Here is a 57,671-nt window from a genome sequence, read left to right as displayed (position 1 = left end):
CGGCCTCGCTCCTCGGCTTCCAGGGTCTCATGCTTCATCCGCAGCGCTTCCAGGTAGCCCTGAATGGACGCCAGCGGTGTTCGAAGATCGTGAGACACCTGAGCAACCAGCTGTCGACGCTGGGCGTCTTTGTGCTTCAGGAGATCCAGCTGCGCCACAATGCGGCGCGCCATGAGATCAAACCGAGAGGCCAGGTAATCAATGTCGTCGCCCTTCTCGACCAGTGGAGGACTCTGCTCAGAGGACAATTCCCTTTCAAACGACTCCACCCGTTCAGTCAGCCGGGACAGCCGCCGCGTTAACATTCGGAAGAATACCAACCCGGCCAGGAGCCCCACGAGCAGGCTCACCGCCAGGGCGCCTGCGCCCATCTGCAACAACCGGTTGCTGTGAACCATGCTCTCCGCGAGGTCGAATTCTTCGCCCCTCAGAACCACATAAAGGTAGCCGGCAGGGTCGATTGCCGAGGGAACAGGGGTTACAGAGAACACTTTTTGCCGATCGTGACTACGAGGGTCGTCCCCCGGCAGAGGATAGGCGTCCGGGTTTTCGAGCAGTGTCTGGATTGGTCCGAGGGATACCCGATTGCGCTTGATTCGGTCCGGATCGGCGGAATAGGCAAGAATGGCCCCATCGGTATCCAACAGGTAAATCTCAAGGCTGGGATTGATCGTCATATACAGCTCGAACAGCTGCTTCAGGGCATCCCGATTCAACTGGCCATCGGTGACCAGGTTTCGGTCAGAAACCAGATTCTGCGCCAGATTCCGGTTCAGTTGCTGGTTAACGGCAGCCGAATACTCCCTGACCGAGGCCAGACTCAGCAAAGTAAATAGCCCGCCCACCACCAACAGCAGCAGGAACAGACCAATGGCCAGCCTCGCATACAGGGTTCGAAGCACGGAAAGGCCCATGGTTAATCCATAAACCGATAGCCCACCCCCCAGACCGTCTGAACGTAACGCGGTTGGGCCGGATCGGGCTCAATCTTGTTACGCAGGCGGTTGATATGGGTGTTTACGGTGTGCTCGTAGCCGTCGTGATTGTACCCCCAGACGGCATCCAGCAATTGGGCCCGGCTGAAAACCCGGCCACGATGGGAAGCAAAGTGCCACAGAAGATCGAACTCACGGGCGGTCAGATCGAGCTCGCGGCACTCCAGGAAGACCCGGCGTCGAACCGGATCAATCCGCAGCCCGTCCGCCTCGATCTCCGCCACGTCGTCTTCGGGTGAGTTCTTCCGGGAGAGCGCGTCCACCCGCCGGAACAGAGCTTTGATGCGAGCGGACAGTTCCGCCACGCTGAAAGGCTTGGTGAGGTAGTCATCCGCCCCCATTTCCAGCCCCAGCACCCTGTCCAGCTCGGTGCTCTTGGCGGTCAGCATGAGCACCGGCACATAACCCGCACTGGAGCGTATTTCCCGGCACACCGCCAGGCCATCCAGGCCCGGAAGCATGAGGTCCAGAATCACCAGGTCAATACCACCGTCCCGGAAACGCGCCAGGCCGCTGTCGCCCCGGTCCCGAAGAACCGCTGTCATGCCCAGGTCGGATACCTGCATGCGGACCAGTTCGCCGATACCGGGATTGTCTTCGATTATCAATACCGTGCGCGGCATGCAGCTGAGGGCTCCTTTCGGTCAACACTGGCTGTCAATCCAGTATTATCGTCAGTCCTCTGAGTCTATCGTGGAAAGTTCACAAAACCATAAACTTCTTCATAAACTCCGGACACAGACAATATCGAACCTCAAGCAAGCGATCACCCAATCACCACACCCCCGTAGGCACAACGTCAGTGACATAGTCTCTGAACCGGCGCGCAGGCCGCCCCAGCACTTCTTCAACCGTTTGAGTGGTGCTTTCATTGCGGCCATCAAGAATGTTCACAAACAGTTCGTTGATCAGCCACGCCATGTCGTCTGCCATACCCAGCGCCCTGGCGCCATCCAGATAGGCCTCCACCGGTAACGGCGTAAACCGGATCTCACGGCCAGTGGCCGCAGCAATCGCATGCACACACTCCTCGAACGAGAGCAGCTCCGGACCGGTAACTTCCAATACCTGGTTTTTCAATGCGGGATTGGTCAGCGACGCTACCGCCACACTGGCCAGGTCATCCACATCGATGAATGGTTCTCTGGCGTTGGGCCTGGGGAGCACCAGCTCACCCGCCTGCAGGCCCTGCAGCATAAAGCTTTCACTGAAGTTCTGCATAAACCAGCTGGCGCGAACCACGTTCCAGTCCAACCCGCTGCTTTCCAGTACCTGTTCTGCCCGCCGTGCGCCGGCCTCTCCACGCCCCGACATCAACACCAGGTGCGCCACACCCTGCTGTTTAGCTTCCGCCACAAAGGCACGCACATCCGTTTCCGCCGCCGGCACCGCGAGATCCGGGAAATACGTAACGTAGGCAGCACGCACTCCCTGAAGTGCCGCGGCCCAGGTACTGCGGTCTGCCCAATCGAAGGGGATAGGGGAAGAGCGTGACAGGCCGCGCGCCTCCAGCCCCATCTCACCCAGTTTTGCCAATACCCTGGAACCGGACTTACCGGTGGCGCCAACAACAGCGACGACTTCTGATGTCATGGTTTGGTCCTCGTTAAACGATCACTGAAGGTTCCAGTTTACGAGGACAAAAACTGATGCTTAATGCTTTTCTATCTACTATACTTTGCAGATCGTCCAAAACCCGTGAGAAACAATGATCCCTGAACTTGAGCGGCGCATGCCGACAACCTCCGATCCACTCGGCGAGACGCTGTGTTCACTTCGTATGGACGGTACCGTCTACGCGACTGCCGAACTGATTAGCCCGTGGGGCATGGAGATGCCGCCGCTCGGGGGCAAAATGATGTTTCACATCGTCACCCAGGGAAGCTGCTGGTTGCGTTTCAAAGACCAGGATAGCCTGCTCCTTAAAACGGGCGACCTGGCGCTGGTACCCAAAGGGGAAGGCCACTGTATCTCCCATAGTAACAATCAGCCGTGCGAGCCCTTTTTTGATATTCCCGTCACCCGGCTGACAGACCGCTTTGAGTTCATGCGCTATGGCGGGGCCGGCACGGAAGAACAGCGCACGGGCGAAGAAGAAACCCGACTGACCTGCGGCGTGCTTGGCTTCGACCAGATTGCGGCTCAGAAGCTCATTCGTGAATTGCCACAGTGCATTCACATCAAAGGCGACGATGGCGCCCTGCCCGCCGAGCTTACAACGCTGATACAACTGATGGAGCAGGAAGCCCGCGCACTATCACCCGGCGGAGTCACAGTGATGGCCCACCTGGCAGATATCATCGTGATTCAGGCCATACGACACTGGATCAACTCAAGCGCGGAAGCCAGCAAAGGCTGGCTGGGCGCGCTGAAAGATCCGAAACTGGGCAAGGCTCTGGCGGCCATACACGCACACCCTGAGGCTGACTGGACAGTCAGCCGGCTGGCCAGGCACGCGGGCATGTCCCGCTCCGGGTTTTCCGCCCGGTTTACCGAGGTGATAGGCACTTCAGTAAAACAGTACCTGACCGAATGGAGGATGAACCTGGCGCGTCTCAGAATTGGTCAATCACCCGTGACATTGACTGAGCTGGCTGAAGAGCTGGGGTACCAATCCGAAGCGGCGTTTTCGAGGGCTTACAAGCGGGTTTTCGGGGTGCCACCACTGCGGCGGAAAGGCTGCGAAAGGTAATCACATAATGAGCCCGACTTTCCCGCCCACGGCTCTATGGTTCAGACTTGAGTACCTCAGACCGATCCCTCTCGTACTCTTCGTATGACTTACTGGAACGTTGGATGCACTCATCATACTGAGGGGGTGGCACACTGACACATTCCTGTCGGTTGTTTCGCTGCACATTGTCATACACGGCTTTGCTGCTACAGCCAGCAACCAAGACACACACCAGCAGTAAATACAGAGTTTTAGTCACGTTCTTCATCCAGTTAGTGCGTAGAGTTTGTGGCATAGGAACCAAAGGGGCGCATTCCAGATCAACGTGATGCCGGCATCGTAGCCATCAACCTGGTTACATGCACAAGTCTCGCAAGCTCTTGAAGACCCGAACCTCAGTTCCCCGAGGTGCATTTTCCTGGGTCAACCAGATAGCCTTAAGACCTAACCACATTGCGGGCTTAATATCTTTAACGAAGCTATCGCCCACCACTGCCGTTCGAGTGACGCGGCTTTTTAATAATTGACCCAACTCCGAGGGTAACGCAAACGCCAGATTACCGACATCACATCAGCAAACCTCAAGCGACCAAGTAACACCAGAGCCAAAAAGACTCCCTGGACGCAAATGATCATTGCCACGACCAATAGCAAAACCATTGTGACCGCAAAGAATGCGGTCGGATCGCCGGGTTGTGCTGCTTCAGCGACATCAATCTCAAACGAGGTCGCCAAGAGCGGAACCAAAGTGAAGTACCATAGGCCAATACCGATCACTATTCCCGAACCCGAAGCTACATTTGAACAGAATCGATAGTAGGGCTTTAGCCTTCCAGCGTCATGAAGAAACTTCCGTATGCGACCCATATTCAGCTGATATTTAACGCCTTGGTTCAGTGGCGACTACGGAGCGCAGTGTATCCGGTGCAGGGCCGCCAGGCTTGAAACGAACTACGACAACTTGTTATGCAATGCCCAGTCGTCGCACGTCATTCGATATACCCGCACAGCTCGGGCATGGAATTCTCGAATCGTATAATCTCTGAACCCAACCTTCTCCGTCACCCTAACAGAGGCTGTGTGCTCCGGCTCGATAATAACAATTACCGACTCGCGGTGTGTTTGATCGAAAGCATACTGGAGAACACCTTTTACAGCTTCTGTGGCATACCCCTGGTGCCAGAACCTGCGCGCCAGCCGATAACCTAGATTGAATTCTTCGACATCGCCAACCAACTCAGGCCCAATGCCACAGAAGCCGATAAAATGCCCAGACTCCTTCTCACAAAATGCCCATGGCCCTATTCCCTGAGAGGCGTAACACTCAAGGCACCAATCAACGAACTTTCGAGTAGCTTCCTCGTCGCAAACTCCGCGAACGGAGAATTTCATGACTTCCGGATCACTGAGCATTGCGGTGAGCACCGGGACATCCTGATGGGATAGCTTCCTTGCAACCAACCTCTCTGTTTCAAACAATGACACCGCTCTCTCCCTGTGCTTCACGCCAGCAATAAAAGGCGCCCTGAAAAGGGCCTCCGGTGGGGGGCCTTTGGGCCGGAACGAATTTGATTGCCTTGTTACACATTGACTGAATACTTGAGGTCACACGCCTCATCTCCAGTCATGCCACGAAAGCCCCAACAGTGTGGCGGTTGCTCCTTGATCGTGACTTCAACATCTACGGGTGATATGCCAACCACGGACTCAATCTTCTTGAAGAGTTCCTTGATCAGGGCCTTTTGGGTCTCGGGATTTCGACCCTGCATCATATTGATCTCGATGGCCGTGTAAGCGGGTGTCCTGCCACCAGGATAATAAAAATCCTCGGTTTCCATAGGGATAAAACGATGAACCCGTTTGTCTTCCGGCATCCCAAGTACGGATTGCATACATCCGTGAATGACCTCAGAGAGCTGAGCCTTGATCGGGTTAAGGTGTTCTTTGATTCCATAGATGACTATCACGATGCCTCCTGCAATGTGTAACACCTGGGCTCAGTGGTCGATTTGGAGGCGCACCGCGCCGGAAAACCGGTTCGCTGGAGCCCCTGGTTATACATTGTTCCGATTCGGGATTAGTGCTAGCAAATCCGTTACCCCAACGTCTTCGCCAGATTGCGAAAGTAGCGTAGTTACCTGCCCTCGGTGATGAGTTTGATGGTTGAAGAAATGATAGATCAAGGAGGAAAATCGTTTGGTGGCGGGCACACCCTTGGTATTTTGATAGCTGAGAATAAAATCCAAATTACTATCAGTAAGCCCTGAAATCCATTTGATGATTTTCTCATCTAGCCACTTTCGGTGGCTATACAACTCATCAAGATCTTCGAAAATTATTTGGTTGAGGTTTTTGGGAGCCGCTAGCTCAGTGATTCCACGTAGCGCTTCAGCGCTTGCTGGATGCGCAGCAAACCTCTTGAGCCAAATCGTATCCCCAACAACGATATGATTTAGCGTACCCAATATTGACCCAAAGAAGGCGCTTCGATCTTCCAAAAGAGCCGCTTTGCTCAGGTTGCCTGCGGCTCCATATACCTTCCCATTCATCCACCGATTGTATTCGGCCATCAGTTCAAAATGTTGTTTCAAGCTCATCTGACTCAGATCCTTCTACTGTATGACGCTTACAGCATGCGCAGCCATGGAACGGAGCCGAAGGCGCAATGCAATGAGCGTCGCCGTGCCTGCATTGATTATGCGTCTTTCACATTTCCCCGAGGATCAACGACGAAATCTACTTTGTCACGCTTCAGTTGGCCGCTATTGGTTGGGGCTTCAAGCAACTGCCAACTTTCGTCTTTTTGGTAATCTTTACTTTCAGGTGTTTCGGCTAAAAATGCATGCTGCGCCTCTCGCAAACTCATGCCATTTGCACCGCCCACGTAGTCTGGATCTGAGCTCTGAACACCATCATCTTCCCATCCGCATAACTCACAAATTTCGTAAGTGCCGCCAGACGGCTCGTCCAGAGTTTTGTAACCACAGCATCTGCACGTGTATCTCAATTAAGCATCCATAGCGCGAAGCTTTGCGGAGTCCTTGTAAGGGAGGCAAAGCCGCAATGAAAAGGGCATTTGGCGGCCGTAGACCGCGAACTAGAGCGATTTGTTATCTAAGTTTTCCATTGAAGCTCGGTGAATGGCATCAATGTGGACCAAAGCACTGTCAACGTATTTGAACCCGCATTCATACCCATTGAAGGCCACGAAAAGATCTGTGCCAGCAAGAACAACAGCTTGAGCACCTTGCTCGTCACACATCTTCTTGCCAGCCTGAAATATGGTCTCTCTTTGGTCTTCGTTTGCAGCACCAGAAACAGCAATGCTCATGTAGGCTTCATGGACTTTGTTTAGGCTATCGCCAGGCGGGACAATGATTTCGGTCTCTCGAAAGCTATCGAACAGCCGTGTCTCCATGACCACCTTGTTGCCCAATACGCCCACCCTTGTGTAGCCGTTTTGAATTAATGCGCTTTCGAGTCCAGACAACGCATTGATAATGGGAATGGGTGATACTTTTTCCAGTTTGGAAATGCAAAAATGTCCAGCTATTGACGTCACCGCCAATGCTTCGGCACCAGCCGCGCTCAAACGATTAGCCAATACTTCAAAAATCCTGACCTGCGCATCGACATCGCCAGCCTGAATGTTGCGTATCAAATCGCTCGCTTGGGCATGGCAAATGGTCAGCTCCATACGGCTATCACCATCTGATGCCTGATCGGCTTTCACCAAGTTACGATAATAGAACTCTGTTGCGGCTGGTCCGATACCACCGATTAGTCCAATGTGCATAGATACCTCCATGTGGTGAGTTCTTCTTAAAGATAACGCTGAAATAAACGGCGGCTCGACAGGGGCGTCCGGTGGAGACCGAAGGCCGGAACCAACTTAATTAACTTGTTACAGGGCATCGGTCAGTTCCTGAATTTGACGCCTACGCAGGGCTTCATAGTCTCGGAAAACCTGATGAAAACGATCCTTTCTTACGAAGGGAAACTGGAGATGGTAGTGACGGCTAAAGCCCTGAACGTGACGAGTTTCTTTGCCGTAGATCGGGTTTTCGTCACACCACTCATTGTTAACGCCACGCACAGTAGCTCTGTAAACGCTAATGGTTTGATCTTTGATATCCACGATGTAGGTGGCAAACGCACCTTTGATCAAGAGATAACCTTTGCATGACGACTGCTCAACAAACTTCGAGTAATCGGTTTGTCCAATCATGACCGGGACATCCCTAAACGTCTCAATTTCACCAAAATTCGTTTTGATCGTCATGCCGTAGGCATCACACCCCATCAGGAATTCTCCGAGAGGGTTGAGTTCAATATGCTCGACTAACGCTTCCCTTCTCATGATCTGCTTTGTGATTCCCTGTAACGCTGAACGACGCGGGGCGTCCTAGGCGTCCGTCTTCCATGACTTGTTTTACGTTCCATTTTTCCACTTCCCTATCAACCCGTATCCAGCAAGCAAAACACCCAAAACCAAAATAGTCCCTACAAAAGCAAAGAATCGATCATCGCCATTAGCTTGGCTTACTATTGGGTCGCCTCCGCGAATCGAAAGCTCCCCTGACAGCAGAGCAAATCCGGCTATGAAGATAAGTACCGCTCCTCCAGAGAGGCTCTTGCTGTATTCGCCAAGGCGTTTGTCTTTTCGCTGTGCTTCTATGAACTCGTCTCTCTCCTTTCCCTCATAGTTTTGGGCTTCAGTAAGTACCTCTTCATGCTCGGCTTTCGTAACCCGAGAGATCCAAAAGGGAGCCGCAAGGAAAACTCCAATAAATCCAAGTGGGATGAGCAGTATTAACAGAAATTCCACGAAAACTTCCTTGTGACGTTTAACGCTCGCATTTGCGGCTAGTTTGGAGCACAGCGGAAAACCAGTCCGACAACATGCTCTTGTTAAGAGGTAGTGGCACGCTCCGCCTCATCAAGTTTCTTTAATGCGAACTCACCCCTTTCAGATACGGGCCGAGATTTATCCGAGATAAAACGCTCAGTAAACGTCCTGGCAACAGAACCTAAACTGTCTAGCTCTCGTATCAGAATCTCAGCTGAAACTCGCCTTACGATAGATGATCGATCTTCAGATGATTTTTTCAATAGTTCGAGCATTGGAGCTTTAACATTCAGCTTGCGCTCAGCAACGACAGGCTTTAGCCGGCCTTCACAATAACGTATATCGGTCCACTCCCATTTCCGGCCTTCCATCCATACAATCCGCCCTTCAAATAGGCTGCGGTATGCTTTAGCTCGAACCGACGGCTGAATCGCAAAACTAGCTATTTCTTCCATTTTTTCGTCAAGAATCGGTGTCCGGCCAAGTTGAGAAAAGAGCGATGGCATAGGCCCAGAAGCCGATGAAATCAACTTAGAACGAAGAGACTTTGCAATTTTCTCTTCACAGATAATTTGAAGAAGAACTTCTTTATCTCCTTCTTCGATCCTGCCCCAAGAGTTCCAATTGGAAAGCGCAATGCTTAGCGCCTCAACGACATAATCAGGATCTGTAGATCCTGCTATCTCTGGTAGTTTTTCTCTTGCAGCCTTGCGAACTTGAGGCACCCAATCATTAAGCCTGCGAACTGCTAGAGAAAAAAAGAATGCATTCGGCGCGGCCCCTGACAGGGCTCGTAGAGCTTTTTCTCGCCTGTAACCATCCCAGCTAATCAGGGCAAGCCAGGTTATAAATTCCTTGGGCTTTGACCAAACCTTCCATTTCGGAGTGCTGGACTCTCTTAACGCCGAAGAAAACTCAGAGCGAATCAAACGCTCCCAGTAGTCAAAGCTGGAAAGAGGCAAATTATCGGTTACATCAATCAGTGCAGACATATCAGCCACGACTTTGCTTCCTGAACGAATTGAGTTTGCAAAGTCTTGTACTGCCGAAATAACCTGGTCTTCGATTGTCTGCAATTGTTGCATTTACTGCTCGCCTCTTAACGCCTTGGGTAAGCTGACAGGACAGAGCGTAGCGGAGTACCGGTCGGCCTCACCTACTGGTATAAATTGCAGCCAAGCTTGAGACCATGCTTTTGATCGATTCGATCTCAGCGTCACGGTCGACTGCCTGGCAGTTGTATGTGATGAACAGAGCCGTTGGCCCACTGGCCACATACCATAGCTGCCAAAATTCATTGTCCGAACCAAATGCTAAAGTGAACCCTTTGAAGTCGCCAGCGGAGGTTTCCGTCAGTTTGGCACCGGCCTCTATGTGCTCTTGCGCCAGCCCTCTTAAGTCTTCTTCCGTGACCATTCCTTCTTTGGAATAGCTACTGATCTCGAGTGCTCCGACGCCTTCCGGATGAAAAACGATTGAGCAACCTTCTTCATGCTCTCCTAGCCACCCGGGCAGCAAATTGATTCGCCAGTTTGGTCCATCGAACTGATTCATAATTATTGCAACTTAACGAGGCTGTAGAAAAACCCGATTCCGAGTCATTCCAAAGGCCTGGTTCCTGTAATTTTTATCGCGGCCATCAACTGGCCGATTCCCGTGATTTCGATGTTCGGCCATCCGCTTCGGCCTTTTGGGGCTCCTGGATCCGGTATTGCTGGTGTCCAGCAGATGCTCGTCCGGGACTTCCACTCTCGGCATTACGCCACCATCCGCCCGTAATTCGCCAGCTTCTCAATATTGTGCACCAGGCAGTATAGCTGCCACTGGCCCTGCACCTTCTTTTTGCCCCGCAAACTGAAGCGATTCAGGCCCTTGTTCGTGCCGATGTTGCCGAACACTGGTTCCACCACCGACATCCGGTGACTGTAGATCTCTTTGCCTTGCGGACTGTCTACCCGGTGCTTCATCCAGTCGGTGTAGTTGGGCAGGCGCTTGTTCTCTATGGTGAACGAGACCTGCCTTCCTGAACCTTTGCGATGATTGGCGGACGCCGGATTCTGCATGCACTGGCGCTTCTTCGTGCAGTGCCGGCATTGCAGCAAACGACCTTCGAAATGCACCCGGATTTTGCCATTCTCGGCTTTGCGTTTGCCTTGGTAGCTAATGGCATTGCCTGCCGGGCAGATGCACGTCAGATTCACCGGATCGAACTGGAATTCACGGGCTGGGATGATGTCTTTCCGGCCCGTGGTTGGCTGGTTCTGATGGCGTTTGCCGTATTTGTCTTTCTGGTTCTGGAACTTCGGGTCGCGACTGCGGAATTTGTTATCGGGCACGTAGCCGTTGATCTGCCGTTCGTGCAGGTACTTCATGTTGGCTTCATTGGCGAAGCCGGTGTCGGCCGTAACGACGGTGCCTTGCTGGTAAATGTTGTCGGCGATACCCAGCTTCCTGAACCGAGCTTCGACACTCTCCAGCACCGGTTGCAGGGTGTGGTGTTCCTGGCCTTCGCCAAAGGCCTGGGCGTCGATGATGACCTGGTGTTTCTTGTCCACCGTGGCCACGCCGTTATAGCCCTGGATCGTGCCCTTGCTGGTGGTCATTTTGGCGCTTTCGTTATCGGTGAGGTTGCTCTTCACTTCCTTGTTCCGTTTCCCCCGGCCCATCCTTGGGCGGTTCGTCTTTAGGAAGCGGTCGACTTTCTTCGCGGCCTCATCCAGGGACAGGATGGTTTTCGCTCGTCGGATATCCCGGTCCAGTTCAGCTTCAGTCTCTGCCTCATCCCGCTCGTAATGGGCCTTGAGGTGATGGCGAACCAGGCGTCGCAGCTTGGTGCGTTTCTCTTCCAGCTCTTCGAAGGTGCCAGACCATTCCTTGGCCGCGTTCGACGGCATCTTGCAGCCGTCGATGGCGAAGAGTTCGTTACCCAGCAGGCCCTGGTCGTGGCACACCAGCAGCACCTGCTCGAACAGCTCTTCGATTTCATCCGAGTGACTGCTGACGAACTTGGCCAGGGTGGTGAAATGTGGAACCGTATCGCAGGACAGGGCCTTGAAGATGATGTTGGTCTCGCAGCACCACTGCATCTCGCGGCTGGAGGTGATGCCCTTGGAATAAGCGAACAGGATGATCTTCAGGAGAATGGCCGGATCGTAGGCCAGCCGACCGGTGTCTTCATTGCGGTACTTGGGATGAAACACCGACAGGTCCAGCTTGTGCTCGATCAGGTAGTGCACCGCGTGTTCAAAGGTGCCGGGTTGGAGCTGTTCCTGGTAATTGATGACGACCATGGCATCCTGGTCGTAGTTGTAATGCTTGAAGCGGGGCATCTGACCACTCCTTGTCCGTTTGCCTGATGCTACCAAAACCGAGGGGGATTTCGGGGTTTTTCTACAGCCTCAACGCTGATGGTAACCGGCGCCGGAGCGCCAGCGTAGGGAACCAAAAGCGGCACGCTTTTGGCGTCCGGTTGACTGCCTTGTTAAGTGTTTACCGCAGAAATTGCGGGATTCTTGACCTAAAAATATCAACCAACTCTGGGGCCATGTACTCATAATTATCTGGGATGCCCAAACAGATCAATTTTTGATTTTTTAGATGTTCTCTGAATCTCGTTCGCAATTTACGTTTATGGGCGTTTTCCATAACGAAAATAACCTCAGCCCATTCTATGTCTTCAGCTCCTAGAGGCACCTCTGCATCATTATTCAAGCCTGCTGACCTGACTTCGACATTTGGTTCTTCGCTGAAAACAGCCTCAGCTGTCGGGGAGCGAAGCTTGTTCTGACTGCAAACAAAAAGGATTCTAGTCATTGTTCCTGATGACACTTAACGAATGATATGGACTCCCCCTGCTCCCTCGGCATCGATGTGCCACATTGAAGGTGTCGAAGTCTTCAAGCGAAAGCAGGAGGAGTCATCATGAATGTTACAACCATCGGCATCGATCTGGCGAAAACTGTGTTCAGTATTCATGGCACCGATCAACACGGCAAGGTCGTGGTTCGCAAACGGCTGAATCGCCCCAAATTGTTGGCATTCTTTGCCCAACTGCCACCTTGTCTGATTGGCATGGAAGCTTGCTCCGGCGCGCACTACTGGGCGCGTGAAATGACCAAGCTCGGCCACGATGCCCGAATCATCGCTCCCCGGTTCGTGGCACCTTATCGCAAGAGCAGCAAGAACGACGACAACGATGCCGAAGCTATCTGTGAAGCGGTCAGCCGACCCAATATGCGCTTCGTTCCAATTAAGACCGAGGATCAGCAAGCGACACTCAGCCTGCATCGGATTCGTCGAGGGCTCACCAAAGAGCGCACCGCCCAAATCAATCAGATTCGAGGCTTGCTGGCCGAGTTCGGATTGATCATTCCCCAGGGACGTTACGCCGCACGCCGCCGGGTTCCGGAGATCCTTGAGGACGCCGAAAACGGCCTGCCCATGCTGGCCCGTCGCCTACTCAACAACATTAACCAGCGCATCCTTCAGCTGGATGAGGAAATCCTCGCTTATGATCGGGAAATCGAAGCCATGGCACGGCGTGACGAACAGGCAAAGCGTCTGATGGCCATACCCGGCATTGGGCCTCAAACTGCCACCGCCTTGTTAGCCAGTGCACCTGATCCCAGGCAATTCAAAAGCGGTCGGCACTTTGCTGCCTGGCTCGGATTGGTGCCCAGACAATACTCGACCGGAGGGAAGCCCCGACTGGGCAGAATCACCAAGCATGGCGACAAATACCTGCGAACGTTGTTAATCCACGGCACCCGGGCGGTGATTGCAACGATCGATACGAAAGAAGATCGACTCAGCGCCTGGGCGAAAGAGCTCAAAGAGCGCCGGGGATACAAACGGGCCGCCGTGGCAATGGCAGCCAAGAACGCCCGAATCGTATGGGCACTACTCATGAACCAGACAGAATTTAAAACGCAGCCCGTGGAAGGCTGATAACCGAGTACCAACGACAGGCAGAACACGCCTGCCAGCCGAGTCTTGCAACGGCAAGCGATGACGGAACGGTCAGACCGAGAGTGAGAGAGTCTGTTTATGCTGACGGCCCTTAAAGGCCGACTAACGAATGAGACCCTTACTCACACGCATCATCATCCTGGCCCGGGCAGTAACGCCCACACAGAGGCCGAATGTAGAGCTGCAGTCTCAAACCGCTTCGGATTTAAATGGCGTTGCTTGACCGCAGGGGGAGTCCATGTAGCCTGCGTAAACGGCGGCTTTTGCGCAGCGAAGCGGAGAAAAAGCTGTCCGGTGGAGGGCCGTCAGGCCCGGAACGTATTTGACGCACTGGTTATACGTTACTCAATCTCGATACCTGTGCCATCGTTGGACAAACCGGATGGACCTCTATTAATGCGTGACCGGCAATCCCCTGTCGGAAGATCTACAACCGAGCTTCCAGAATCCAGATTTTGTTTCCCGCCCTGGCTGCTTGCCCACGGCCAAATGCCCGAAAACAAAATAAGCCCCGCAAAGCCGGCAAGATAAAACATCTCGGCCTGTTCGCTAAACAAACCAAACAGAGCCAGACCAGCTGAACTGGCCAGGATGAATGCTGCAATTGCCTTTCGATCTTTATGCACTTCGTCTCGGATCTATTTGCGTATAACGCTTTGCTCACCGGTAAATTGCGAGTGCAGCGAGTAATTTATCCGCGTGCAGCAACTTGTTATATGCCGGAACCGCCAATTTAGTTCGTCTCACTTAGGGCAGCGTCCAAGCTTTCTAAAGCAGAAATCACCTCGTTGACAGTATGCTGATCGAACTCAGGCAAGTCAGTCTCGTCATGTGTACCTTTGTTTAAGTACGACCAATATGCGTTTCTTCCATCTTGACCTAGCACAGCAGTGAGTGCAGACACTATCAGCTCTTTATTAGGTATACTTGACTGGGAACGATTCAGCTTAGATCTTAGATTTTCAGCTAATGCCCTTAGATCCCATGGTGCCGAAGGAGAACGACGAGAGACACTAATTAGGCTGTCCTTCTTATCACTATGCTTTCCGTAATGAAACCAAGTTTTTTCACATAGGTTCTCTAGCGCTCTTCTTGCCGACATCAACGCGTCGCGATACTCCCCTTGTGCATATAGTTCGCGTGCAGCTAATACATAATTTTTGGGTCGCCTTAATGAGTCAACTTGAATATGGTCTTCACCAGCGCTTGATAGGAAAATATATGACTGAGACGCAAGTGACTGACTCTTACCTAGCAGTTGATGTGTGTTATTAAAGAACTCCTCACCATGCACTGCCAAAATGATCTGACAACCCTTGAAAAAATCATCAACAAATAGCGTTTCCCTGATCGCACGACGATGCTCATCATCAATTGCGTTCACTGGATCATCAAAAATAAGCACCGGACAACGCTCTTTTACGTTCTTAGCAAGCAAGATTGCTAGACCGAGGCAACGGATATGACCCTCACTCAGAATATGCAGAGCATCAAATAAGGCAGAAGGGTCTTTCAAAAATGTAATGCCCAATCGTTGATTTTGAGATAACGGAAGTTGAACAGAAGCTAATTTAGCTGCTTCTGAATCGTAACGATTAAAAGCATTGTAAAGTCTCACAACTAGGTCGCCGAGGTCAGCAACCAACTGGCTCGGCAATCGATTCTTATATGCATTCAATCTTTCAACAAAGCTCTTATAAGAAGCTGCAATCTCTTGATTTCTTTGCACTTTGGCATGCTCAGCATTCACATCAGCTATAAGTTGAGCATTCTCCGCATCAAAACTAGTGATTGCCTGTTGCGCAGCAATAATTGCTTGTTTAGCTGTTTGTCTGCGTGTTTCTAAGACAGTGATTTGCTCTTTAAACCAGCGCAAACGATTTAGCTCAGCTTGCTTGGTTGAACGTATTTGAGCGTCCTGATCAGTCTTTTTGTCGGCTTCCTCGAGATACTTTACCTGAGCTTCCAGGTGCTGCCATGGCGTAAAACCATCCGCTAACTGTTGCTGCAAGGAGTACCACCACCCGATATCGATTTGTGAGCCAGGTGAAATATGAAAATCTCGGATAGCATTGTTTTGTGGCAGAAACGTCAAACAAATATTCAATATTTGCGAGAGGTCCAGCAACCATCTACTAACATTTTGTTGAAGCTGTTGTGCCGTTTTCTGAAGCTCTGCCAAGTATTGCAGCTTTTGAAGTTCTTCATTAGCGTTACCGTAAGGGTTTACGGATACTTGGGTGAGCGGCGTTTTACACGCTGGACAATGCTCTGGACTACTCGATTGTAGCTGAACAACTGCGTCGTATAGATTCTTGAATGATACCTCCTGACTTGCATTTTCCAGGTCTTTTTGCTTCAACTTCAGCTCGCTGAGGCCGCTGCTAATGGAGCTACCAAGTGTCTGCAATGCGCTAATTGTTAAGTTGGTTTTACTTGCTTGGGGCTGTCGCAAATCGGTTTCTAGTCGCTGGATTGCTCCTGCATTTTCATCATCACCGTTTAGCTCAAAGACCAATTGGCTAAAGGTTGCTCCGTCACGGTACTGGTTGGCTAGTGTTTGCTCCTCAACATTTAGCCTTTGTAACTCTGCATTGCTAGTCTCTATCTGCTGCTGATAACCAGAAAGTGCCTGCCTTTTTTGCGCTAACTGAGCTGCTTTAACACCAGTAAGATCAATATATCTTTGGTCAAACTCAGAAGTAAAATTACGTACAAACTCGTTGAAAGAGTCTAAGCCAAATAACGTTGATATAAGCTCAGTTTGCTTGGCGGGCGACTGAGCGGCAATTCTAGAAAAGTTATCGATACGATTTTTTTCAACGAAACAAAATCTAAATAGTTCCTCATTTGCTTCAACTTCAACCTCATCGCCTTGCTCGTTTAAGCCTATAACAACTGGCGTCGCAAAACGATTAACATGTGCGTTTTTCAGGTAATCACCCTGATCTCGAAAACGCTTGCTTTCCGCTTCAGCTACGTTACCCAGAAGGCTGTATTCAAGAGCTTCGCAGAAGCTAGATTTGCCAGTGCCGTTCGGTCCGTATATGAGGACTAAACGGCTTTCTAAATCAAAAATCTCTTGCCTGGAGAAACCACGAAACGGCCCCACTGCCATACTTTTTATCTGAGTAATAGGGGAAGTTTTCTCGGCGGTCATCTCGGGTAAAGACTGAATATCTATGCTTAAGGCATCCCAGTTACCCTGGGCCAAGGCAACCATTTTCTTAACCCGCTGGCCTTGATAGGTTCCGAGAGAAGCAAGCTCATCAAGGTTTGCCAGGACAAGGTTCGCTAGCTTGCGCACTCCCGGAAGAACTTCGTCTGAATCCAGAGTTCGCAAAAATCGTAGATACTCAGACTCAATCATAATACTTCCTTAGATTTTAGATTAAATTCCTTCACTTTTGGCACCTGTTAGCAAAGGCCGATGGTGCTCTCTAGGGGCTTTTAGATACTAGCTAAATATGTATTTCGTGTTGATCTTATTTGAGTATCTTGGATCGGAAATGGGTCATATTTTGCCCTACGGGAAAGGTTCTTTGATCACTTTCTGGGTGCTCAATTTTTCAGGCTTTGGCATATAACGCCCGGCTCACGCGCCGGTTTGGAGCCGCGAAGCGGCGGAAAATCGGTCGCCGTGCAGACGATTGTTAGCTTAGAATTAGTGGCTTTGCACTTTTGGTCATTGACTGAATCGCAAGTCCGGTAGCTTTATTAGACACATGCCCATCTACCAGGGAAATCAGATTCATTGATTCTTGGCCCTTTCTGTTTGAGACCATGAGAGAGCCAATGAGGCGCGATATCCCAGTGTTATCATCAAAACCATTCCGCAATGCTCGTCGACAACTAGATGCCAATAAATCAGCTACTTGAACCCCAGGACAACCTTTTGAATCTTCAAAATGCAGATCATCCCGTAATATTTTTCCGGCTTTCAGGGAGCCTTCCTCCTGAACATCAATACCGTAAGTCTCTTTAAGGTATCCGGGCTCCTCACCATCCTTATATATGTACTTTTCCATGAAATTATAGTTTGCCCCTTTTATTGCTATATGGGGGTCTGATATAGACATAGATTGAAGGATTGGCGGGCAAACTTTTTCAAAAGACTCTTCATATATTATTTTTGTGGTGTTTTTTTGGTCAATTCGCCACCTAAACTTACTTAACATTGACGGCTTAAATTGAACGTAATACAAAATAGCCCTCTTTAAAATATCGTTAATCAGGACCGTTTGACATATAAGCTGCAAATACAACTGTGACGAAAGACCCTTAATGTCTTCCGAAAGCTCTTCTAAAGCAGTCCGCATTTCCTGGTGCTGCATCTTATCCTTGTGCTCAACAATCTTATCAGCTTGCTCTTCCTTATGGAGGCCAACTATCTCTTCAGATAATTCAGAAGCGTTAACAGCCACAAAGTACAAGCTTCCGTCTAGCTTGCTTAACTCTGAAATGAACCACTTTAGATCTTTTTCTTTGACATTTTTTAGTTTTATTTCGTCGTTGTATTTCTTACCGCTCTTAATTTTCAATTGAGTGAGCAATTTTTGCATGGCATTTTTCTGATTTCCAGATATTACATACGCAGCAACTACGCACCAAGAATCTGGATTCTTCGAGCAAACGAAACTGCCCGACTCATCGATAAAGATTTCCACACACTACTCCCCTGAGCTAACACTGAAGCATTTAATGGTCGTGCGCAGCATGGCCTTTAAATGTGGGTTGGACTAAGCCGCTGCCACCAATGCCAGCACACAATGTATAAGGGTAAAGTAAATTTTGAACGGATACCGGGATGGCGGTTCAGGCCCGCAAAGGTACTCTGCGGAAGTGCGTATCGTCCTGATGGTCCCCATAAAATGCCTCATCCCTGGGTGATTTGGATCAGCCTACCCCTCTGTTTCTTTCATTGCCAGCCTCAGCCCGAGTCACAACCCAGCTCCTCAGGAACTGTAGCGCTCACAGGAAGCCGCCAGGGAAAGCGGCTAACCCGTCACTCTACCCACGGTTTTAAACCGGGGAATCTGCCGAACCATATAAACCACACCATCCTCGCATCGAGGGCACGGCCAGCTGCGTTGGGACTCCGAGCCATTCTTGACTTCAACATCGACCTCGGGTGGCTTTTGAAGGGCCTGACGAATGGCCGTCAGCTTGCGACGTCGGGTTCGGTTACTCAGATAACCAAAGTGACGAATCCGCATAAAGCCCTTGGGCAGGATATGCATGAGGAACCGTCGAACAAATTCCGCCCCTTCCAGTTGCAGGCTCTTCTGGCGTCCTCCTTCCCGGTAGTCCACATAGCGGATCATGATTCGGCCGCCGTCCTGTGACAACAAACGACCGTTACTGATAGCAATGCGGTGGGTGTAGCGAGCCAGGTAATCCACCACCGTCTCCGCCTGATTCAGACAAGGGCGGGCGTAAACCACCCAATCCTGCTGCATCACTTTTTTGAGTACGTCGTCGATGGCTTGAGGCTCCGTGAGTCTGTGCAATTCGCCGGTTCTGACCGATCGTCTGAGGGACGATACCATGCGGCCGCGAAAGCGGCGGGACAAGGCCCTGACGGGGAACAGATATTGATGTTTAGCCTCATGCCATTCTCCGGCCTCTGTGAGCACCCCGCCCGGAATCAGGCAATGCACGTGAACGTGGCGACTCAGATTCTGCCCCCAGGTATGGAGCACGGCTGTCATGCCCAACTCACCCTGCAAGTGTTTGGTTTTATGGCCAAACTGACTGAGCGTATTCCAAACTGACTCAAACAGGCGACGGTAAACCACTTCCGGGTGCACCTGAACCCAGCCATTCAGGGCGTGGGGCACGGTGAACACCAGGTGGAAGTAGGGTACCGGCAGTAGCGATCGACGCTGGCGCTCACACCACTGTTGGCTAGCCCGACTCTGGCATTGCGGACAATGCCGGTCCCGGCAACCGTAGTAATGCACGGTTCGTGCTTTGCAGTGATCACAACGCATTTCCATACCGCCCATCCGGGCTGTGCGGCAATCCATCAGTCGGCTGCACACCTTGCGACGGTGGCGGTCCAATGAGTCGGTCGAGAGGAACTGGGTCAGTGCCGACTGGACCGTAACTGAACCGGCCATCACGCACCTCCCAGATCCGCGATCAAGTCCGCAGGCGAACGGTTTTGTGAGGATATTCCCGGCAACCAGTGCAGGTAGCGCTCCGTGGTGCGCAGATCACTGTGCCCAAGATATTTCTGTAACTCGTTGAGCGGTACACCATGTTCCAGCTGATGGGTCGCATAGGCGTGGCGCAGTGCGTGTATCCCTCCGCGTCTTTGCACGCCGCTGAGTCGCTTGGCGTGACGATAAACCTTCTGGGCCGTGGTGGCGGTCAGGTGCTGACCAACCAGTACTTCACTCGGAAACAGCCAGAGTACGGGGCGGCCAAGGCACCAATACGCTCGCAATACATCGAGTAGCACGTCAGTCAGGGGCACCATGCGATCCTTACCGCCCTTGCCCTGATGGATGTGAAGCAGGTGGCGCTCCCCGTCGATGTTCTTCACTTGCAATGACACGACTTCACTCACTCGCAAGCCGCAGCCATACGTGATCAACAGCAAGGCCCGATGCTTGGGGTTCTTGGTGGCTCCCACTATCCTTGCAACGTCCTGACGAGTCAGTAACTCAGGAATGCGCTGTGGTCGCTTGGGCAGCACCAGGTTCACGTCGAAGTCTGCCCAATGCAGCACCTGCAGATACAAAAACCGAATGCCATGCAGGTAAAGCCGACAACTGGCCGGCGCCAGGGAACGTTCCTGGACGAGGTAATTAAAGTAGGTCTGCAGATCCCCGACCTCCAACTGGTCCGGGGATCGACGATAATATCGAGCCAGATCCGCGACTATATAGAGATAACTTTTTTGGGTCTGCGGGGAAGAACCATGCTGACGCATGGTCTGGATCATAGCCTGACGTAAGGGGGTCATGGCGGCATCTCCTCTTTGAAAAGCCCACTTGGGCCATTCAAAAGTATCCTCCAATCACCTCCATTCCGGGGAGATTCTCAGTATCACCGCTACCGCGGAGCGGTTTAGTTCAACAGCTAATTATACGAACGCGTTCGTATAACACGCATTCGTATAACTCCAAAAAACGCGACTCTCAGAAACCCCAGCTTCACCAATAAAATCAGAAAATTACCTGAATCCACCACGGCTACCGCCGGAGTTATACGCCCGTGTTCGAGCCACCCCTGCTCCAGATTAGGGGCGTATAACTCCGCACGCCCCGATACTCCTTTTCAAACTTATCAGAAGGTTAGCAACATTTCGCCCTGGTTTCCCGGAGTTTTGCGAACGCGTTCGTATAACTCCGCTTCTGGATACTTGATTGACAATTCCGGAAAATTAAATACTGTATATTTATACATAATCATTAAGGAGCCAGGATATGGACATCCGCTGCCCGATTTCTCCGCAATCCACACGCTTTCTGGATCGGCTCAGAAATTTTATCCGACTTCGCGGTCTCGCTTACCAAACCGAGAAAACCTATGTGTTCTGGATCAAGTGCTTTGTCGGGAGTTTCGAGGCTTCCGGTTGTGTTCAGCCCGGACGAGGCCAGGCGGGTAATTGACAATCTGAAGGGCGAATTCAAACTGGTGGCCATGCTGATCTACGGTGCCGGCCTGAGGATTAACGAAGCTCTTCGATTACGTGTCAAAGACGTCGATTTCGGCATGCAGCAGTTGATCGTTCGCGAAGGGAAATTGACCAGGCCGTTTAGGATTCCCAGTTACTCTGTGGTATTCGGCGGATATGAATGTGGCTGATCAGGCGGATGGTGGGCCTTACCAGGAACTGGAAGCTGCCGATAATAAACAGCCAGATTGCGGCGGTCTCATGCTTCGGAAACAGGAAGAGTATGCTCCCCACCAGAAACCAGATGGCGATGAAGAAATCATTGATGATGCTGATCATCTCGTAGCGGCGCCGGATGATCAGCTCTTCGTGGCCAAGTTTCAGGGTAAGCGGGTTGTCCATTGATTGTTCGTCCATGGCACTTCCTGTTTCCGGTCTGTTTGAAGCGATTATGGGTAAAGTTCGTCGGTTCTGGCGGCCATGATGAAATCGTTTTTGTGTAGGCCTCCGATTTTATGAGTCCACCAGCGTACGGTGGCTTTCCCCCATTCCAACAGTATCGCGGGGTGGTGGCCTTCTTCTTCCGCCAGGTCCGCCACTTTGTTGGTAAAGGCCTGGGCCTGGACAAAGTTTTTGAAGGTAAACACCCGCTGTAACTGCTCTTCCCCATCCTGAACGATCAACTGCCATTCAGGCACGTCTTTCAACAGGGTCTGCTTTTCAGCCTCCGTGACCTGGGGTGCATCGGCACTGCAGGCGCTGCAGCTTTGCTGGCCAAGATTCGACATAGCGTCCTCCACTATATTTGTGGCTTCAACCACATCGTGGGTGCCCGCCCGTCGTTTATCAACCCGGCAGTTGAAATCGACCCTTTTTCCGAATACTGTATATATAAACAGTACTCGAGAAATAAGCATGAGCAAATCACTCAACCACCTGCTTCAGGACGCCCGTATCTGGCAGGGTCATAAGCCCCAGAAACACGCCTCTCCGGCGGAGCACACGGGGTATCAGGTTCTGGATAACCAACTTGGTGGGCTCGGCTGGCCCAAGGGTGCCTTGAGTGAATGCCTGCTGGACAGCTGTGGCATTGGCGAGCTGCACCTGGTACTTCCGTTTATGCAGAAGGTCGCCAGGCAGGGAAAGACCATTTTCTGGCTGAACCCGCCCCACACACCTTATGCCCCGGCGCTGGCCAGGGCTGGCGTAAATACCGATCAACTGGTGCTGGTTCAAACTCACGATTCCGCTGACTTTCTGTGGACACTGGAAAACTGCCTGCGCTCCCCTGTCACAGGCCTGGTGATGGCCTGGCCGGGGAAGTTGGCCACCCGGGATATCCGCCGGCTGCAACTGGCCTCCGAAGCGGGTAACAATGTCTGCATTCTGTTTCGGGAACGTCGGCAGGCAGAGCAGCATTCACCGGCCGCGCTTCGGCTGGAATTGATTCCCGGAGAACACCAGGATCTCAAGATCAACATTCTGAAACGCCGTGGTAGCTGGCCAGGGCAGCGCTGCACTCTTGCCCTTGGGCAGCGCGCGGGCATTCAGGCCAGCGACCCCACTGGTGTGATTCAGGGGCCATGGTCACAGGATGGAGCCACCTGATTCATGTTGTGGCTGTATCTGCACTTCCCTCACCTGCTGCTGGATCATGTTCGCCGCAGCCAGCAAACTCAGGGCGCACTTGCGGTGGTCGATCTTGCCGGGCAGGCTATTCTGCAGGTTTGTCCAGAAGCCGATCACCTGGGTATTCGGCCGGGCATGCGCCTCAAGACCGCACTGGGCCTGGCACCAGACCTGGTGATTCTGCATCTCGATTCTCAACAGGAAACCAATCTGCTGGAAGAGCAGGCCCGCTGGCTATATCGTTACGCGGCCCACATTACCCTGTCGCCGCCGCACGGTCTGTGGGCTGAAGTCAGCAGCCTCCAGCGGCTATATGGCGGGCTTCCCGCCGTTTGGCAAACGGTCGAGCAGGCTCTGGCAGAGCGGCAACTCACTGCCTGGCTGGCTCTTGGGCATACGCCACTGGCGGCTCAGCTCCTTGCGCAAGCAGGCAAAGGCGAGTGCACCGCAGACAAAGGCCACATTCTGACGGCCCTGGGCAAACTGCCTCTGGTGGCTGCGGGTTTTGATGAAAAATCCTGTACCCGCCTGCATCGCCTGGGGCTGAATACGCTGGCTGAAGTCTTCAATCTGCCAGCCCGGGAACTGGCACGGAGGCTATCCCCGGAGCTGCTGGCACGTATACAAAAAGCCCAGGGCACCAGGCCAGACCCCAAATCGCCCTGGCACCCCCCGCACCGATTCCGCCAGCGGGCCGATTTTATTCAGGAAGTGGAGCATGCCCAGGGGCTTTTGTTCGCGCTGCAGCGGATTCTGACCGAGCTGGAAGAAGACCTGTGCTGGCGCCAACAGGACACCGACACCCTGCATCTTTTACTCCAACACCGGCACGAAGAAGCCACCCGGTTGACGTTGCGAACGACTGGCCCGGAGCATCGGGCAGAGAGCTTTCTGAAACTGCTGCGCCTGAAACTGGATCAGCACCCGCTGCGGGCACCGGTGATCAGTCTGTCCCTGTCGGTAAAGCGGTTTCTGGGCCGGGAAGCCCCGGTTGGCCAGGACCTCCTGGGCGATGGACAGGACCTGAATGAAGCCTGGCATACGCTGGCCAGTCGTTTACAGGCCCGCCTTGGTACTGAGGCATTGCAACAGCTTGCACCGCGGGCAGACCACCGCCCGGAGTTTGCCTGGACACCCTCCGCCATAAAACCGGCCAGCAGGCACAGCGAAACACCAGAGGTCTCTGGCCTGCCTGCGCGCCCTTTATGGCTGTTATCCACGCCACACCCACTGGCAGAACCTCCGGCCAGATGGTTCTCGGGGCCGGAACGCATCAGTGCTGGCTGGTGGGACGGCCAGCGGGTGCACCGTGACTACTATATTGCCCAGTTGTCCAGCGGCCAGTTGGCGTGGGTGTTCCGGGATATCCGCGATGGCTGGTACATACACGGGTGGTTTGGCTGATGGATTCTGATTACGCCGAGCTGTTCTGCTTCAGCAACTTCACCTTCCTGACCGGCGCCTCCCATCCCCATGAACTGGCTGAGCAAGCCGCGGAGCTTGGCTATCGGGCAATTGCCATTACCGATGCCTGTTCGGTGGCAGGCATCCCCAGAGCCTGGGCAGCCCTTAAAGACAGCCCGGTAAAGCTGATTACCGGGAGCTGGTTCGAACTGAGCGATACTCCCGAGGGCGCCACTGCCCCACCCCGGTTCATACTGCTGGCTCGAACCCGCGAGGGCTACGGTCAGCTTTGCCAATTGATCACCACCGGGCGGCGACGCGCTGAGAAAGGGCAATACCGGTTATTGACCCGGGACATCGAAACCCATTCGCTGGACCACTGCCTCTGCCTGTGGCTGCCACCGCTGGTATCACAAACCAACGCGCACCAGGCATTGATCACCGGCGAATGGCTGCAACGAATTTTTGAGCACAGGCTACGCCTTGCAGCGACCCGCACACTGGAAGCCGGCGAGGAACAGCAACTGGTCCGTGTACGGTGGCTAGCTGAGCAAATGCGCTGCGCAGTGGTGGCAACCGGCCAGGTTCATATGCATCGCCGCGAACGCCAGCCATTACAGGACGTGCTGACAGCTCTGCGCCACCACACCACGCTGGAACAGGCCGGACACTGCCTGTTTCAGAATGCCGAGCGTTATTTGCGCCCGATACCGGTTATCCGACGATTATTCCCCGAGCCCTGGGTTCGGGAGACCGTGGCAATCGCCGAAGCCTGCAGCTTTGAGCCTGGCAGCCTGCGTTATGAATACCCTCCCGATTTAGTGCCGGAACACGAAACACCCACATCGTTTCTGGCGCGACTCACCCGGGAGGGTGAACGGCGGCGTTACCCATCGGGCACACCCATGAAGGTGCAGGCACTGATTCGCAAAGAGCTGGAGCTGATTGCCGAACTGCGCTACGAACACTATTTTCTCACCATCCACGACATCGTCGACTTTGCCCGGCGCCAGGGCATTCTTTGCCAGGGCCGGGGATCCGCAGCCAATTCCGCGGTCTGTTACTGCCTGGGCATCACCGAGGTGAACCCGGCCAATGTGGAACTTCTGTTTGAACGGTTCATCTCCAAAGACCGGGATGAGCCCCCCGACATCGATGTGGATTTCGAGCACGAACGGCGTGAAGAGGTTATTCAGTACATTTACCAGCGCTACGGCCGTGAGCGGGCCGCCCTGGCCGCCACCGTGATTCGTTATCGCCCCCGCAGCGCCATCCGGGATGTGGGCAAGGCGCTGGGCTTTGATGCCACACTGGTGGAGAAGCTGCTGGATGGCATCGACTGGCGTGACAAGACCACCGGCTGGCGCCAGCAGATTCTGGACAAGGGCCTGACCCGCAGCCCCAAAGTCGCGGATCAGTTCTTCACGCTGGTGAACACCTTGCTGGGCTTTCCACGCCACCTGTCCCAGCACGTGGGCGGTTTCGTGATCAGCGCCGGCCCGCTTTCAGAACTGGTGCCTGTCGAGAATGCCGCCATGGAAGGGCGCACGGTTATCCAGTGGGACAAAGACGACCTGGAAAGCCTGGGGCTGATGAAGGTGGATGTCCTGGCCCTGGGCATGCTCACCGCCATTCGCAAAGCACTGGCGCTGATCAGTGAAGAGAAAGACACGCCGTTTACCATTCAGGATGTCCCTCAGGAAGACCCTGACACCTACGCCATGCTGCAAAAAGGCGACAGTATCGGTGTCTTTCAGGTGGAGTCCCGCGCCCAGATCAACATGCTCCCGCGGCTGAAACCGGAAACCTGGTACGACCTTGTGATCGAAGTCGCCATCGTTCGCCCGGGCCCCATACAAGGCGACATGGTGCACCCCTACCTGCGCCGAAAACACGGCATGGAAGCGGTGGAATACCCCAACGATGCCGTACGCCAGGTGCTGGAGCGCACCCTCGGGGTGCCGATCTTCCAGGAACAGGTCATCAAACTGGCTATGGTCGCTGCCGGTTTCAGTGCGGGCGAAGCCGACAAACTTCGCCGTGCCATGGCAGCCTGGAAATCCCATGGCGATCTGACACCTTTCCGCGACAAACTGATTCAGGGCATGCTGGAGCGGGGCCACGATGCCGACTTCGCCGAGCGCCTGTACAAACAGATCTGCGGCTTTGGTGGCTATGGATTTCCGGAATCCCATGCCGCCAGCTTTGCCTTGCTGGTGTACGTCTCCGCCTGGATCAAACGCCACCACCCGGCAGCGTTCTATTGCGCTCTGCTCAACAGCCAGCCAATGGGCTTTTACTCGCCCAGCCAACTGGTTCAGGATGCCCGGCGCCACAACGTTTCCGTGCTGCCACCAGACGTCAACCACAGCCAGTGGCAGCACACCCTGCAAGGTCAGGAGCAGCACCTGCGCCTTGGCCTTAGAATCATTCAAGGCCTGTCTCGGAATGGCGCCGAGCGCGTCCACCAGAACCGCCCGGCAAACGGTTACCAAAGCGCCGCCGAACTGCGCACCCGAGCTGGCCTCAACCAGAGCGACATGGAACTTCTCGCCGGCGCCAACGCCATGCCCGGCTTCACCAGCAACCGCCACCAGGCTTACTGGCAACTGCTCGAACACGAAGAACCCGGCGAGCTCTTCGCTAACGAAGCCATGACCGAATACACACCGGAACCCTGCCACCTGCTCCCGGAGCCCACCGAAGGGCAAAACGTACTGGCCGACTACAGCAGCCAGGGTTTAACACTACAAAGGCATCCCCTTGCCCTGCTCCGCGAACAAGGCCACCTGCGCCATTGCCTCACCGCCGACCAACTCAAAGCCACCCGTCCCGGCATCCCCGTACAAGTAGCCGGCCTGGTCACCGGCCGCCAACGCCCCGGCACCGCCTCCGGCGTCACCTTCGTCACCCTTGAAGACGAAACCGGCAACGTCAACGTCGTCGTCTGGCTAGACACCGCCCGCCGCCAACGCAAACCGTTGCTCACCGCCCGGTTGTTACACGTAAAAGGAGTTATCGAAAAAGAGGGGGATATAGTTCATGTCATGGCCGGCAAGCTGTCTGACTTGAGCCATCTGATCAACTCTCTACCGGTCAGCTCCCGGGATTTCCACTGACCACAAACGCAAAAACCCCGCCAAAGGCGGGGTTTTCAGGGCAGTGTCGGTAAGGATCAGCCGAGCAGCTTGATCATTACCCCCGCTGCAACCGCAGAGCCAATAACACCGGCCACGTTCGGGCCCATAGCGTGCATAAGCAGGAAGTTCTGCGGGTTGGCTTCCAGGCCCACCTTGTTGGAGACCCGCGCCGCCATGGGCACCGCGGATACACCTGCGGAGCCAATCAACGGGTTGATCGCTTCCTTGGTGAACTTGTTCATCAGTTTCGCCATCAGTACACCGGAAGCGGTGCCTACACCGAAAGCCACAATACCCAGGCCCAGGATACCCAGCGTCTGGCCATCCAGGAACTTGTCGGCCATCAGCTTGGAGCCAACAGACAGACCCAGGAAGATGGTTACGATGTTGATCAGCGCGTTCTGTGCGGTATCGCTCAGACGCTCTACCACGCCACACTCACGCATCAGGTTACCGAAGCAGAACATACCCAGCAGCGGAGCCGCATCGGGCAGGAACAGAACCACGGCAATCAGAACAACCAGAGGGAAGACAATCTTCTCTTTCTTGCTCACCGGGCGCAGCTGCGACATCTTGATGGCACGCTCTTTCTCGCTGGTCAGCGCCTTCATGATCGGCGGCTGGATCATCGGCACCAGCGCCATGTACGCATAAGCAGAGACGGCAATCGCACCCAGAAGATGCGGGGCCAGTACGCTGGATACGTAGATGGAGGTGGGGCCGTCGGCGCCACCAATGATGCCGATTGCAGCGGCCTCGAGGATATTGAACTCCAGTATTCCCGTCCAGTCCAGCAACGCCGCGCCAATAACGGTACCGAAAATACCGAACTGCGCAGCCGCACCCAGAAGCAGGGTTTTGGGGTTAGCAAGCAAAGGGCCGAAATCGGTCATCGCCCCTACACCCATGAAAATCAGCAGAGGACCAACGGTACTGCCGATAATCACAGAGTAGAAGTTATACAGCATGCCATTGCCGTAGCCGTAATCCTGCGCAATGGAGTTGGCCATCGCCATTTCGGAATAACTGGCTTCTTTCACCGCTACTTTGAAGGCTTCTTTCAGCTCAGGCGTAATCGCCTGTCCGACCTGATAGGCCACATCCAGCGGCGCCGCCAGTGCAGCCAGAACCTTGGAGTTGCCACCCTGCAAAGCAAAGTGAATAGCGTTTTCAGCCGCAGTCAGGGCAAGCCCTGCCTCCGGAATATTCGCCAGAATGCCACCAAACCCGATGGGCACCAGCAGCAACGGCTCAAACTTCTTGTTGATCGCAAGATAGAGAAGCAACAGGCCAATAGCGATCATGATCACCTGGCCCAGCTCGATGTTGAACAGGCCACTGCCTGTCCACAGTGTCATTAATTTATCCATGGAATGCTGGCCCTTATGCGATTGTCAGCATTTCATCATCAGGGGAGACGGCATCACCGACCTTGATGAAGACTTCGCCGATAGTACCGGCTTTCGGTGCGCGAACCTCGGTTTCCATCTTCATGGCTTCGAGGATAATCAGCACGTCACCTTCCTCAACGGTGTCACCCGGAGAAACCAGAACCTTGAAGATGTTACCACCCAGCGGTGCCACCAGAGGCTCGCCTTCGCCTGCCGCCGGAGCGGGTGCGGAGGAAGCGGCCGGAGCAGACGCGGCGCCACCGTCACCCTGGATCTGGGTAATCTCGCCACCTTCGGAAACCGCCACCACAAACTTCTTGCCGTTAACGTCCACGGTGTAAGTCTCCGGGCCTGCGGCTTTCTTGGCCGGTGCGGCGTCTTCTGCGGTCGGTACCGGCTCGAACGCATCCGGGTTGTTGCGGTTCTCCAGGAACTTCAGGCCGATCTGTGGGAACAGCGCGTAGGTCAGCACGTCGTCTTCAAGATTGTCGGCCAGCTTGATGCCCTTCTCGTCCGCCAGCTTCTTCAGTTCGTCGGTCAGCTTGTCCATTTCTGGCTCAAGCACATCTGCAGGACGACAGGTCATGACTTCCTTGCCATCCAGCACACGCTCCTGAAGCTCTTTATTCATAGGGGCTGGCGCTGCGCCGTACTCACCCTTCAGAATGGCGGAGGTTTCCTTGGAGATGGACTTGTAACGCTCGCCGGTCAGAACATTCAGTACCGCCTGGGTGCCGACAATCTGCGAGGTCGGGGTCACCAGCGGAATGAAGCCCAGGTCTTCACGAACCTTGGGAATTTCTTCCAGCACCTGGTCAAACTTGTCGCTTGCGTTCTGCTCACGCAGCTGGTTTTCCATGTTAGTCAGCATGCCGCCCGGTACCTGAGCAATCAGGATGCGGGAATCAGTGCCGCGCAGGCTGCCCTCAAACTTCGCATACTTCTTGCGCACCTGGCGGAAATAGGCGGCAATTTCTTCCAGGAGGTTCAGATCAAGACCGGTGTCACGATCGGTACCTTCCAGGATGGCAACAACAGCCTCGGTGGGCGAGTGACCATAGGTCATGCTCATGGAGGAAATAGCAGTATCCACGTTATCGATACCGGCTTCCGCAGCCTTGATGGCGGTAGCGGTCGACATGCCGGTGGTGGCGTGGCACTGCATGTGGATAGGGATATCCAGCTCTTTCTTCAGGCGGCTGACCAGATCATAGGCCACATACGGCTTGAGAATACCGGCCATGTCCTTGATCGCGATGGAATCTGCGCCCATGTCGGCGACTTCTTTCGCCAGATCTACCCACATATCGATGGTGTGCACAGGGCTGGTGGTGTAAGCAATCGTACCCTGGGCATGCTTGCCGGTCTTGCGAACGGCCTTGATCGCGCGATCCATGTTGCGGGGATCGTTCATGGCATCAAAAATACGGAACACGTCTACGCCGTTCTCGGCGGCACGCTCACAGAAACGGTCAACCACATCATCCGCATAGTGACGATAGCCCAACAGGTTCTGGCCGCGCAGAAGCATCTGCTGGCGAGTATTGGGCATGGCTTTTTTAAGTTCGCGGATGCGCTCCCAGGGGTCTTCGCCCAGGTAACGGATACAGGCATCAAAGGTAGCCCCACCCCAGGATTCCAGCGACCAGAAACCCACTTTGTCGAGTTTCTCGGCGATTGGCAGCATGTCGTCCAGACGCATGCGGGTGGCGAGCAGGGATTGGTGGGCGTCACGCAGAATTACGTCCGTAATCCCCAGCGGTTTTTTCGTGTCAGTCATCGTGTCAGCCTTCTGTTAAAAGGTTCTAATCGTGTACCGGGGTCACTTCTTGTGGCGTGACCGGTATTGTGCAATCGCCTTCTTGATGGCCTCGGCGGTGTCAGGGTCAACCGACGTGGGCGCCTTCGGCTTGGCACGTGGCGTTCTGGCCGGGGTTGCCGGCTCTGGCGGCGCAAACCGCAGGATGATTTTGGACATCAGGCCGGTCGCGAATACCAGAATAATCAGGAACACGAACACGAAGCCCATGCCGGCAATCATCAAGTCTACGGCTTGTGACATCAGCTCATTCATATCGAACAGCTACCTGTATTGGTTTGTTGATTTCCCCGTACCGCCCGACAAGCCACCACTAAAACTAAAGTCTAATGGCCCGGCGGAACAATTCGGGAGGCAAAATCCTGCGTAATTTACCGTTTTCAATGACCAGGAGCAACCTGAAGCACGCATTTCTATAGGGACTTTCCGAGCGTCCCGGCCTGAAATGACAGCTGCTGAGACAATCTCACCCAGCTCTAATCATGCATATCTAACCCGGAATTTCCGGCCTTTCACCTTACCTTTCTCCAGCCGCGCCAGCGCCTGGGACGCCCACCGGGACTCAACCGCCACGAAGCACTGAAAATCGAACAGGTCGATTTTGCCAACGGCAGCGCCGGGAATACCAGCCTCGCCGGTAAGAGCTCCCATCACGTCGCCAGGGCGCACCTTGTCTTTGCGACCGCCAGCCAGGCACAGCGTTTTCATGGCCGGCGTAACCGGGCGCAACGCCTCCGCCAGCAACGCCTCCGTATCGCCCCACAACACCGGCTCGCCCCGCTCCGCTTCCAGGCGCGTAATCTTGTGGCCCTGGCGCGGAGTGCAAAGAGTAACCGCATGCCCCTGCTCGCCTGCCCGGCCGGTACGGCCCACCCGATGGGTGTGCACCTCGGGATCCCGCGCAGGCTCGGCATTGATGACCAGTGGTAGCCCTTTGATATCGAGCCCTCTTGCCGCCACATCGGTAGCCACCAGTACCGTACAACTCTGGTTGGCAAATCGAACCAGAGCGCTGTCCCGTTCACGCTGGTCCAGATCGCCGTGTAGCGACAACGCCGAAAAGCCAAGACGACCCAGTTCATCCGACAGCTCATCACAGTCCCGTTTGGTGGTACAAAACACCAGAGACGACACCGGCTGGAAACGGGAAAGCAGCGCTGCCACGGCCGCCGCCCGCTGATCCGGCTGAATTTCGTAAAAGGATTCTTCAATGGTGATGGTGGCCGCTTTTGATTCCACCCGCACATCTTCCGGCTTGCTCTGGAATTGCTCGCTCAGCTTTCTGATGGCCGGCGGCCAGGTGGCGGAGAACAGCAGCGTCTGCCTGCCACCGGGGGCTTGGGAGACAATGCTGGTGACCACCTCCTCGAACCCCATATCCAGCATACGGTCCGCCTCGTCCAGCACCAGCACTTTCAAGCCATCCAGCGAAAGCGTACCTTTGCGCAAGTGGTCATCTACCCGGCCAGGGGTACCCACGACGATATGAGCGCCATGGCTGAGCGACCCGATCTGAGGGCCGATAGGCACACCACCACACAACGTCAGCACCTTCACGTTATCTTTGGCCCGTGCCAGCTCTCGCAACGCTTTGGCCACCTGATCCGCCAGTTCCCGGGTGGGACAAAGAACAAGACTCTGAACCTGGAAGCGTCGCGGAACGATGGTCTCGATAATCGGTATCCCGAACGCCGCTGTCTTGCCGCTGCCGGTTTGCGCCATGGCAATCACGTCCTTGCCCGCCAACGCAAGCGGAACTGCCTCTGCCTGAACCGGCGTGGGTTGCTGGTAACCCAATTGATCAAGATTGGCCTGCATGGCCGCGGAAAGACCAAGCGCTTTAAAAGATGACATAGAAAAATCCGTGGGGTGGGTTGTGATGGGTTATTGAGAGAATGCTGACGGCGTATACTTAACGTTTGATCGCACCAGTTTATCATGAATTCACGGAGTCGCTGATGGCCTCACTGCAGGAACAGTTATTAAAGGCCGGGCTGGCCGACGAAAAGAAAGCCCGGGAAGTACGAAATGAAAAACGAAAACAGAGAAAGCAACAGCCCAAAGGCGCCACGACCGTAAACGAAGCCGAAGAGCGCGCCCGCAAGGCTCGCCAGGAAAAGGCCGAGCGGGATCGGCAGCTCAACCTTGAGCGCAAGAAAGAGGCTGAGAAAAAGGCGATTCAGGCACAGATTCGGCAGCTGATTGAAACCAATCGCCTGGACCGGAGCCGCGGCGAAACCTCCTACCAGTTTGTCGACGGCAAGAAGATCAAGAAGATTCTGGTGAACGAACAGATGGTGGACCAACTCTCTCGCGGCCGTCTGGCCATTGTGGCGCTGGGTGACAACTATGAGATTGTCCCGGACAGGGTGGCCCGGAAGATTATGGAGCGCGACGAGAGCGCCATCATCTCAATGCATGACCGAAAACAGGATGACGCAGGCGAAGACGACCCGTATGCAGGGTATGAAATCCCCGACGATTTGATGTGGTAAAGACAATAAAAAACCCCGCACAAGGCGGGGTTTTTTTATTTTGTATAGCAAAACGCCTCAGCCTGTGAGGTACACAAACTGAGGCGCTTTGATTTTAATATGGCGCGGCTGGGAGGATTCGAACCTCCGACCGCCTGGTTCGTAGCCAGGTACTCTATCCAGCTGAGCTACAGCCGCTTGAAACTGATTTGCGATGTTGGCGCGGCTGGGAGGATTCGAACCTCCGACCGCCTGGTTCGTAGCCAGGTACTCTATCCAGCTGAGCTACAGCCGCGCATCGCAACGTTGAGTGCTACCTCAACTGTTCTCACTTCTCTCCGGGGAGAAAATGGCGGAGAGGGAGGGATTCGAACCCTCGGTACGATTGCTCGTACGGTTCCTTAGCAGGGAACTGGTTTCAGCCACTCACCCACCTCTCCTTGAGAACGGGGCGTATACTACCATAATTTTTCTGTTTTCATAGGGTTGACACGACTTTTTTCTGGCCGATTTTCCCCACAATCAAAAAAGCCGTCCGGGTTACCCTCGAACGGCTTTTTAACTGATCAACGATTGCCCGATTCCGGCTCTTCGGAGCCTTTTTCAGATTGAATTCGCTGATAGATTTCTTCGCGGTGAACCGCCACATCTTTTGGCGCGTTCACACCGATGCGTACCTGATTCCCCTTTACACCCAGAACGGTGACGGTAATTTCGTCGCCGATCATCAGGGTTTCGCCAACACGGCGAGTCAAAATCAACATATCCCTTACTCCCTATTCCAGAGCTACCTGTTCCGACAAACACTACTGTTTACTTATTGCTTTTATAATGAGATCACTTCAGACACTAAAGACGCAGAAATACTTATACTTACCTGAACCCTGATAGCTATCTTCAATGACCTTGATCAGAGAGCATTTGAGACTTCCCGCCTCAGGCACTCTCCTCCACCCCGGCTTTATCCAGCTCGAACGCACTGTGCAGTGCGCGAACGGCAAGCTCGAGATACTTCTCATCAATCACCACCGAAATCTTGATTTCTGACGTGGAGATCATCTGAATATTGATGCCCTCATTGGACAGCGCTTCAAACATCTTGGTTGCAACGCCCGCATGGGAGCGCATACCCACGCCCACAATGCTGACCTTCGCGATCTTGGTATCTCCACCCACTTCACCGGCACCCAGCTCGGCGGTAACACCGCGCAACACTTCCTGGGCCCGTTTGAAATCGTTGCGATGCACCGTAAACGTAAAGGCAGTCTTGTTATCCTCGCCCACGTTCTGAACGATCATATCTACTTCGATATTAGCATCACTGACGGGCTTGAGAATCCGCAGTGCGCTGCCCGGTGTATCGGGTACACCAGAGATAGTCAGCTTGGCTTCGTCACGATTGAAAGCAATGCCGGAAACAACCGGTTGTTCCATGGCGTTCTCATCCTCAAAAGTAATCAGGGTGCCCTCGCCTTCCTGAAAGCTGGACAACACCCTTAATGGAACGTTGTATTTACCTGCAAACTCAACTGAGCGAATCTGGAGTACCTTAGAACCCAGACTAGCCATCTCGAGCATTTCTTCAAATGTAATGCGCTCCAACCGGCGGGCACTGTCCACTACCCTGGGGTCAGTTGTGTAAACACCATCTACATCAGTATAGATCTGGCATTCATCGGCTTTCAGTGCCGCCGCCAGGGCAACCGCCGTGGTGTCAGAACCGCCACGGCCGAGCGTGGTGATATTGCCGTTGTCATCAATGCCCTGGAAGCCGGCTACCACAACCACCCGACCGGCATCCAGATCTTCCCGCATGCGCTGCTCATCAATCTGCTTGATACGCGCCTTGGTATGGCTGCTGTCCGTGAGAATCCTGACCTGGGAACCGGTGTAGGACCGGGCATCGCAGCCCCGCTTCTGGAGAGCCATGGACAACAGGGCAATGGTTACCTGCTCGCCGGTGGAAACCAGAACGTCCATCTCACGGGGGGTAGGCTCATCCATAATATCGTTGGCGAGTGCAATCAAACGGTTGGTTTCACCGCTCATGGCCGAGACCACAACCACGACATCGTGCCCTTCTTTGCGGAACCGACAGACCTTGTCAGCTACCGCTTCAATCCGCTCGGTTGTCCCGACGGACGTACCACCAAATTTCTGAACCAGCAGAGCCATGTTTCCCAAACTCCGAAACGGGGTGTCACAACGGGGCTAGGCGCCCCGCCATTAAAAACAAACGGGCGGGATTATAAACCTCCGCCCGTATCAGAAAACAGTTGTTTACCCGATATTTTGCTCAACCCAGGCCGGTACACCAGCCAGGGCTTCGGCCAGACGGGATGGATCATTACCACCACCCTGGGCCATGTCGGGGCGACCGCCGCCTTTGCCATCTACCAGCGAGGCCAGATGCTTCATTAAAACGCCAGCCTTGATGCGGTTGGTGGCGGACTTGGTAACACCGGCCACCAGCACCACCTTTCCGTCTTCGACAGTGGCCAGCACCACAACGCCCTCGCCCAGCTTGTTCTTGAGCTGATCCGCAGTTTCCATCAAGGCCTTGCGGTCAGCGCCTTCCATCTCGGAGGCCACCACTTTCAGGCCTGCCACTTCGACCGCGGAACCAGCCAGATCAGTACCCGCGGAACTCGCCAGTTTTGCTTTCAGGGCATCGACATCCTTCTCAAGCTGGCGATTGCGGTCCAGAACCTGCTTGACCTTGTCGACGACAGAATCACGGGTGCCCTTCACCAGACGTGCGGTCTCGCGCAGTGTACGCTCGGTTTCATCAACCCATTCCAGCGCACCCAACCCGGTTACAGCCTCAATACGACGAACGCCAGAGGAAATGCCGCTTTCGGAGGTAATGCGGAACAACCCGATATCGCCGGTACGGGCAACGTGTGTACCACCACACAGCTCAACAGAGTATTTGTCGGTACCCATGGTGAGCACCCGTACTACATCGCCGTACTTCTCGCCGAACAGAGCCATCGCTCCTTTTTCCTTGGCGGTATCCATATCGGTAATGTCGATATCTACCGGCGTGTTCTCCAGGATCTGTTCGTTAACCGTACGCTCGATCTCTCTCAGCTGCTCCGGCGTCACGGCTTCGAAATGGGAGAAGTCGAATCGCAGTTTGTCCGGGTCGACCAGCGAGCCCTTCTGGGTAACGTGTTCACCCAGGATATTGCGCAGGGCCGCATGCAGCAGGTGCGTAGCCGAGTGGTTGCGCTTGGTGCGCTCACGACGGGCATGATCAATCCGCGCATCCACTTCCAGCCCGGGGAACAGCTCACCTTCAATCAGGGTGCCCACATGCAGATGGTTATCCCCTTCTTTGCGGGTGTCGGTTACCTGGAAGCGGCCACCGCTCCAGGTCAGCAGGCCGGTATCACCCACCTGACCACCAGACTCCGCATAGAACGGCGTGCGCTCCAATACCACCACACACTCATCACCCGCTTCCGCGTTACGCTCCTCACCGTTGACCAGCACCGTGCGGATACGTTCATGGCCGTCGACGTGGTCATAACCGGTAAACTCGGTCTTGCCCTCAATCGTGATGCCGGCGGCATTGTAGTCGATACCAAACTTGCTGGCGGCACGAGCCCGGTCGCGCTGGGCCTCCATGGCTTTTTCGTAGCCTTCGTAATCCAGAGTCAGGCCACGCTCGCGGGCAATATCGTTGGTCAGATCGACCGGGAACCCATAGGTATCGTAAAGGGTAAACACGGTTTCACCGGGAATCTCGGTACCCTTCAGCTCCGCAATGTCCTGCTCCAGCAGGCGCAGGCCTTTGTCCAGGGTCTTGGCGAACTGCTCTTCCTCCTGCAGCAACACCTTTTCGATCTGCTTGCGACTACTCACCAGCTGCGGATAAGCCTCGCCCATCAGTTCAACCAGAGCGCCGGTAAGCTTGTAGAAAAACGGCTGGGTAGCACCGAGCTTGTTGCCGTGGCGAGCTGCGCGACGAATGATTCGGCGCAGAACAAAGCCGCGACCTTCGTTGGACGGCATCACGCCGTCGGCAATCAGGAAGGCGCAAGAACGGATATGGTCCGCCACCACGCGCAGAGACGCTTCTGTGGTGGCCGCACCACCCAGGATGTCGGATGCCGCCTTCAACAGGTCCTGGAACAGGTCGATTTCGTAGTTACTGTGAACACCCTGCAGAACCGCAGCAATCCGCTCAAGCCCCATGCCGGTGTCCACCGAGGGCTTGGGCAGGTTCAGCATCTCGCCATCGGCAGTGCGGTTGTACTGCATGAAAACCACGTTCCAGATTTCGATGTAGCGGTCGCCATCTTCTTCCGGGCTGCCGGGAGGCCCACCTGCCACATCCGGGCCGTGATCGAAGAAAATCTCGGTGCACGGGCCACAGGGTCCTGTATCACCCATCTGCCAGAAGTTATCGGAGGCGTAGCGGGCGCCTTTGTTGTCGCCGATGCGCACAATCCGTTCCGCCGGCACACCGATTTCCTGGTTCCAGATATCAAAGGCTTCGTCGTCTTCGGCGTAAACCGTTACCCACAGCTTCTCCTGGGGCAGGTTGAGGTGCTGTTCGCCAGTCAGGAAAGTCCAGGCAAAATTAATGGCCTCGCGCTTGAAGTAATCGCCGAAGCTGAAGTTGCCAAGCATCTCGAAGAAGGTATGGTGGCGCGCGGTATAGCCCACGTTCTCCAGATCATTGTGCTTGCCACCGGCACGCACACATTTCTGGGAGCTGGTCGCTCGTGTATAGTCGCGCTCCTCGCGGCCGAGGAAAAGATCCTTGAACTGGTTCATCCCCGCGTTGGTAAACAGCAGAGTGGGATCATCGTGGGGTACCAGTGAACTGCTGGGCACAATGGCATGCCCTTGCTGCTGGAAATATTCGAGGAATGCTTGTCGCAACTCTGCGGTTTTCATAGACCTTTGATACCTTTCGACCTGATACACCTTGCCAGACACCCGCCGAATGAACCGCCGGGCCTGAGGTTAAATGCGATTACTTACATGCGTGTGCAAATCGGCTACTCTAGCACACGCCGAGAACTTGAAAAACGTGAAAACTCACAGGAGACGCCATGCCCCGACGCTTTCATGAAGCCGATGAACTTCTGCCACCGGCGACCGGCCTGAAACGCGCCCTGGCCATTATTTACGATGGACTGATCAGTATCGCCGTGCTGCTTGTCGCCAGTTGGGTATACACCATGATTGCTGGATGGATTACGGGTTGGGATCGCTATGAACAAATGGCCGAAGCCGGTGAACTCTCAGGAGACCCGGGGCTGACCTTCGTTCTGTTTCTGGTGCTGTATCTGTTTTTCGCCTACTTCTGGACCCGCATCGGCCAGACCCTCGGCATGCAGGTATGGCGCGTTCGCATCGAGAATCTTGATGGCACCTCCGTGAGCTGGACCCAGGCCCTGATTCGCTATGTTACCGCTGCGATCATCGTTTTCCTGAGCATTCTCGGCGCCTACTACCTGGGCGCGCTGACGTTGTTGCTCAGCATCCCGGCCATCATCGCGCTGTTCTATCCCATCAATGGGTTGTCGCTGACCGACCGCACCTCCAACAGCGTGGTTGTTCAGGTGGCCAGGCCCGAGAAAAAATAGGTCCGGCACTACCCTGCCCGACGCATCAGGACGGCTCCGACAATACCGTTAACAACAATCGGAGCCAGCACCGCGATCAGCGGATTAAAGCCATAAACCATACTCATCGGCCCCAGCAGATCCTGCATATACTTGAACAGCAATCCCACCAGCAGACCGGTAAATACCCGGAACCCCATGGTCACAGACCGCAGTGGCCCGAACACAAAGGAGATGGCGACCAACACCATCACCGCCGTGCCCAGGGGCATCAGTGCCTTTTTCCAGAACGCGAGCCAGTATTGTGCCGCACTCAGCCCCTGCTCTCCGAGATAGGCCGCGTAGGTATACAGGCCCGTCATCGACAGATTCTCCGGCTTCACAATCAGTACACTCAGCACGCTCGGCGACAGGCCGGTCTCCCAACGCAGTGACGCACTCACATCACGCACGGTCCGCTCCGGTTCAATACGGGTGGAAGTCACGTTCTCCAGCAACCAGTAGTCGCCCTGGTAGATGGCACGCTCGGCGAAGCTGGCAACCTGCAGTTGCCGGGCATCGTCAAACCGGAACATCGAAACCCCATGCAACACACCGTTTGGCTGAACCGCATTCAGGTGCATGAAGGTATTGCCTTCGCGATGCCACACCCCTTCGGCGGAAGCCATGCTGCTCCCCGCACCTAACGCCACCGCCTTGTCACTCTGGGCAATGCGTTCGGTGATCGGCGCGACATACTCACCTATCGCCACGCCGAGCAGAACCACGATCAATGCCGGCTTCATGGCGGACCAGACAATGCGTTTGAGCGACACGCCGGCTGCCCGGATCACCGTCAGCTCCGAGGAACTGGCCATGGAGCCGAGGCCGACAAGGCACCCCATGAAGGCACCAAGAGGCAGGTAATCGTAGATTCGCCGGGGCAAGGTCAGCGCCACATACCACAACGCCTGCAGGGTTTGATATTCGTTGCGCGTATCTTCCAGTTCAGCAATGAACGCAAAGATCACATCCAGCGACAACACCACAACCATAACCAGGAACATGGCGCCGCCAACGGTACGCATGACATAACCATCGATCTTATGCACGCTGGCGCCCCTCCCTCTCAAGACGACGACGGTTCAGCCACCCGGGGCCAAACTGCAGCCACAGGCCGAGCGCCAGGAACAGCGCATGCACCCAGAGCATACCCACCCACTCAGGCACCTTTTCATCCGCCAGCGCATCCCGGGCCACAATCAGTAAACCCAGATAGGTGATGTAAACCAGCATTGCCGGCAATAAATGGAAAAAACGCCCCTGGCGGGGATTCACCCGACTGAGCCGAACGGCCAGCAAGGTAACGATCGGCACAATCAGCGGTAGCGATATTCGCCAATGCAGCAGAGCACGATCTTCCGGATTATCTGAATGCCACAGTGCCAGAGTGCTCAGGCCTTCCTCCAGCTCCTTACTGCCCTCCTGGCCGCTGACAATCTTCAAACCGTAGGCTTCAAATTCAGTGACATTGTAATCAAGCCTGCCGGGAGTGCCCTGAAAACGACCACCATCCTCCAGCACCAGAAACCGGCTGCCGGTTTCCTCATCAATAAACTGGGAACCAGACTCCGCAGTGATCAGAGTGACACCCTTACCATCCTTGTCGTACTCGGCAATAAACACCCCCTGCAACTGGCGCTTGTCGTCGCTCAGGGCCTCGGTGTAAGTAACCCGATCGCCGGAGGTAAAGTCCTGAAACCGCCCCGGGGCCAGCATTTCAAACTCGGTGGCCTTTCGTTGCTCGTTAAAGATGTGCTCCACCTGTTTCATGCCCCAGGGAGAGATGTAAAGACTCATGGCCCCCACCACCAGCATGACCGGCAGCGCTCCAAGCAACGTTTTCGCCAGCAACTGCTTTTCACTCACACCGCAGGCGAACAACACCGTCATCTCGCTTTCGAGGTACATCCGCCCATAGGCCAGCAGAATTCCGATAAACAGGCCCAGAGGCAGAATTAATTCCAGAAACCCGGGGAAACGATACCCCATAATCGCAAACAGGACGCCGGCCGCAATCTCGCCCTCAGCAGCATCGGCCAGATACTTGATAAAACGCCCACTCATAAACACCAGCAACAGAATGCCAGACACCGCAAGCATACTGACCATGATCTGGCGAATGAGGTAACGGAAGATAATACTCAAATCAGTCTCTCTGGCGGCGCCGTCATTGGAGATGGAGGTTAAGGAGAACAGCGCGTATTCTATGTAACCTCGCCGACGAATGACAGTACGGGGCCTACACGATAAAACCATCGTAACGAAGCGGGCACCCGGCTTGATTAATAAAGGCTTTGCCCCAATCCTTATGAGCATTGCCATCAACATTCAATTCAATTGAATAAAGCACAATTTGACAACGGAGTTGCCATGAGAGTTGCCATGAATTTCAGCCTGAGCAGCAAAGCCATCACAGCCACCAAAGCCGACTGCCTGGTTATCGGCCTGCCTGAGAAAGGCGAGTGGCCAGAATCCACCAAAGCGGCAGACGACGCGCTGGGCGGACTGATCAAGCAACTCGAGAAAGCCGGCGACCTGACCAGCAAGAACGCCTCCGTGAATACCCTGCCCCTGGTGGATCAGCCCTGGCAGCGCGTTGTGGTAATTGGCACCGGCAAAGATGCAGACCGCACAGCCACAGCCTACCGCAAGAGCCTGATTGCCATGACCGGCGCATTGAAAGATGGCCCCTCCAAAAGTGCACTGATCAGCCTGACCGATACTGCGGTTCAGGGCGAAGCTGCGGTCAGCTCTGAAGAAGCCCGGCTAAACCTGATTGGCCGGATTCTGGAAGACCAGCTCTACACCTTCACCGAATTCAAAAGCGATAAGCCTGCCGCCCGCAAACTGAAAAAAGTTGTGGTACAGGCATCCGGCGCCGGCAAGTCCCTGAAAGATGCTTTCAACCTTGGCCTGGCCACCGGCCGCGGCATGAACTACACCAAAGACCTGGGCAACACCCCACCCAACATCTGCCACCCGGTCTGGCTTGCCGAACAGGCCAAGGCCATGGCCAAAGACTACGACTCCATCCAGACCGAAGTTCTGGACGAGAAGCAGATGGAAAAACTGGGCATGAACACCATCCTGGCCGTAGGCAAAGGTTCCAAGCAGCCTCCGCGCCTGATCGTGATGGAATACCGTGGCGGCAAGGCCAAAGACAAACCCTACGTACTGGTGGGGAAAGGCATCACCTTCGATACCGGCGGCATCAGCCTCAAGCCTGGCGAAGGCATGGACGAAATGAAATACGATATGGGCGGTTCTGCCAGCGTATTCGGCACCATGAAAGTCCTGGCTGAAACCAAACCCAAGATCAACGTGGTTGCCGTGATCGCTGCCGCTGAAAACATGCCCGACGGCGGTGCCTCCCGCCCCGGCGATATCGTCAAAACCCTGAGCGGCATGACCGTCGAAATCCTCAACACGGACGCTGAAGGCCGCCTGGTACTGTGCGACGCCCTCACCTACGTGAAGAAATTTGACCCGGCAGCCGTGGTCGACATGGCCACCCTCACCGGCGCCTGCATTATCGCCCTGGGCAATCATGCCACCGGGCTGTTGTCCAACAACGACGAACTGGCCAACGAACTGCTCGCCGCCGGCGAACGCACCGGCGACCGCGCCTGGCGCCTGCCTCTGTGGGACGAATACCAGAGCCAGCTCGACAGCAACTTCGCGGACATGGCCAACATTGGCGGCCGCCCCGCGGGCACCATCACCGCCGCCTGCTTCCTGAGCCGCTTCGCCAAGGACTACCGCTGGGCCCACCTGGACATCGCGGGCACCGCCTGGAACTCCGGCAAAGCCAAGGGCGCCACCGGCCGCCCGGTCCCCCTGCTGGTCGACTACCTGATGACCCATGCAGGGTAACCAGCCAAACCCACCGGAGCCCGGCAGCCCAGCTGCCGGCCCCTCCGGCCAGGACGACAGAAACCAGCGCTACTGGTTCCACATCCTCGCCCAGAACACCCACGCCGCCCGCAACCTCCACGCTGCCAAACTCGTGGACAAAGCCTGGCAGCAGGGCGACCGTGTGTGCGTTCTTTGTGACACCGAAGAACAGGCCTTGGAACTCGACGACCTGTTGTGGAACTTCACCCCCGAAGCCTTCATCCCTCACAGCATCGCCAAAGCAGCAACCACACCTTGCTCCGACCCCGTCGGCATTTTGCTCTACCCGCCAGCCGCGGTGGACTGGGACACCGTCATCGTATTGTCCTCAGCGCTGCCTGAAGACGCTGACCAATACCGCCGCCTGGCACTGGTTGCCCATAATGATCCGGCGGTATTGAACCAGGCGCGGGGGCATTACAAGCAGTTGCGGTCACTGGGCATTGAAGCTCGGGTGCATGATATGCGGAAACGCTAGCCGGGTTCGCCGCGATCAAGACGACCATGTATAATCGTCCGATTCAGAATTTCCCTATGTGAATCAACCAAAACGGTCACTGCATAATCCCATGGAAAAAACCTACCAGCCAGAAAACATCGAGCGCCAGTGGTACGAAAACTGGGAATCCAAAGGCTATTTCCGCCCCAGCGGCGAAGGCGACTCCTACAGCATCGCCATCCCGCCACCCAACGTGACCGGCAGCCTGCACATGGGCCATGCCTTCCAGCACACCATCATGGACACCCTCACCCGCTTCAAGCGCATGCAGGGCCGTAACGCACTGTGGACCGTCGGCACCGATCATGCCGGCATCGCCACCCAGATGGTCGTCGAACGCAAACTGGCTGCAGAAGAAGACAAAACCCGCCACGATCTCGGCCGGGAAGAATTCATCAAGCGCATCTGGGACTGGAAAGAACACTCCGGCGGTACCATCACCCGCCAGATGCGTCGCCTGGGCAACTCCGTGGACTGGAGCAACGAACGCTTCACCATGGACGATGGCTTCTACAAAGCCGTACAGGAAGTCTTTATCCGCCTGTACGATGAAGGCCTGGTGTACCGCGGCAAACGGCTGGTGAACTGGGACCCGAAGCTGCACACCGCTATCTCTGATCTGGAAGTCGAAAACAAGGAAGAAAAGGGCTATTTCTGGCACCTGCGCTACCCGCTGGCCGACGGCCAGAAAACCCAGGACGGCAAAGACTACGTCATCGTCGCCACCACCCGCCCGGAAACCATGCTGGGTGACACCGCCGTAGCCGTCCACCCGGACGATGAGCGCTACCAGCATCTGATTGGCCAGCACGTTCTGCTGCCGCTGGTTAACCGCCGCATTCCCATCGTGGCCGACCACCACGCCGATCCGGAAAAAGGTTCCGGCTGCGTGAAGATCACCCCCGCTCACGACTTCAACGATTACGCCGTAGGCAAACGCAACAACCTGCCCATGATCAACGTCATGACGCAGGACGCCAACATTCGTGAAATCGCCGAAGTCTTCAATGCGGACGGCACCGAAAATTCCGAGATTAACAGCGCCCTCCCGGCCGCCTATGCCGGCCTGAGCCGGGAAGCAGCCCGCAAGCAGATTGTTGCCGACATGGAACTGGCAGGCCTGGTCGAGAAAATCGAAGACCACGTGCTGAGCGTACCCCGCGGTGATCGCTCCGGGCTGATCATCGAGCCGATGCTGACGGATCAGTGGTTTGCAGACGCCAAGACCCTGGCCAAGCCGGCTATTGAAGCGGTAGAAGACGGTCGCATCCAGTTCGTACCCAAACAGTACGAGAACATGTACTTCGCCTGGATGCGCGACATTCAGGACTGGTGCATCTCCCGCCAGCTCTGGTGGGGGCACCGGATTCCTGCCTGGTACGACGCTGAAGGCAATATCTATGTGGGCCGGAGCGAGGCTGAGGTTCGCAGCAAACATCAGCTCCCGGACACACTGGAACTCAAGCAGGACGACGATGTACTGGACACCTGGTTCAGCTCCGCCCTGTGGACCTTCGGCACTCTGGGCTGGCCGGAAATCACCGAACGGCTGAAGACCTTCCACCCCACCGACGTGCTGGTGACCGGTTTCGATATCATCTTCTTCTGGGTTGCCCGGATGATCATGATGACCATGCACTTCATGAAAAACGAAGACGGCACCCCACAGGTACCCTTCCATACCGTGTATGTCACCGGTCTGATCCGGGACGAGCACGGCGACAAGATGTCCAAGTCCAAGGGTAACGTGATCGACCCGCTGGATATGATCGACGGCATCAGCCTGCCGGACCTGCTGGAAAAACGCACCGGCAACCTGATGCAGCCCAAGCTGGCCGAGAAAATCGGCAAGCGCACCGAGAAGGAATTTCCGGAAGGCATCGCCGCCCATGGTACTGACGCCCTGCGTTTCACCCTCGCCGCCATGGCGACCACCGGCCGTGACATCAACTGGGATATGAAGCGCCTGGAAGGCTACCGTAACTTTTGCAACAAGCTGTGGAATGCCGCCCGCTATGTGCTGATGAACACGGAAGGCGAAGACTGCGGCGTGAACAATGAGCCGGTGGAACTGTCACTGGCAGACCGCTGGATCATCAGCGAACTGCAGCACTGCGAGCAGGAGGTGATCCGTCACCTGGACCAGTACCGCTTTGACCTGGCCGCCTACGCCCTGTACGAGTTTATCTGGAACGAATACTGCGACTGGTACCTGGAACTGTCCAAACCAGCCCTGAGCGATGACAGCGCCAGTGCCGAGGCCAAACGGGGCACCCGTCGTACCCTGGTACGCGTACTCGAAGCCGTACTCCGCCTGGCGCATCCGATCATGCCGTTCATTACCGAAGAAATCTGGCAACGCATTGCACCGCTGGCCGGCAAGCAGGGCGACAGCATCATGCTGCAGCCCTACCCGCAGCCGGATGCCAGCAAGCAGGATGCCGCCGTGGCCGCCGATATCGAGTGGCTGAAAGGCGTGATTGTAGCGGTGCGTAATATCCGCGGCGAGATGAACATCTCCCCGGGTAAGCAGGTACCGGTACTTCTGAAAGGCGGCAACGCCGACGATCAGCGCCGCCTGAACGACAACCGCCAATTCCTCATTTCCCTGGCCAAACTTGAGAAGCTGGAATGGTTCGAGGGCGACAAAGCTCCCATGAGCGCCACCCAACTGGTAGGCGAAATGGAAGTGCTGGTGCCCATGGCCGGCCTGATCGACAAGGACGCCGAACTCAAGCGCCTGGACAAGGAGCTGGAACGCCTGAACAAGGAAATCGGTCGCCTGGAAGGCAAGCTGAACAACGAGAAGTTCACCGCCAAGGCACCAGCCGAAGTCGTAGAGAAGGAAAAAGAGAAGCTGAAGGATGCCCAGGGCAGCCTGCAGCGGCTCAGTGCGCAACGGGCAGAAATCGAGGCCATGTAAGGCCATGATCGCCATCCTCGGTGCCGGCTCCCTGGGCCGGCTCTGGGCGGCAACGCTACCTGCCGGGCAGGTAGCGTTTGTGCCCCGTCCGGGGCAGGCCCCTGCCCCCGTCTGTTATCGCTTTCAGCCCATTGACGGCGAATCAGGCAGTACCATTATTCCCTGGCTACAACCCGGCCAATCTCCTGATCTACTCCTGGTGACGACCAAAGCCGGCAACACTCTCGAAGCCCTCAAGGCGGCCCTGCCCTCCATTGCCAAACAGACTCCCATTGTGTTGTTCCAAAACGGGCTTGGGAGCCAGCAGCAGGTCACCGAAACATGGCCGGACCGGCCGGTACTGGCCGCATCCACGACCGAAGGCGCAAACCGGCCCGCCCCCGGGCTGACCGTTCACGCTGGCCGCGGCACAACCTGGGTCGGTGCCCTGAACCCGGCGGGGGACCCATCGGTCGAATGGGTTGCCCAACAGCTCGCCAGCAGCGGCCTCATGGTCCACCCTGAACACGACATACTGGCAAGGCTCTGGCAAAAACTGGTGATCAACGCCGGCATAAACGCCTTTACGGCCATTCTGGATTGCCCCAACGGAGAGATCCTGACACAACCGTTTTACCTGCAATGGATTGCCCCCTTGTGCGAGGAGATCAGCCGCCTGCTCCCTGCTGCCGGACAACCGCAACAAGCCCCGGAAGACCTGCGCGAGACTATTGAGGCTGTCGCCCGCAAAACCGCCGCCAACACGTCTTCCATGCGGGCTGATGTAAAGGCAGGCAGAACCACGGAAATCGACTTCATTAACGGTTACCTGGCGCGGCTCGGCCATCAACATGGCATACCGGTACAGGTGAACCAAATGCTCGCCGAACAGGTACAACAACTGAACTGACTTTTACCAGAGGGAGCAAGACCATGGGCAATCGCCTGTCGAAGATCTACACCCGAACCGGAGACGACGGTTCTACCGGCCTGGCCGATGGCAACCGTATCGCCAAAAATGCCCAGCGAGTGGAAGCCATGGGTATGGCAGATGAGCTGAATTGCCATATCGGCGTTTTGATTGAGACGCTTCCCTCTGGTGACCGTCTGATCGATACCTTCCGGCGCATTCAGCATCACCTGTTTGATCTGGGCGGCGAATTTGCCATCCCGGGCAGCAAGGTGATCAGCGACAATCACATTGAGTGGCTGGAGCAGACTCTGGACGAGTACAACACCGACCTGCCGCCGCTAAAAAACTTCATCCTGCCCGGGGGCTGCCCTGCCGCAGCACAATGTCATCTGGCACGGGCGGTCTGTCGCCGGGCCGAGCGCGTGGTGGTGGCCCTTGGCCACGAGGACTCCATCAATACTGCCTCGCGTCACTACCTGAACCGGTTATCCGATCTGCTGTTTGTCATCGCCCGAGTGCTGGCTCGCCGGGATGGCAGCCAGGAGATTCTCTGGGAGCAAAAAAAACCCGGCCTCTGAGGCCGGATTTTTCACAACAACAACCGCAGATTACACCTTGAATGCTTCCACCAGGCGCTGAAGCGACGCGGTAAGCTCCGACATCTGTCTGGACGAAGCCAGAGTCTCTTCGGCGTTGGAGGCAGTGCTCTGGCCAAATTCGCCAATGCGCTCCACGTTGGCATTCACGTTCCTGGCCACGGCCGACTGTTCCTCCGCCGCCTGGGCAATCTGGTGGCTCATATCCACGATTTCGGAAATGCCCGAGGCGATCCGATCCAGCGCTTCGGTCACTTCACCAGACTTCTGTACCGTCTTCTCCGTGGCATCGTGACTTGAGGTCATGGCAGATACCGCCTCTTTTACACCACCCTGAAGCCGGGAAATCATGCCTTCAATTTCCTCAGTGGACTTGTGGGTACGCTGGGACAATGAGCGAACCTCATCCGCCACCACCGCAAAGCCACGCCCCTGTTCTCCCGCCCTCGCTGCCTCGATGGCCGCGTTCAGCGCCAGCAGGTTGGTCTGCTCGGCAATTGCTTTAATCTCAACCAGAACCTGACTGATATTGTCACTGTCCGCACTCACCCGGTTGATGACATCAACGGCGCCTGCAATCTCCGTAGCCAGCCGGTTAATGGTCGCCACCGTATCGGCCACCACTTCCCGACCCTTCTCGGTATCTTTCTCGGCATTCCCCGCACTATCCGCCACCCGGTGCGCACTCTCGGTAACTTCATTGACCGCTTCCACCATCTGGCCCATGGCCTCGTTGATCTGACCGGTCTCTTCCATCTGTCGGGCCACGGCCTGACTGTTAGCCGATGCGGTGTCATTCACCCGGACCGCCTGCTGATCAACATCTGCTGTTGTAGAGCCCACCGACCGGACAAGCTCAGCAATACGATCGGTCATGTTGTTGAACTCAGAGGTGAGCTCCCCCAGTTCGTCCCGGTTGTTCAACCGGATATGGGTGGTCATATCGCCGGCGGCCACATTTCTTGCAGCTTCGCTGAACCGGTTGATGGCAATCCGCACAGACATAAAGAAGCCCACATAGAGGTAGACCACCACCAGCATCACAGCAATCAGCGCCACCAGAATCAGGGTGCGCTGCCCGGTCTGGCGAGCCAGGCGATCCTCAAGATTACCGGCAACCACATCGAAGATACGATCGCTGAGGGTATCGTAATATCCCATCTGCGCCGATACGGTCTCGTCGAATTCCTGCCAGGGCAGCTCCAGGCGCATAGGCGTAATGACATTCAGGTCCAGCTCATCACGCACTGTCATCAGGCTCTCTTCCGTGCGGGTCAACGCACCGCTCGCACTCTCTGCCAGCTGGGGCGACGCCTCCACAGCAACGGAAAGGGCCGGCGAAAGCAGCGAACTGCGGTTGGTCAACTGATCGTAGATTTCATTCAGGGTTTCGCTGAGTGCATAGCCCACCTGACCTTCCACCAGCGCAAAAATACCGTATGAACGGGCGCCGCCAACAACAGTGCGAGACTCAGGCAACGCAGAACGCACCAGCCCTAACAGCAGCAGGTTTTCCCGGGACGCATCCTGCCCCAACCCGCTGATTTCAATGGTCGCCGGCAGCAAGGCCATCACCTTCTGCACAAATTCCTGGTAGTACTTGAACTGGGGGTCAATGTTGCCCTGATAGTTATCGTTGGCTTTGAGCGTCTCCCATTCTTCCCTTACAGCCAGAATCTGCTCCTGCCAGGAGCCGGAGGTGTCAAAAGAACGCTGTGGTTCGGCGAGATCTGCCAACAGGGCGTCCATACGACTGGCCGCTTCGTTGGCTTTTTCGAGCAGGGGTTGTTCGTCTTTCAGAATGCCAGGGGCCTGATAGTCACGGTAATCCATCGACGCCACCAGCAGGCGTTCCACCTTCTGGAGTTCTGCAAGACCTTCAATGCCGCGGGTCATGGTCTGAACCGACTGGTTGAGCCCGGAAATCACCAACCAGCAAAGCACGATGATAGGGCCAAGAAAGAGAATGCTGATGAGGCTGAATTTGTAAACCATGGGCAGCCGATTCATCAGTGCTACAGCCGGATTGATTATATAGTTCACAGAGCCCTCGCTGCTTCTAACAACTGAATCTTTATTCTTTTGTTTGATTATCGCCCGTTGCCGGAAAAACTTAATCACTATTTAGTGTTATTCTGTAATCCGTTTTTGCTTTCCGGCTAGGCCATGCCTGCGATCACCAGCAATGCAAACGCACATATCCACACCAGCATGCTCCGGTTGAGGAGGTCCCTTATGGCGCTGAGGCTCCGTCCGCCAAAATCGGGCCACTCTTCCGGGTGCAACTCCGAAAAGCGCGCAGGATCAAGTGCATAACCAGTTAACGACCCGTTGGCGGAAATCATGAGCACATCCGCGGTCTTTTTCCCGAATCCCGGGAATACCTTGCGTATTTCCCGGGACCAGCCGGCCAGGTCACCGGCGAGTCCGAATGTGCATGACAGCAAGCGGGAAGGAATCCAGCCGATAAGCCGGGCCGCCCGCTGATAGCGTTCCCGCGCGGCCGCCTGCGGCCATTGGCCCGCCAGAGCTACAAGCCCGCGAGCCAGAAAAGCCAGCGCTATGCCGCCGACGGCGTACCAGAAAACCACCAGGAAGAAACGCTCGAAAACCGAGACCATCAGCGCCCGCGACACCGACAGGTGCATGGCTTCTGGCGATAGCGCCGCTCCTCTTTCGGAGGCGGGCAGGCGCTCTTGAACATGGTGCCAGGCAGCCTGCATATCTCCGCGCCGCCAGGCATCGGAATAGGCTCGCAGCACCTTGCGCCAGCCCGGCGCTCCCATCAGTACCACCATCAGCACCAGTTCAAGCGGATACAGGGCATAGCGGTAGCCCGCCTCACTGGACAGCGCCCACGCGCCAGCGAGCGCCAGAGAAGGTAACACAACCAGCAGCGCCCCTCTCCAGACTGACCGCTCCTGACCCGCTTCTACCCGGCCCCAACGATGAAACCAGCGACGCCAGATCTCATCGCTGGCCAGGTGGTCGGCGCGGTCCAGCCTGCGGCGAATCACGTACGCAATCAGAAAAACAACCAACGACATCAGGCCATCTCCTCGTTCGACAGCAGTGCCCGGAAGCGAGACCACTCAAACGCGGGCCCTGGATCGGTTTTTCGGCCCGGAGCAATATCACTGTGGCCGGCAATGCGACCCGGCGTGATTTCCGGCCAGGCTGTCATTGCCAGGAGCGCCAGACGCGCCAGCGCACGGTACTGATCATCGGTATAGGGAACGTCATCCGCACCTTCGAGCTCGATACCAATGGAGTAGTCGTTGCACTCCTCCTTACCCTGAAAACTGGAACGGCCAGCATGCCATGCCCTGTCCAGACAGCTGACAAACTGAATAACGGAACCATCCCGGCGAATCAACGCGTGTGCAGACACCTTCAGCTCTGCGATCGTTTCAAAATAGGGGTGGACAGCAGTATCCAGACAGTTACAGAAAAAATTCTCGATGTGCGGGCCGCCAAACTGTTCCGGCGGCAGGCTGATGTTGTGAACCACCAGCAGTGAGATAGAGGAACCGTCCGGGCGGGGACCAAAATTGGGCGACGGACACCAGCGCACGCCGGGGAACCGGCCACTGGAACGCAAAAGTGCTGCCGCATCTTTCAGGGAGTGTGGGTGATGATCGTTCTGGATACTAGACAACGTGTTTCCATCGGCGCAGGGGACTCATGCAGATGATTGAATCACAAAGCGCCCATGGATGCCACGACGTCGCCGGTGCCCTGCGCGGGCACTCAGTACCGGAGATCAGTCTTTTCGGTTATGACGCAGGTTGTCGATGATGGACTCCAGCGCCCGATCAAAGATCAGGCCGTCATCCAGCATGGTGATCGCCTGCTCCTGCAGAGCAATCGCCAGGTCATCCCGATGATATTCCGCCACCTTCGCACCACTGCGGTTAACAAAGATGTACTTGCCGGTGGCCTTGATGAAGGCCGCCAGCTTGCAACGGACCCTGGTCTCGTCTCTGGCCATCTCAACCCAGGATCCAACTCTCAGGCCGTCCGCCTTCGCCAGCCATTCCGCCGACGCTACTGGTGATTGGATCTCCGCGAATTCCTCGGCGACGGCTGCCGTCTCAACGCCGGCTGAGATCTCAGCAGGCTTGACTGACGCAGGTTCAGTCACCTCGTCAATCACCTCCGGCGCAGGTTCCGATTGCTCGGGAGTTTCCGCCGGCTCTGCCGGAGCTTCAGGTACCTCAAAATTCTCAATCGTGGGTGCCTTGTCTTCAACAACCGGCGCGGTCACCAGTTTCTGGAAAACATCGACATGGGCAAGCTCCAGGTCCCGGATGGCCGCATCGGTTGCAAACGGATCCCAGGAGATCTCCTGAAGCGCCTTGCGGAGCTCTTCCACCACCTCTGGAATCATTCGCAACAGTTCCGCCCGGGTATCAGAAGACACCGGTCGCGGGTCAACACTCCACACCAGCCGCTCGCTGATGGCCTTTGCCTGCAGCCAACGCTCGCTTTCTTCACCCTCGCGCAACACCACCCACTGCAGGTAGCGGGTCCAGGGCTCGTTCAGCACCTGTAAAACCGGATCGGGAATGTCCCGGCCTGCCGTGTGCTCACGGATAACATCGGTAGCAGCCTGACTGGCACGTTCCTGCCGGGCGCGTCCTTCTTCGGCATCCCGAAGGCGCTGCTCAACCAGCTCGCGACGCCGGCGATCCAGATCCATGAAGTGACCAAAGTCCTTCAGCAATTCCTCGAACAGCCCTACCTGATCGGTGTATTCGGTGAGCACCCGACCCACCACTTCCTCAATCTTTTCCCGAAGCGGATCACGCATTCCGGCACGTTTCTCGCTCCAGCCAATGGCGGCAAGGGCAAGTTCGTTGAGGAGCTTGCGAACCGGATGGCCACCACGATTGAAAAAGTTCTTGTCGCTGAGTGCGACCTTGAGCACCGGAATCTGTAGCCGCCCGATCAGCGCCTTCATAACCGGATGCAACTGCCGATCTTCGAGAATGAAATCAAACAGCATTGAGACCAGGTTGATCACATCACTGTCGACCTGCCCTACTGAGAATCGCTTCCCTTCCGGACCCTGCAACAGCGGCTGTAACTGCTGGCGCAAAGGCACCACATTGTCGCCTTCACCCTGCGGCGCTGCGCCCTGCAGTTCGTTCAGGCGCGCCATCAGACGATCGGTATCCAGAACAGCGCCGGTTTGTGCCATACCGGCACTACTGGTCTCTCCCTGGTGCAACAGCGCACTCAGCTCACTGAAAGTAGGCGACGGTCCATGGCCATTGGCAGTACCTTCGGCAGCCGGGGCTTCCTGGGCGGGCGCTGGCGAACCGCCTGCCTTTGGCGCACTGCGACCCGGCGCTACCTGAGCACCACCCACCGGAGCCCGCTTCATGTCAGGCAGCACGCCGGCGGCGATCAGGGTTTTGTTGCATTCCTGGTAGAAATCACTGAGCTTGTCCACCAGCAGTCGCTCAAACAGCTTCAAAACCACCAGCTTGGCGCGGATATCAATGTCCAGATCGGTGCAGGCATCCGAGATGGCACCGCAGATCACTTCCGGGCTGAGAGGCATCTGGTCGTCTGAGAGATCCAGTTGCGGAACGAGATGGCGAATCCGGGCCGCCAACATCCTTACCGGCTCCTGGTATCGATTCCGCAGGCGATTGGTCAGGTTATCTATCGCTACCTGCTGTTCAAGATCAGAGTGATCCACCAGGCTGAGGGAGTCCTGGTCCACTTCTTCCAGTGAACCACCGGAGCGGGCAGGTTTGAACTTACCCAGCTCATTGAAGGCCTGGCTGACGTATTGCAGGACTGACACTGTCATTGCCTTCCGGCGCAGTCGCAGCTCCCGCATGGCGTCGAAGTAGGCAGTCTGGTCCTGGTTGGAGCCGGCCCGGTCTGCGAGGGCAAACAAACTGTCGTCAGCCTGTTCGAAAAAACTGGCAAGTACCGCCTTGAGTGACTGACCCGATGTGTCACGCAGTCGCACCAGCTCTACCGGTAACGAGAACCGGCTCACCGGCTTCTGACCGGCCAAGCGGACTACCTTGTTATCGTGCGCCATGTGGATGCTCCGGAATCGAACAGCTGATGGTACTTAAACCTTTATAGGATTACATCATACGGGCGAGTGTCGTCACCTTGTGTCAGAATTTGTCACCTTTTGTGTCAGCAGGAACTGCATCACACTTCAGACCGCTCACACCTCCATTTGGCGAATCGATAGCGCTGGCAGTAGAATTGCCCTCCACACTTTTCCAAGCCACCAACAACCTCCGGACGTCCCAATGATTTCTGCCGAACTGCTGCGCCAGGCCCGTATCGAATCCGTTGCCCAGAGTCTGCGGGAAGATATTGGCGATGGCGACATCACTGCCCAGCTGATTCCTGCCGAAAAACTGGCAACCGCAAGGGTAATCACCCGGGAAGACGCCCGCCTGGCTGGAAGCGCCTGGGTGGAGGAGGTTTTTCGCCAGGTGGATCCCTCAGTGACACTTCAGTGGCAGTTTCACGATGGCGACGACGTACCCGCCAACGCCGTGATTTTCCGCATGCAAGGCCCGGCCCGCTCGCTTCTGACCGCTGAACGAGCTGCTCTTAACTGGTTGCAGACCCTGTCTGGCGTGGCAACGGCCTGTGCCCATTACGCTCGCCGGGTGTCCCATACCAACGTCCGCCTTCTGGACACCAGGAAAACCCTGCCAGGGCTGCGACTGGCCCAGAAATACGCGGTGACTTGCGGTGACTGCGACAATCACCGGCTGGGGCTCTGGGACGCCTTCCTGATCAAGGAAAACCACATTGCCGCCTGCGGCTCCATTGCCAATGCGGTCGCCGAAGCGCACCGCATTGCACCAGGCAAACCCGTGGAAGTGGAAACCGAATCGCTCGCCGAACTGGACCAGGCTCTTGAGGCCGGGGCCGACATCATCATGCTGGACGAGTTCTCGCTTGCCGACATGGCTGAAGCGGTAAAGCGGAATGCCGGAAAAGCCCGCCTTGAAGCTTCCGGTGGCATCAACGCGCACACGCTGGTGCCCGTTGCCGAAACCGGCGTGGATTACATCTCTATTGGCGCACTGACCAAAGACGTACGAGCCATCGATTTGTCCATGCGCCTGGAGTAATCCAGTCCCGGAATAATCAGCGGCCGCCAGAGGACAACAGCCGATCCATCTCCTCAAGCGCTGAGATCAGTTCACGGCCGGACTGCTCACGCCCACGGAAATGCTCTTCTGCCATGGGCGCAATACCAGATACCTCTGGCAGCGCGTGACCGGCTTCCACCAGCGCCTTCATTTTTTCAAGAAACACGAACTGCAGCCACTGGGTGAAGTCCATGGTATCCAGGCAGAACGGCTGGGTACTCTGGAACGCCTCCGGTGGCAGGCTTTCTGTCTGCCAGACACCCAGTTGCCGAAGTTCAATTTCAATCTGCAGCAAACCGTCGGTCACCTGATCCAGGTGGCGTGCTTTTTCACTCATGGGATTCCTCTCAGTCTGCCAATGGCTCCAGCTCAACAGACTCCCCATGCAGCACACGGTATAGGTCCTCATACTGGCGTGTGAGCGTGTGTTTCGGAGCCATGTGAATCAGCGGTTGGCGACTCTGGTGTGATTCTTTCATCTTGACGGAACTGGACAGGCGTACCGGCAGCACCGGCAACCCCTCCTCCGTCAGCTCCCGGACCAACTGCCTGGGCAGGCTCGCCCTTGGCTGGAACTGGTTTGCAATGATGCCCTCAACAACCAGCTCCTCATTATGATCCTCCTGCAATTCGCGGATTTCATGGAGGATGTTGTAGAGCGCCTGGCGGGAGAAATCATCGCAGTCGAACGGGATCAGGCAGCGCTGGGCAGCAATCAGGGCAGAACGAGTGTAGAAATTCAGGGCCGGGGCGGTATCGATATAGATCTCATCGAAACTGTCGCTGAGTTTTTTCAGGAACTCCCTGAGCTTGTAGATCTTGTGCTTGGCTTCGAGTTTGCGTTCCAGAAAATCCAGCTCAGGGCTGGATGGCAACACGTACAGGTTGTCGAATGACGAGGCGTGTACAAACTCGTCAGGTCGACGATTGAAGACACTGAAGGCGACCGTCTGCTCCAGCAGATCGGCAACGGTATCTTTCAGTTCAGCCGCCGGCTTGCCCAGCAGGTAGTGGGTGGAGTTGCCCTGCGGGTCCAGATCCACCACCAGGGTACGCTTTCCTCTTGCGGCGCTGATGGCCGCCAGATTACAAGTGATACTGGACTTGCCAACGCCACCTTTCTGATTGAATACAACCCGTCTCATGTCGTCTCTCCAATGGCCTTTATCGTTATTAATCCCTTTACCGCTACCATCCCATCACAGCTTTAACAAACGGAATGGTTAAACGTCGCTGGGCCTGCAGCGAATTCTCATCCAATGTATCCAGCAGCCCCAGCAGATCACCCAGCTTTCTAGGGGCCCTGCGCATGATGAAGCCGGCAACATCCTCACTCATCACCAGCCCGCGCTGCTCTGCCCGGGCCATCAGGATTCGCTGCCGGTCCTCATCCCGGTACACGCCCAACTGAATGAGCAAGCCATGCGCCAGGCGAGATCCCAGGTCTGCCAGCCCGAACGGCAGCGAAGCAGGCACCTCGGATAGACTGACCACCAGCAGGCCATTGCGGTCCAACACCCGGTTGTACAGGTGGAAAACCGCCTCCTCCCAGCCGGGATCCCCCGCGGCATGTTCCAGATCGTCAAGACAGATCACATCATGACTGTCCAGGCCCGCCAGGGCATCCGGGCCAAACGGCAACAACTCGACGATGCTGATGCAGACGGCAGTTTTCCCCATTTGCTCGGACTCATGGCAAATCGCCTGCAACAAGTGGCTTTTACCGGTATCGGAATCGCCACAGATCACGACCACCGGAAGCCCCGACGGCTCCCGGCACACCAGCTTAAGCCGCTGGGCGGCCGAACGGTTACGGTCGCCGTGAAAGTTGTCGAAGCGGGCATCGTCCCGGAGCTTGACCCCCAATACCATTTGTGAGGCTTTCATGACCGCTTCGCCCTCCAGGCCCGCAAACTCCACACTGCCACATAGTGCCCCCCGCTCACCAGCGCGCTGACGGCAACCAGCCAGATCCCGGTGTCGATGACCCAGGGCTGCATGGGCAAACCCGCCAGCAGGATGATAATGGCGAGCGCCACGAGTATCTGCACAAACGTGTTGATCTTGCCCGGAATACTGGGTTCCATATCGAAGCGGCCGATGCCGTAATGAAAAGCCAGGCCGCCGCAGACAATGACAAGATCCCGACCCAGCACCAGGGCAAACAGCCACAGCGGAAGTACACCGGTAATGGTGAGCATGAGGTAGGCCGAAATCAACAGCGCCTTGTCCGCGAGAGGGTCGGCCACAGCGCCAAGCCGGGAGCGCCAATTGAAATGACGGGCCAGAAACCCGTCAAAGGCATCGGTCAGTGCGGCAACGAAGAATATCACCAGAGACAGCCGATAGTTACCTTCCAGCAGCGCGCCGGCGAACGGCACGATCAGCACCATTCGCAGGAATGTCAGTGCATTCGGGATCCAGCGCCACTGCTTAGAACTCACCGGGCTGCCTCCATCAAGCCATCAGCTTCGGTCGCCGCCAGTGGCGCCGGGAGCGGGTTGCCAGCGGTAATAAAGTACCTGGTACAAAGACTCAAAAGCCTGTTCGGCATCCTGCTCATCGCCCGGAGCCAGGGGCTGATAGCTGAACCCAGGCGTCGAAGCACTATCCTGCGCATCCGTTCCGGCCGGTGCTTCGGTTTCATTGCGGGAACCGGGCTCGCCTGTTTGCGCCTCACCATCCCCGTCCGAGCCAGCAGTCTGGCTGTTCTTGCTGGCCGTTATCGGCTCTGCAGGCTGCTCCGCCGGCACAAATCGTGCGTCCAGCGCGATATGCTCCTTCAACTGGTCAAGTTCTCCAGAGAATGCTACCTCCACGGTCAGCCGGTTGCCACGAACCCGTGACGCACCAACAGACACTACCGGAGTCATGTCCTGTAGGGCCCGGGTCACCTGACCGTAATCTGCCAGCGTCGTTACACCCTCAAGCACCATATCAACTTTCGGAGCCTCACCCGCCTCGCCGGCTGTAACCGCATATCGGCTGGCGTATTGCTCTGTCCAGCGATCGATCAAAGCTTGCGCCAACTGTTCCGGCGTATCGGCATTGACCGACTGCTCACCCGCATCGAGCCCCATGCCTTCAACCACCCAGCCTGCGCGCCATTGGCCGCCGGAACG

54 protein-coding genes and 3 tRNA genes (2 of these 57 only partly in view) are annotated in these 57,671 nt (G+C 55.7%); 15 read left to right on the top strand and 42 right to left on the bottom strand.

All coding sequences use genetic code 11. The features are described 5' to 3' along the window. The 3 genes from JIF53_RS02635 to JIF53_RS02625 all read right to left on the bottom strand — a co-directional run. Positions 1 to 914 carry the 5' portion of a sensor histidine kinase gene (locus JIF53_RS02635; protein WP_011784519.1) on the bottom strand. 553 nt of this gene lie to the left of the window's left edge, so the window shows 914 of its 1,467 coding nt (coding positions 1–914); its start codon is at positions 912 to 914; the stop codon falls past the left edge of the window. Positions 915 to 916: 2 nt separating this feature from the next. After that, on the bottom strand, positions 917 to 1,618 hold the full coding sequence (locus JIF53_RS02630) for a response regulator transcription factor (RefSeq protein ID WP_023011111.1): 702 nt from the start codon (positions 1,616 to 1,618) through the stop codon (positions 917 to 919). A 151-nt stretch (positions 1,619 to 1,769) separates the two neighbouring features. Beyond that, entirely contained in the window at positions 1,770 to 2,588 is an 819-nt protein-coding gene (locus tag JIF53_RS02625) for an NAD(P)H-binding protein (RefSeq protein ID WP_199451785.1), read from the bottom strand. A 115-nt stretch (positions 2,589 to 2,703) separates the two neighbouring features. Here JIF53_RS02625 and JIF53_RS02620 point away from each other — a divergent pair, with 115 nt between their 5' ends. Next, positions 2,704 to 3,687: an AraC family transcriptional regulator gene (locus JIF53_RS02620; protein WP_011784516.1), complete on the top strand. Its 984-nt coding sequence runs from the start codon at positions 2,704 to 2,706 to the stop codon at positions 3,685 to 3,687. 933 nt (positions 3,688 to 4,620) lie between these two features. On the opposite strand, the gene JIF53_RS02615 is transcribed toward JIF53_RS02620, so the two are convergent. From JIF53_RS02615 to JIF53_RS02565, 11 genes are all read right to left on the bottom strand, one after another. Next, a complete protein-coding gene (locus tag JIF53_RS02615; protein ID WP_041656717.1) occupies positions 4,621 to 5,154 on the bottom strand; it encodes a GNAT family N-acetyltransferase in 534 nt (177 codons plus the stop codon). A gap of 95 nt (positions 5,155 to 5,249) precedes the next feature. After that, positions 5,250 to 5,636: a tautomerase family protein gene (locus JIF53_RS02610; RefSeq protein ID WP_199451784.1), complete on the bottom strand. Its 387-nt coding sequence runs from the start codon at positions 5,634 to 5,636 to the stop codon at positions 5,250 to 5,252. A gap of 87 nt (positions 5,637 to 5,723) precedes the next feature. Next, positions 5,724 to 6,266 carry a DinB family protein gene (locus JIF53_RS02605; protein WP_199451783.1) on the bottom strand — a complete coding sequence of 181 codons (543 nt, stop codon included), beginning with the start codon at positions 6,264 to 6,266 and terminating at the stop codon, positions 5,724 to 5,726. Positions 6,267 to 6,364: 98 nt separating this feature from the next. After that, positions 6,365 to 6,676: a CPCC family cysteine-rich protein gene (locus JIF53_RS02600; protein ID WP_199451782.1), complete on the bottom strand. Its 312-nt coding sequence runs from the start codon at positions 6,674 to 6,676 to the stop codon at positions 6,365 to 6,367. A gap of 90 nt (positions 6,677 to 6,766) precedes the next feature. Beyond that, positions 6,767 to 7,465, bottom strand: a complete 699-nt coding sequence (locus tag JIF53_RS02595; RefSeq protein ID WP_199451781.1) for an aspartate/glutamate racemase family protein — start codon at positions 7,463 to 7,465, stop codon at positions 6,767 to 6,769. Positions 7,466 to 7,573: 108 nt separating this feature from the next. Next, positions 7,574 to 8,029: a hypothetical protein gene (locus JIF53_RS02590; RefSeq protein WP_199451780.1), complete on the bottom strand. Its 456-nt coding sequence runs from the start codon at positions 8,027 to 8,029 to the stop codon at positions 7,574 to 7,576. A 72-nt stretch (positions 8,030 to 8,101) separates the two neighbouring features. Then, a complete protein-coding gene (locus JIF53_RS02585; RefSeq protein WP_199451779.1) occupies positions 8,102 to 8,497 on the bottom strand; it encodes a hypothetical protein in 396 nt (131 codons plus the stop codon). Positions 8,498 to 8,580: 83 nt separating this feature from the next. Continuing rightward, positions 8,581 to 9,603, bottom strand: coding sequence for a hypothetical protein (locus tag JIF53_RS02580; protein WP_199451778.1), 1,023 nt, complete (start codon positions 9,601 to 9,603; stop codon positions 8,581 to 8,583). Between the two features lie 67 nt (positions 9,604 to 9,670). After that, entirely contained in the window at positions 9,671 to 10,072 is a 402-nt protein-coding gene (locus JIF53_RS02575) for a hypothetical protein (RefSeq protein WP_014421849.1), read from the bottom strand. Between the two features lie 203 nt (positions 10,073 to 10,275). Beyond that, a complete protein-coding gene (locus tag JIF53_RS02570) occupies positions 10,276 to 11,847 on the bottom strand; it encodes an IS1182 family transposase (protein WP_199451777.1) in 1,572 nt (523 codons plus the stop codon). 160 nt (positions 11,848 to 12,007) lie between these two features. Beyond that, entirely contained in the window at positions 12,008 to 12,331 is a 324-nt protein-coding gene (locus JIF53_RS02565) for a low molecular weight protein tyrosine phosphatase family protein (protein WP_023009701.1), read from the bottom strand. A gap of 108 nt (positions 12,332 to 12,439) precedes the next feature. Between JIF53_RS02565 and JIF53_RS02560 the strand changes: the two genes are divergently transcribed. Next, positions 12,440 to 13,465 (top strand): IS110 family transposase, encoded by a 1,026-nt coding sequence (locus tag JIF53_RS02560; RefSeq protein WP_199451776.1) that lies wholly within the window; start codon positions 12,440 to 12,442, stop codon positions 13,463 to 13,465. Between the two features lie 362 nt (positions 13,466 to 13,827). Here the strand turns inward: JIF53_RS02560 and JIF53_RS02555 are convergent, their stop codons facing one another. The 5 genes from JIF53_RS02555 to JIF53_RS02535 all read right to left on the bottom strand — a co-directional run bounded on the left by JIF53_RS02555 (position 13,828) and on the right by JIF53_RS02535 (position 20,459). After that, the gene (locus JIF53_RS02555) at positions 13,828 to 14,112 is read right to left on the bottom strand and encodes a hypothetical protein (protein ID WP_199451775.1); all 285 of its coding nucleotides are present in this window, start codon (positions 14,110 to 14,112) and stop codon (positions 13,828 to 13,830) included. A 107-nt stretch (positions 14,113 to 14,219) separates the two neighbouring features. Further along, positions 14,220 to 16,856, bottom strand: coding sequence for an AAA family ATPase (locus JIF53_RS02550; protein WP_199451774.1), 2,637 nt, complete (start codon positions 16,854 to 16,856; stop codon positions 14,220 to 14,222). A gap of 283 nt (positions 16,857 to 17,139) precedes the next feature. After that, positions 17,140 to 18,153 carry a DUF3800 domain-containing protein gene (locus tag JIF53_RS02545; protein WP_199451773.1) on the bottom strand — a complete coding sequence of 338 codons (1,014 nt, stop codon included), beginning with the start codon at positions 18,151 to 18,153 and terminating at the stop codon, positions 17,140 to 17,142. Between the two features lie 330 nt (positions 18,154 to 18,483). Continuing rightward, a complete protein-coding gene (locus JIF53_RS02540; RefSeq protein ID WP_041655279.1) occupies positions 18,484 to 19,608 on the bottom strand; it encodes an IS91 family transposase in 1,125 nt (374 codons plus the stop codon). Continuing rightward, positions 19,608 to 20,459, bottom strand: a complete 852-nt coding sequence (locus JIF53_RS02535) for a tyrosine-type recombinase/integrase (protein ID WP_041655282.1) — start codon at positions 20,457 to 20,459, stop codon at positions 19,608 to 19,610. Before JIF53_RS02535 ends, JIF53_RS02540 begins: the two co-directional genes overlap by 1 nt. 463 nt (positions 20,460 to 20,922) lie before the next feature. Between JIF53_RS02535 and JIF53_RS19370 the strand changes: the two genes are divergently transcribed. Next, complete coding sequence (locus tag JIF53_RS19370) at positions 20,923 to 21,108, top strand: phage integrase N-terminal SAM-like domain-containing protein (protein ID WP_228285454.1); 186 nt, start codon at positions 20,923 to 20,925, stop codon at positions 21,106 to 21,108. After that, positions 21,026 to 21,304 carry a tyrosine-type recombinase/integrase gene (locus tag JIF53_RS19365; RefSeq protein ID WP_228285441.1) on the top strand — a complete coding sequence of 93 codons (279 nt, stop codon included), beginning with the start codon at positions 21,026 to 21,028 and terminating at the stop codon, positions 21,302 to 21,304. Before JIF53_RS19370 ends, JIF53_RS19365 begins: the two co-directional genes overlap by 83 nt. On the opposite strand, the gene JIF53_RS02525 is transcribed toward JIF53_RS19365, so the two are convergent. Continuing rightward, positions 21,255 to 21,530, bottom strand: a complete 276-nt coding sequence (locus JIF53_RS02525) for a YrhK family protein (RefSeq protein ID WP_022991732.1) — start codon at positions 21,528 to 21,530, stop codon at positions 21,255 to 21,257. The two genes, JIF53_RS19365 and JIF53_RS02525, sit on opposite strands and share 50 nt — an antisense overlap. Positions 21,531 to 21,562: 32 nt before the next feature. Next, entirely contained in the window at positions 21,563 to 21,901 is a 339-nt protein-coding gene (locus JIF53_RS02520) for a 4a-hydroxytetrahydrobiopterin dehydratase (RefSeq protein WP_199451772.1), read from the bottom strand. A gap of 127 nt (positions 21,902 to 22,028) precedes the next feature. Here JIF53_RS02520 and imuA point away from each other — a divergent pair, with 127 nt between their 5' ends. From imuA to JIF53_RS02505, 3 genes are read left to right on the top strand one after another with little or no spacing between them, the layout of a single operon-like run. Beyond that, positions 22,029 to 22,721, top strand: a complete 693-nt coding sequence (gene imuA, locus JIF53_RS02515) for a translesion DNA synthesis-associated protein ImuA (protein WP_023011357.1) — start codon at positions 22,029 to 22,031, stop codon at positions 22,719 to 22,721. 3 nt (positions 22,722 to 22,724) lie between these two features. Further along, positions 22,725 to 24,146 carry a Y-family DNA polymerase gene (locus JIF53_RS02510; protein WP_199451771.1) on the top strand — a complete coding sequence of 474 codons (1,422 nt, stop codon included), beginning with the start codon at positions 22,725 to 22,727 and terminating at the stop codon, positions 24,144 to 24,146. Beyond that, on the top strand, positions 24,146 to 27,265 hold the full coding sequence (locus JIF53_RS02505; protein ID WP_199451770.1) for an error-prone DNA polymerase: 3,120 nt from the start codon (positions 24,146 to 24,148) through the stop codon (positions 27,263 to 27,265). The genes JIF53_RS02510 and JIF53_RS02505 overlap by 1 nt, the downstream gene beginning before the upstream one ends. Before the next feature lie 56 nt (positions 27,266 to 27,321). Here JIF53_RS02505 and JIF53_RS02500 read toward each other — a convergent pair whose 3' ends face one another. The 4 genes from JIF53_RS02500 to dbpA form a co-directional block, all read right to left on the bottom strand. Further along, positions 27,322 to 28,656, bottom strand: coding sequence for a sodium ion-translocating decarboxylase subunit beta (locus JIF53_RS02500; protein ID WP_031209652.1), 1,335 nt, complete (start codon positions 28,654 to 28,656; stop codon positions 27,322 to 27,324). 13 nt (positions 28,657 to 28,669) lie between these two features. Continuing rightward, on the bottom strand, positions 28,670 to 30,457 hold the full coding sequence (oadA, locus tag JIF53_RS02495) for a sodium-extruding oxaloacetate decarboxylase subunit alpha (RefSeq protein ID WP_014421876.1): 1,788 nt from the start codon (positions 30,455 to 30,457) through the stop codon (positions 28,670 to 28,672). A gap of 42 nt (positions 30,458 to 30,499) precedes the next feature. Beyond that, complete coding sequence (locus tag JIF53_RS02490) at positions 30,500 to 30,751, bottom strand: OadG family protein (protein ID WP_011784486.1); 252 nt, start codon at positions 30,749 to 30,751, stop codon at positions 30,500 to 30,502. A gap of 225 nt (positions 30,752 to 30,976) precedes the next feature. Continuing rightward, positions 30,977 to 32,350, bottom strand: coding sequence for an ATP-dependent RNA helicase DbpA (gene dbpA / locus JIF53_RS02485; protein WP_153741341.1), 1,374 nt, complete (start codon positions 32,348 to 32,350; stop codon positions 30,977 to 30,979). A 104-nt stretch (positions 32,351 to 32,454) separates the two neighbouring features. On the opposite strand from dbpA, the gene JIF53_RS02480 reads away from it, so the two are divergent. Then, positions 32,455 to 32,991 (top strand): DUF2058 domain-containing protein, encoded by a 537-nt coding sequence (locus JIF53_RS02480; protein WP_153741340.1) that lies wholly within the window; start codon positions 32,455 to 32,457, stop codon positions 32,989 to 32,991. A gap of 100 nt (positions 32,992 to 33,091) precedes the next feature. Here JIF53_RS02480 and JIF53_RS02475 read toward each other — a convergent pair. The 6 genes from JIF53_RS02475 to alaS form a co-directional block, all read right to left on the bottom strand. Continuing rightward, a tRNA-Arg gene (locus JIF53_RS02475) sits at positions 33,092 to 33,168 on the bottom strand. A gap of 20 nt (positions 33,169 to 33,188) precedes the next feature. Then, positions 33,189 to 33,265, bottom strand: a tRNA-Arg gene (locus JIF53_RS02470). 55 nt (positions 33,266 to 33,320) lie between these two features. Continuing rightward, a tRNA-Ser gene (locus JIF53_RS02465) sits at positions 33,321 to 33,410 on the bottom strand. A 126-nt stretch (positions 33,411 to 33,536) separates the two neighbouring features. Beyond that, positions 33,537 to 33,734, bottom strand: coding sequence for a carbon storage regulator CsrA (csrA, locus tag JIF53_RS02460; protein WP_011784483.1), 198 nt, complete (start codon positions 33,732 to 33,734; stop codon positions 33,537 to 33,539). Positions 33,735 to 33,906: 172 nt separating this feature from the next. Continuing rightward, positions 33,907 to 35,145, bottom strand: a complete 1,239-nt coding sequence (locus JIF53_RS02455) for an aspartate kinase (RefSeq protein ID WP_011784482.1) — start codon at positions 35,143 to 35,145, stop codon at positions 33,907 to 33,909. 105 nt (positions 35,146 to 35,250) lie between these two features. Then, on the bottom strand, positions 35,251 to 37,881 hold the full coding sequence (alaS, locus tag JIF53_RS02450; protein WP_199451769.1) for an alanine--tRNA ligase: 2,631 nt from the start codon (positions 37,879 to 37,881) through the stop codon (positions 35,251 to 35,253). Positions 37,882 to 38,039: 158 nt separating this feature from the next. Here alaS and JIF53_RS02445 point away from each other — a divergent pair, with 158 nt between their 5' ends. Continuing rightward, the gene (locus tag JIF53_RS02445; protein ID WP_011784480.1) at positions 38,040 to 38,576 is read left to right on the top strand and encodes an RDD family protein; all 537 of its coding nucleotides are present in this window, start codon (positions 38,040 to 38,042) and stop codon (positions 38,574 to 38,576) included. Positions 38,577 to 38,584: 8 nt separating this feature from the next. Here the strand turns inward: JIF53_RS02445 and lptG are convergent, their stop codons facing one another. Together lptG and lptF are read right to left on the bottom strand one after the other, a co-directional pair. Further along, entirely contained in the window at positions 38,585 to 39,646 is a 1,062-nt protein-coding gene (gene lptG / locus JIF53_RS02440) for an LPS export ABC transporter permease LptG (RefSeq protein ID WP_022991724.1), read from the bottom strand. Then, positions 39,639 to 40,742, bottom strand: a complete 1,104-nt coding sequence (lptF, locus tag JIF53_RS02435; RefSeq protein WP_114435061.1) for an LPS export ABC transporter permease LptF — start codon at positions 40,740 to 40,742, stop codon at positions 39,639 to 39,641. Before lptF ends, lptG begins: the two co-directional genes overlap by 8 nt. A 237-nt stretch (positions 40,743 to 40,979) precedes the next feature. Between lptF and JIF53_RS02430 the strand changes: the two genes are divergently transcribed. The 5 genes from JIF53_RS02430 (at position 40,980) to JIF53_RS02410 (ending at position 47,383) form a co-directional block, all read left to right on the top strand. Next, the gene (locus JIF53_RS02430) at positions 40,980 to 42,470 is read left to right on the top strand and encodes a leucyl aminopeptidase (RefSeq protein ID WP_199451825.1); all 1,491 of its coding nucleotides are present in this window, start codon (positions 40,980 to 40,982) and stop codon (positions 42,468 to 42,470) included. After that, positions 42,460 to 42,969, top strand: a complete 510-nt coding sequence (locus JIF53_RS02425) for a DNA polymerase III subunit chi (RefSeq protein ID WP_011784476.1) — start codon at positions 42,460 to 42,462, stop codon at positions 42,967 to 42,969. The genes JIF53_RS02430 and JIF53_RS02425 overlap by 11 nt, the downstream gene beginning before the upstream one ends. Before the next feature lie 91 nt (positions 42,970 to 43,060). Beyond that, complete coding sequence (locus JIF53_RS02420) at positions 43,061 to 45,913, top strand: valine--tRNA ligase (RefSeq protein WP_011784475.1); 2,853 nt, start codon at positions 43,061 to 43,063, stop codon at positions 45,911 to 45,913. 4 nt (positions 45,914 to 45,917) lie between these two features. Beyond that, positions 45,918 to 46,802 carry a ketopantoate reductase family protein gene (locus JIF53_RS02415; protein ID WP_011784474.1) on the top strand — a complete coding sequence of 295 codons (885 nt, stop codon included), beginning with the start codon at positions 45,918 to 45,920 and terminating at the stop codon, positions 46,800 to 46,802. A gap of 23 nt (positions 46,803 to 46,825) precedes the next feature. After that, the gene (locus JIF53_RS02410; protein WP_011784473.1) at positions 46,826 to 47,383 is read left to right on the top strand and encodes a cob(I)yrinic acid a,c-diamide adenosyltransferase; all 558 of its coding nucleotides are present in this window, start codon (positions 46,826 to 46,828) and stop codon (positions 47,381 to 47,383) included. Positions 47,384 to 47,413: 30 nt separating this feature from the next. Here JIF53_RS02410 and JIF53_RS02405 read toward each other — a convergent pair whose 3' ends face one another. The 4 genes from JIF53_RS02405 to JIF53_RS02390 all read right to left on the bottom strand — a co-directional run bounded on the left by JIF53_RS02405 (position 47,414) and on the right by JIF53_RS02390 (position 53,465). Next, positions 47,414 to 49,444 (bottom strand): methyl-accepting chemotaxis protein, encoded by a 2,031-nt coding sequence (locus JIF53_RS02405; protein ID WP_011784472.1) that lies wholly within the window; start codon positions 49,442 to 49,444, stop codon positions 47,414 to 47,416. Between the two features lie 116 nt (positions 49,445 to 49,560). Beyond that, complete coding sequence (locus JIF53_RS02400; RefSeq protein WP_199451768.1) at positions 49,561 to 50,448, bottom strand: histidine kinase; 888 nt, start codon at positions 50,446 to 50,448, stop codon at positions 49,561 to 49,563. Beyond that, complete coding sequence (gene ampD, locus JIF53_RS02395) at positions 50,448 to 51,059, bottom strand: 1,6-anhydro-N-acetylmuramyl-L-alanine amidase AmpD (RefSeq protein ID WP_114435067.1); 612 nt, start codon at positions 51,057 to 51,059, stop codon at positions 50,448 to 50,450. The genes JIF53_RS02400 and ampD overlap by 1 nt, the downstream gene beginning before the upstream one ends. 105 nt (positions 51,060 to 51,164) lie before the next feature. Next, on the bottom strand, positions 51,165 to 53,465 hold the full coding sequence (locus JIF53_RS02390) for a DUF1631 domain-containing protein (RefSeq protein ID WP_153741334.1): 2,301 nt from the start codon (positions 53,463 to 53,465) through the stop codon (positions 51,165 to 51,167). A gap of 223 nt (positions 53,466 to 53,688) precedes the next feature. Here JIF53_RS02390 and nadC point away from each other — a divergent pair, with 223 nt between their 5' ends. Further along, entirely contained in the window at positions 53,689 to 54,528 is an 840-nt protein-coding gene (gene nadC / locus JIF53_RS02385) for a carboxylating nicotinate-nucleotide diphosphorylase (RefSeq protein WP_023011365.1), read from the top strand. 16 nt (positions 54,529 to 54,544) lie between these two features. Here the strand turns inward: nadC and JIF53_RS02380 are convergent, their stop codons facing one another. The 5 genes in view from JIF53_RS02380 to JIF53_RS02360 are tightly spaced (at most 43 nt apart) and all read right to left on the bottom strand, a layout consistent with a single transcriptional unit that may run on beyond the window. After that, complete coding sequence (locus tag JIF53_RS02380) at positions 54,545 to 54,886, bottom strand: YqcC family protein (protein ID WP_022991712.1); 342 nt, start codon at positions 54,884 to 54,886, stop codon at positions 54,545 to 54,547. A 10-nt stretch (positions 54,887 to 54,896) separates the two neighbouring features. Then, complete coding sequence (locus JIF53_RS02375) at positions 54,897 to 55,694, bottom strand: ParA family protein (protein ID WP_011784466.1); 798 nt, start codon at positions 55,692 to 55,694, stop codon at positions 54,897 to 54,899. A gap of 43 nt (positions 55,695 to 55,737) precedes the next feature. Next, on the bottom strand, positions 55,738 to 56,436 hold the full coding sequence (hda, locus tag JIF53_RS02370) for a DnaA regulatory inactivator Hda (RefSeq protein WP_153741332.1): 699 nt from the start codon (positions 56,434 to 56,436) through the stop codon (positions 55,738 to 55,740). Further along, entirely contained in the window at positions 56,433 to 56,993 is a 561-nt protein-coding gene (locus JIF53_RS02365; RefSeq protein WP_011784464.1) for a CDP-alcohol phosphatidyltransferase family protein, read from the bottom strand. The genes hda and JIF53_RS02365 overlap by 4 nt, the downstream gene beginning before the upstream one ends. A gap of 21 nt (positions 56,994 to 57,014) precedes the next feature. Then, positions 57,015 to 57,671 carry the final stretch of a DUF2066 domain-containing protein gene (locus JIF53_RS02360; RefSeq protein ID WP_153741331.1) on the bottom strand. Its footprint extends 663 nt past the window's final position, so 657 of the gene's 1,320 nt are visible here — the last part of the coding sequence; the start codon falls outside the window, past its right edge; its stop codon occupies positions 57,015 to 57,017.

The sequence above is a fragment of the Marinobacter sp. bablab_jr008 genome, from assembly GCF_016464145.1.
GTDB lineage: Bacteria > Pseudomonadota > Gammaproteobacteria > Pseudomonadales > Oleiphilaceae > Marinobacter > Marinobacter nauticus.
The sequence above is the reverse complement of the archived record's forward strand: the minus strand, read 5'-3'. Positions and strand labels throughout refer to the sequence as shown.

Excerpts from the sequence above, each read along its gene's own strand:
- JIF53_RS02410 (WP_011784473.1), top strand. The coding sequence starts at position 46,826 with ATGGGCAATCGCCTGTCGAAGATCTACACCCGAACCGGAGACGACGGT.
- JIF53_RS02625 (WP_199451785.1), bottom strand. The coding sequence starts at position 2,588 with ATGACATCAGAAGTCGTCGCTGTTGTTGGCGCCACCGGTAAGTCCGGT.
- JIF53_RS02420 (WP_011784475.1), top strand. The coding sequence starts at position 43,061 with ATGGAAAAAACCTACCAGCCAGAAAACATCGAGCGCCAGTGGTACGAA.
- JIF53_RS02525 (WP_022991732.1), bottom strand. The coding sequence starts at position 21,530 with ATGGACGAACAATCAATGGACAACCCGCTTACCCTGAAACTTGGCCAC.
- JIF53_RS02565 (WP_023009701.1), bottom strand. The coding sequence starts at position 12,331 with ATGACTAGAATCCTTTTTGTTTGCAGTCAGAACAAGCTTCGCTCCCCG.
- JIF53_RS02520 (WP_199451772.1), bottom strand. The coding sequence starts at position 21,901 with ATGTCGAATCTTGGCCAGCAAAGCTGCAGCGCCTGCAGTGCCGATGCA.
- JIF53_RS19365 (WP_228285441.1), top strand. The coding sequence starts at position 21,026 with ATGTGTTCTGGATCAAGTGCTTTGTCGGGAGTTTCGAGGCTTCCGGTT.
- JIF53_RS02560 (WP_199451776.1), top strand. The coding sequence starts at position 12,440 with ATGAATGTTACAACCATCGGCATCGATCTGGCGAAAACTGTGTTCAGT.
- JIF53_RS02570 (WP_199451777.1), bottom strand. The coding sequence starts at position 11,847 with ATGCCCCGCTTCAAGCATTACAACTACGACCAGGATGCCATGGTCGTC.
- JIF53_RS02425 (WP_011784476.1), top strand. The coding sequence starts at position 42,460 with ATGCAGGGTAACCAGCCAAACCCACCGGAGCCCGGCAGCCCAGCTGCC.
- nadC (WP_023011365.1), top strand. The coding sequence starts at position 53,689 with ATGATTTCTGCCGAACTGCTGCGCCAGGCCCGTATCGAATCCGTTGCC.
- JIF53_RS02455 (WP_011784482.1), bottom strand. The coding sequence starts at position 35,145 with ATGGCTCTGCTGGTTCAGAAATTTGGTGGTACGTCCGTCGGGACAACC.
- JIF53_RS02415 (WP_011784474.1), top strand. The coding sequence starts at position 45,918 with ATGATCGCCATCCTCGGTGCCGGCTCCCTGGGCCGGCTCTGGGCGGCA.
- JIF53_RS02510 (WP_199451771.1), top strand. The coding sequence starts at position 22,725 with ATGTTGTGGCTGTATCTGCACTTCCCTCACCTGCTGCTGGATCATGTT.
- dbpA (WP_153741341.1), bottom strand. The coding sequence starts at position 32,350 with ATGTCATCTTTTAAAGCGCTTGGTCTTTCCGCGGCCATGCAGGCCAAT.
- JIF53_RS02540 (WP_041655279.1), bottom strand. The coding sequence starts at position 19,608 with ATGGCCGGTTCAGTTACGGTCCAGTCGGCACTGACCCAGTTCCTCTCG.
- JIF53_RS02630 (WP_023011111.1), bottom strand. The coding sequence starts at position 1,618 with ATGCCGCGCACGGTATTGATAATCGAAGACAATCCCGGTATCGGCGAA.
- JIF53_RS02490 (WP_011784486.1), bottom strand. The coding sequence starts at position 30,751 with ATGAATGAGCTGATGTCACAAGCCGTAGACTTGATGATTGCCGGCATG.
- JIF53_RS02445 (WP_011784480.1), top strand. The coding sequence starts at position 38,040 with ATGCCCCGACGCTTTCATGAAGCCGATGAACTTCTGCCACCGGCGACC.
- JIF53_RS02580 (WP_199451778.1), bottom strand. The coding sequence starts at position 9,603 with ATGCAACAATTGCAGACAATCGAAGACCAGGTTATTTCGGCAGTACAA.
- JIF53_RS02550 (WP_199451774.1), bottom strand. The coding sequence starts at position 16,856 with ATGATTGAGTCTGAGTATCTACGATTTTTGCGAACTCTGGATTCAGAC.
- imuA (WP_023011357.1), top strand. The coding sequence starts at position 22,029 with ATGAGCAAATCACTCAACCACCTGCTTCAGGACGCCCGTATCTGGCAG.
- JIF53_RS02480 (WP_153741340.1), top strand. The coding sequence starts at position 32,455 with ATGGCCTCACTGCAGGAACAGTTATTAAAGGCCGGGCTGGCCGACGAA.
- JIF53_RS02400 (WP_199451768.1), bottom strand. The coding sequence starts at position 50,448 with ATGTCGTTGGTTGTTTTTCTGATTGCGTACGTGATTCGCCGCAGGCTG.
- JIF53_RS02390 (WP_153741334.1), bottom strand. The coding sequence starts at position 53,465 with ATGGCGCACGATAACAAGGTAGTCCGCTTGGCCGGTCAGAAGCCGGTG.
- JIF53_RS02590 (WP_199451780.1), bottom strand. The coding sequence starts at position 8,029 with ATGAGAAGGGAAGCGTTAGTCGAGCATATTGAACTCAACCCTCTCGGA.
- JIF53_RS02605 (WP_199451783.1), bottom strand. The coding sequence starts at position 6,266 with ATGAGCTTGAAACAACATTTTGAACTGATGGCCGAATACAATCGGTGG.
- JIF53_RS02375 (WP_011784466.1), bottom strand. The coding sequence starts at position 55,694 with ATGAGACGGGTTGTATTCAATCAGAAAGGTGGCGTTGGCAAGTCCAGT.
- JIF53_RS02505 (WP_199451770.1), top strand. The coding sequence starts at position 24,146 with ATGGATTCTGATTACGCCGAGCTGTTCTGCTTCAGCAACTTCACCTTC.
- alaS (WP_199451769.1), bottom strand. The coding sequence starts at position 37,881 with ATGAAAACCGCAGAGTTGCGACAAGCATTCCTCGAATATTTCCAGCAG.
- JIF53_RS02380 (WP_022991712.1), bottom strand. The coding sequence starts at position 54,886 with ATGAGTGAAAAAGCACGCCACCTGGATCAGGTGACCGACGGTTTGCTG.
- JIF53_RS02595 (WP_199451781.1), bottom strand. The coding sequence starts at position 7,465 with ATGCACATTGGACTAATCGGTGGTATCGGACCAGCCGCAACAGAGTTC.
- JIF53_RS02535 (WP_041655282.1), bottom strand. The coding sequence starts at position 20,459 with ATGACCCCCTTACGTCAGGCTATGATCCAGACCATGCGTCAGCATGGT.
- JIF53_RS02430 (WP_199451825.1), top strand. The coding sequence starts at position 40,980 with ATGAATTTCAGCCTGAGCAGCAAAGCCATCACAGCCACCAAAGCCGAC.
- oadA (WP_014421876.1), bottom strand. The coding sequence starts at position 30,457 with ATGACTGACACGAAAAAACCGCTGGGGATTACGGACGTAATTCTGCGT.
- JIF53_RS02575 (WP_014421849.1), bottom strand. The coding sequence starts at position 10,072 with ATGAATCAGTTCGATGGACCAAACTGGCGAATCAATTTGCTGCCCGGG.
- csrA (WP_011784483.1), bottom strand. The coding sequence starts at position 33,734 with ATGTTGATTTTGACTCGCCGTGTTGGCGAAACCCTGATGATCGGCGAC.
- hda (WP_153741332.1), bottom strand. The coding sequence starts at position 56,436 with ATGAAAGCCTCACAAATGGTATTGGGGGTCAAGCTCCGGGACGATGCC.
- JIF53_RS02500 (WP_031209652.1), bottom strand. The coding sequence starts at position 28,656 with ATGGATAAATTAATGACACTGTGGACAGGCAGTGGCCTGTTCAACATC.
- JIF53_RS19370 (WP_228285454.1), top strand. The coding sequence starts at position 20,923 with ATGGACATCCGCTGCCCGATTTCTCCGCAATCCACACGCTTTCTGGAT.
- JIF53_RS02620 (WP_011784516.1), top strand. The coding sequence starts at position 2,704 with ATGATCCCTGAACTTGAGCGGCGCATGCCGACAACCTCCGATCCACTC.